The sequence below is a fragment of the Streptomyces sp. NPDC037410 genome, from assembly GCF_055602235.1.
This window is the reverse complement of record NZ_JBVJWR010000011.1, coordinates 210,624-267,276: the sequence shown is the minus strand read 5'-3', so window position 1 is coordinate 267,276 and position 56,653 is coordinate 210,624. Positions and strand designations below refer to the sequence as shown.

The 56,653-nt window shown below is 72.2% G+C and carries 52 protein-coding genes, 1 tRNA gene and 2 pseudogenes (1 of these 55 running past the window's edge); 28 read left to right on the top strand and 27 right to left on the bottom strand.

Going from position 1 to position 56,653, the window contains the following annotated elements; all coding sequences use genetic code 11:
• From ACZ7HT_RS20665 to ACZ7HT_RS20585, 17 genes are all read right to left on the bottom strand, one after another.
• Positions 1–221: the start of a hypothetical protein gene (locus ACZ7HT_RS20665; protein ID WP_471167668.1), read on the bottom strand. 1,078 nt of this gene lie to the left of the window's left edge; the window shows 221 of its 1,299 coding nt (coding positions 1–221); its start codon is at positions 219–221; its stop codon lies beyond the left edge, outside the window.
• Positions 218–1,501 (bottom strand): DUF4910 domain-containing protein, encoded by a 1,284-nt coding sequence (locus ACZ7HT_RS20660; protein WP_471167666.1) that lies wholly within the window; start codon positions 1,499–1,501, stop codon positions 218–220. Before ACZ7HT_RS20660 ends, ACZ7HT_RS20665 begins: the two co-directional genes overlap by 4 nt.
• Entirely contained in the window at positions 1,489–2,514 is a 1,026-nt protein-coding gene (locus tag ACZ7HT_RS20655; RefSeq protein WP_471167664.1) for an NAD-dependent epimerase/dehydratase family protein, read from the bottom strand. The genes ACZ7HT_RS20660 and ACZ7HT_RS20655 overlap by 13 nt, the downstream gene beginning before the upstream one ends.
• 3 nt (positions 2,515–2,517) lie before the next feature.
• On the bottom strand, positions 2,518–3,165 hold the full coding sequence (locus ACZ7HT_RS20650) for a PIG-L deacetylase family protein (RefSeq protein WP_471167662.1): 648 nt from the start codon (positions 3,163–3,165) through the stop codon (positions 2,518–2,520).
• Positions 3,162–3,956, bottom strand: coding sequence for a glycosyltransferase family protein (locus ACZ7HT_RS20645; protein WP_471167660.1), 795 nt, complete (start codon positions 3,954–3,956; stop codon positions 3,162–3,164). Before ACZ7HT_RS20645 ends, ACZ7HT_RS20650 begins: the two co-directional genes overlap by 4 nt.
• Positions 3,953–5,188, bottom strand: a complete 1,236-nt coding sequence (locus ACZ7HT_RS20640; RefSeq protein ID WP_471167658.1) for a class I SAM-dependent methyltransferase — start codon at positions 5,186–5,188, stop codon at positions 3,953–3,955. The genes ACZ7HT_RS20645 and ACZ7HT_RS20640 overlap by 4 nt, the downstream gene beginning before the upstream one ends.
• Complete coding sequence (locus ACZ7HT_RS20635; protein ID WP_471167655.1) at positions 5,185–6,396, bottom strand: glycosyltransferase; 1,212 nt, start codon at positions 6,394–6,396, stop codon at positions 5,185–5,187. The genes ACZ7HT_RS20640 and ACZ7HT_RS20635 overlap by 4 nt, the downstream gene beginning before the upstream one ends.
• A gap of 7 nt (positions 6,397–6,403) precedes the next feature.
• Positions 6,404–7,654 (bottom strand): O-antigen ligase domain-containing protein, encoded by a 1,251-nt coding sequence (locus ACZ7HT_RS20630; protein ID WP_471167653.1) that lies wholly within the window; start codon positions 7,652–7,654, stop codon positions 6,404–6,406.
• A 1-nt stretch (position 7,655) separates the two neighbouring features.
• Positions 7,656–9,197, bottom strand: coding sequence for a right-handed parallel beta-helix repeat-containing protein (locus tag ACZ7HT_RS20625; protein ID WP_471167651.1), 1,542 nt, complete (start codon positions 9,195–9,197; stop codon positions 7,656–7,658).
• Between the two features lie 11 nt (positions 9,198–9,208).
• Entirely contained in the window at positions 9,209–11,182 is a 1,974-nt protein-coding gene (locus tag ACZ7HT_RS20620; protein WP_471167649.1) for an alginate lyase family protein, read from the bottom strand.
• Positions 11,179–13,356, bottom strand: coding sequence for a bi-domain-containing oxidoreductase (locus ACZ7HT_RS20615; RefSeq protein ID WP_471167646.1), 2,178 nt, complete (start codon positions 13,354–13,356; stop codon positions 11,179–11,181). Before ACZ7HT_RS20615 ends, ACZ7HT_RS20620 begins: the two co-directional genes overlap by 4 nt.
• Before the next feature lie 17 nt (positions 13,357–13,373).
• Positions 13,374–15,308 (bottom strand): asparagine synthase (glutamine-hydrolyzing), encoded by a 1,935-nt coding sequence (asnB, locus tag ACZ7HT_RS20610; RefSeq protein WP_471167643.1) that lies wholly within the window; start codon positions 15,306–15,308, stop codon positions 13,374–13,376.
• A 3-nt stretch (positions 15,309–15,311) separates the two neighbouring features.
• Positions 15,312–16,832, bottom strand: a complete 1,521-nt coding sequence (locus ACZ7HT_RS20605) for a Wzz/FepE/Etk N-terminal domain-containing protein (RefSeq protein ID WP_471167641.1) — start codon at positions 16,830–16,832, stop codon at positions 15,312–15,314.
• Positions 16,829–18,193: a Wzz/FepE/Etk N-terminal domain-containing protein gene (locus ACZ7HT_RS20600; protein ID WP_471167638.1), complete on the bottom strand. Its 1,365-nt coding sequence runs from the start codon at positions 18,191–18,193 to the stop codon at positions 16,829–16,831. The genes ACZ7HT_RS20605 and ACZ7HT_RS20600 overlap by 4 nt, the downstream gene beginning before the upstream one ends.
• Entirely contained in the window at positions 18,190–19,515 is a 1,326-nt protein-coding gene (locus ACZ7HT_RS20595; protein ID WP_471167635.1) for a glycosyltransferase family 4 protein, read from the bottom strand. Before ACZ7HT_RS20595 ends, ACZ7HT_RS20600 begins: the two co-directional genes overlap by 4 nt.
• Complete coding sequence (locus tag ACZ7HT_RS20590) at positions 19,505–20,821, bottom strand: nucleotide sugar dehydrogenase (RefSeq protein WP_471167633.1); 1,317 nt, start codon at positions 20,819–20,821, stop codon at positions 19,505–19,507. Before ACZ7HT_RS20590 ends, ACZ7HT_RS20595 begins: the two co-directional genes overlap by 11 nt.
• Positions 20,822–20,894: 73 nt before the next feature.
• Complete coding sequence (locus ACZ7HT_RS20585) at positions 20,895–22,376, bottom strand: sugar transferase (RefSeq protein ID WP_471167630.1); 1,482 nt, start codon at positions 22,374–22,376, stop codon at positions 20,895–20,897.
• Positions 22,377–22,943: 567 nt separating this feature from the next.
• Between ACZ7HT_RS20585 and ACZ7HT_RS20580 the strand changes: the two genes are divergently transcribed.
• The 3 genes from ACZ7HT_RS20580 to ACZ7HT_RS20570 all read left to right on the top strand — a co-directional run bounded on the left by ACZ7HT_RS20580 (position 22,944) and on the right by ACZ7HT_RS20570 (position 24,954).
• Positions 22,944–23,384, top strand: a complete 441-nt coding sequence (locus ACZ7HT_RS20580) for a hypothetical protein (RefSeq protein WP_471167731.1) — start codon at positions 22,944–22,946, stop codon at positions 23,382–23,384.
• Between the two features lie 295 nt (positions 23,385–23,679).
• A complete protein-coding gene (locus tag ACZ7HT_RS20575; protein WP_471167727.1) occupies positions 23,680–24,207 on the top strand; it encodes an RNA polymerase sigma factor in 528 nt (175 codons plus the stop codon).
• A gap of 3 nt (positions 24,208–24,210) precedes the next feature.
• Positions 24,211–24,954 (top strand): hypothetical protein, encoded by a 744-nt coding sequence (locus tag ACZ7HT_RS20570; RefSeq protein ID WP_471167628.1) that lies wholly within the window; start codon positions 24,211–24,213, stop codon positions 24,952–24,954.
• Positions 24,955–24,978: 24 nt separating this feature from the next.
• Here ACZ7HT_RS20570 and ACZ7HT_RS20565 read toward each other — a convergent pair whose 3' ends face one another.
• Complete coding sequence (locus tag ACZ7HT_RS20565) at positions 24,979–25,434, bottom strand: tellurite resistance TerB family protein (RefSeq protein ID WP_471167625.1); 456 nt, start codon at positions 25,432–25,434, stop codon at positions 24,979–24,981.
• A 165-nt stretch (positions 25,435–25,599) separates the two neighbouring features.
• Between ACZ7HT_RS20565 and ACZ7HT_RS20560 the strand changes: the two genes are divergently transcribed.
• The 3 genes from ACZ7HT_RS20560 (at position 25,600) to ACZ7HT_RS20550 (ending at position 28,316) form a co-directional block, all read left to right on the top strand.
• Positions 25,600–26,514: a dihydrodipicolinate synthase family protein gene (locus tag ACZ7HT_RS20560; protein WP_471167622.1), complete on the top strand. Its 915-nt coding sequence runs from the start codon at positions 25,600–25,602 to the stop codon at positions 26,512–26,514.
• A 31-nt stretch (positions 26,515–26,545) separates the two neighbouring features.
• Positions 26,546–27,550 (top strand): proline racemase family protein, encoded by a 1,005-nt coding sequence (locus ACZ7HT_RS20555; protein ID WP_471167620.1) that lies wholly within the window; start codon positions 26,546–26,548, stop codon positions 27,548–27,550.
• A 76-nt stretch (positions 27,551–27,626) separates the two neighbouring features.
• Positions 27,627–28,316 (top strand): GntR family transcriptional regulator, encoded by a 690-nt coding sequence (locus ACZ7HT_RS20550; RefSeq protein WP_471167617.1) that lies wholly within the window; start codon positions 27,627–27,629, stop codon positions 28,314–28,316.
• Here the strand turns inward: ACZ7HT_RS20550 and ACZ7HT_RS20545 are convergent.
• The 8 genes from ACZ7HT_RS20545 to ACZ7HT_RS20510 all read right to left on the bottom strand — a co-directional run bounded on the left by ACZ7HT_RS20545 (position 28,307) and on the right by ACZ7HT_RS20510 (position 36,462).
• Positions 28,307–29,839, bottom strand: coding sequence for a long-chain-fatty-acid--CoA ligase (locus tag ACZ7HT_RS20545; protein ID WP_471167614.1), 1,533 nt, complete (start codon positions 29,837–29,839; stop codon positions 28,307–28,309). The genes ACZ7HT_RS20550 and ACZ7HT_RS20545 overlap by 10 nt on opposite strands.
• A gap of 17 nt (positions 29,840–29,856) precedes the next feature.
• A complete protein-coding gene (locus tag ACZ7HT_RS20540; protein ID WP_471167612.1) occupies positions 29,857–30,789 on the bottom strand; it encodes an alpha/beta hydrolase family protein in 933 nt (310 codons plus the stop codon).
• An 86-nt stretch (positions 30,790–30,875) separates the two neighbouring features.
• On the bottom strand, positions 30,876–31,835 hold the full coding sequence (locus tag ACZ7HT_RS20535) for a beta-ketoacyl-ACP synthase 3 (RefSeq protein WP_471167609.1): 960 nt from the start codon (positions 31,833–31,835) through the stop codon (positions 30,876–30,878).
• 166 nt (positions 31,836–32,001) lie between these two features.
• Positions 32,002–32,895, bottom strand: a complete 894-nt coding sequence (gene fabI, locus ACZ7HT_RS20530) for an enoyl-ACP reductase FabI (RefSeq protein ID WP_471167605.1) — start codon at positions 32,893–32,895, stop codon at positions 32,002–32,004.
• The gene (locus ACZ7HT_RS20525; protein ID WP_471167602.1) at positions 32,895–34,139 is read right to left on the bottom strand and encodes a beta-ketoacyl-[acyl-carrier-protein] synthase family protein; all 1,245 of its coding nucleotides are present in this window, start codon (positions 34,137–34,139) and stop codon (positions 32,895–32,897) included. The genes fabI and ACZ7HT_RS20525 overlap by 1 nt, the downstream gene beginning before the upstream one ends.
• Positions 34,132–34,413, bottom strand: a complete 282-nt coding sequence (locus ACZ7HT_RS20520; protein WP_471167599.1) for an acyl carrier protein — start codon at positions 34,411–34,413, stop codon at positions 34,132–34,134. The genes ACZ7HT_RS20525 and ACZ7HT_RS20520 overlap by 8 nt, the downstream gene beginning before the upstream one ends.
• A 48-nt stretch (positions 34,414–34,461) precedes the next feature.
• Entirely contained in the window at positions 34,462–35,577 is a 1,116-nt protein-coding gene (locus tag ACZ7HT_RS20515) for a radical SAM protein (RefSeq protein ID WP_471167597.1), read from the bottom strand.
• A gap of 165 nt (positions 35,578–35,742) precedes the next feature.
• A complete protein-coding gene (locus ACZ7HT_RS20510; RefSeq protein WP_471167594.1) occupies positions 35,743–36,462 on the bottom strand; it encodes a Phenylacetic acid catabolic protein in 720 nt (239 codons plus the stop codon).
• Between the two features lie 466 nt (positions 36,463–36,928).
• Here ACZ7HT_RS20510 and ACZ7HT_RS20505 point away from each other — a divergent pair, with 466 nt between their 5' ends.
• From ACZ7HT_RS20505 to ACZ7HT_RS20480, 6 genes are all read left to right on the top strand, one after another.
• Positions 36,929–38,155 (top strand): aminotransferase-like domain-containing protein, encoded by a 1,227-nt coding sequence (locus tag ACZ7HT_RS20505; protein ID WP_471167591.1) that lies wholly within the window; start codon positions 36,929–36,931, stop codon positions 38,153–38,155.
• Positions 38,155–38,757 carry a PaaI family thioesterase gene (locus ACZ7HT_RS20500; RefSeq protein WP_471167588.1) on the top strand — a complete coding sequence of 201 codons (603 nt, stop codon included), beginning with the start codon at positions 38,155–38,157 and terminating at the stop codon, positions 38,755–38,757. Before ACZ7HT_RS20505 ends, ACZ7HT_RS20500 begins: the two co-directional genes overlap by 1 nt.
• Before the next feature lie 85 nt (positions 38,758–38,842).
• Complete coding sequence (locus tag ACZ7HT_RS20495; RefSeq protein WP_471167586.1) at positions 38,843–39,274, top strand: cell division protein SepF; 432 nt, start codon at positions 38,843–38,845, stop codon at positions 39,272–39,274.
• Between the two features lie 472 nt (positions 39,275–39,746).
• Entirely contained in the window at positions 39,747–40,841 is a 1,095-nt protein-coding gene (locus ACZ7HT_RS20490; protein ID WP_471167724.1) for an AAA family ATPase, read from the top strand.
• Positions 40,838–41,233 (top strand): nucleotide pyrophosphohydrolase, encoded by a 396-nt coding sequence (locus ACZ7HT_RS20485; RefSeq protein ID WP_471167583.1) that lies wholly within the window; start codon positions 40,838–40,840, stop codon positions 41,231–41,233. The genes ACZ7HT_RS20490 and ACZ7HT_RS20485 overlap by 4 nt, the downstream gene beginning before the upstream one ends.
• Positions 41,234–41,359: 126 nt before the next feature.
• Positions 41,360–41,851: a DUF6099 family protein gene (locus ACZ7HT_RS20480; RefSeq protein WP_471167580.1), complete on the top strand. Its 492-nt coding sequence runs from the start codon at positions 41,360–41,362 to the stop codon at positions 41,849–41,851.
• Positions 41,852–41,883: 32 nt separating this feature from the next.
• Here the strand turns inward: ACZ7HT_RS20480 and ACZ7HT_RS20475 are convergent, their stop codons facing one another.
• Complete coding sequence (locus tag ACZ7HT_RS20475) at positions 41,884–42,093, bottom strand: hypothetical protein (protein ID WP_471167578.1); 210 nt, start codon at positions 42,091–42,093, stop codon at positions 41,884–41,886.
• A 245-nt stretch (positions 42,094–42,338) separates the two neighbouring features.
• Between ACZ7HT_RS20475 and ACZ7HT_RS20470 the strand changes: the two are divergent.
• From ACZ7HT_RS20470 to ACZ7HT_RS20395, 16 genes and pseudogenes are all read left to right on the top strand, one after another.
• Positions 42,339–42,446 (top strand): annotated as a pseudogene (locus ACZ7HT_RS20470) (LLM class F420-dependent oxidoreductase); the annotation flags it as partial.
• Positions 42,447–42,484: 38 nt separating this feature from the next.
• Positions 42,485–44,245: a recombinase family protein gene (locus ACZ7HT_RS20465; protein WP_471167576.1), complete on the top strand. Its 1,761-nt coding sequence runs from the start codon at positions 42,485–42,487 to the stop codon at positions 44,243–44,245.
• An 83-nt stretch (positions 44,246–44,328) separates the two neighbouring features.
• Positions 44,329–44,402: transfer RNA gene (locus ACZ7HT_RS20460), tRNA-Arg, on the top strand.
• 151 nt (positions 44,403–44,553) lie between these two features.
• The gene (locus ACZ7HT_RS20455; RefSeq protein ID WP_471167573.1) at positions 44,554–44,703 is read left to right on the top strand and encodes a hypothetical protein; all 150 of its coding nucleotides are present in this window, start codon (positions 44,554–44,556) and stop codon (positions 44,701–44,703) included.
• A gap of 51 nt (positions 44,704–44,754) precedes the next feature.
• Positions 44,755–45,312, top strand: a pseudogene (locus tag ACZ7HT_RS20450) (peptidoglycan DD-metalloendopeptidase family protein); the annotation flags it as partial.
• Between the two features lie 74 nt (positions 45,313–45,386).
• Positions 45,387–45,722: a hypothetical protein gene (locus tag ACZ7HT_RS20445; RefSeq protein ID WP_471167737.1), complete on the top strand. Its 336-nt coding sequence runs from the start codon at positions 45,387–45,389 to the stop codon at positions 45,720–45,722.
• 538 nt (positions 45,723–46,260) lie between these two features.
• Entirely contained in the window at positions 46,261–46,773 is a 513-nt protein-coding gene (locus ACZ7HT_RS20440; protein WP_471167721.1) for a DUF6879 family protein, read from the top strand.
• A gap of 3 nt (positions 46,774–46,776) precedes the next feature.
• A complete protein-coding gene (locus ACZ7HT_RS20435; protein WP_471167570.1) occupies positions 46,777–47,622 on the top strand; it encodes a helix-turn-helix domain-containing protein in 846 nt (281 codons plus the stop codon).
• 75 nt (positions 47,623–47,697) lie between these two features.
• Positions 47,698–48,159: a DUF7848 domain-containing protein gene (locus ACZ7HT_RS20430; protein WP_471167567.1), complete on the top strand. Its 462-nt coding sequence runs from the start codon at positions 47,698–47,700 to the stop codon at positions 48,157–48,159.
• Between the two features lie 179 nt (positions 48,160–48,338).
• Positions 48,339–48,548: a DUF397 domain-containing protein gene (locus ACZ7HT_RS20425; RefSeq protein WP_471167565.1), complete on the top strand. Its 210-nt coding sequence runs from the start codon at positions 48,339–48,341 to the stop codon at positions 48,546–48,548.
• A gap of 305 nt (positions 48,549–48,853) precedes the next feature.
• On the top strand, positions 48,854–49,684 hold the full coding sequence (locus ACZ7HT_RS20420) for an LLM class F420-dependent oxidoreductase (protein ID WP_471167562.1): 831 nt from the start codon (positions 48,854–48,856) through the stop codon (positions 49,682–49,684).
• A 13-nt stretch (positions 49,685–49,697) separates the two neighbouring features.
• On the top strand, positions 49,698–50,651 hold the full coding sequence (gene mmuM / locus ACZ7HT_RS20415; protein ID WP_471167560.1) for a homocysteine S-methyltransferase: 954 nt from the start codon (positions 49,698–49,700) through the stop codon (positions 50,649–50,651).
• Positions 50,652–50,724: 73 nt separating this feature from the next.
• On the top strand, positions 50,725–52,251 hold the full coding sequence (locus tag ACZ7HT_RS20410) for a 3' terminal RNA ribose 2'-O-methyltransferase Hen1 (protein WP_471167559.1): 1,527 nt from the start codon (positions 50,725–50,727) through the stop codon (positions 52,249–52,251).
• A complete protein-coding gene (locus ACZ7HT_RS20405) occupies positions 52,248–54,776 on the top strand; it encodes a polynucleotide kinase-phosphatase (protein ID WP_471167556.1) in 2,529 nt (842 codons plus the stop codon). The genes ACZ7HT_RS20410 and ACZ7HT_RS20405 overlap by 4 nt, the downstream gene beginning before the upstream one ends.
• 329 nt (positions 54,777–55,105) lie before the next feature.
• Positions 55,106–55,831 (top strand): Crp/Fnr family transcriptional regulator, encoded by a 726-nt coding sequence (locus ACZ7HT_RS20400; RefSeq protein WP_471167553.1) that lies wholly within the window; start codon positions 55,106–55,108, stop codon positions 55,829–55,831.
• A gap of 79 nt (positions 55,832–55,910) precedes the next feature.
• On the top strand, positions 55,911–56,653 hold a 743-nt coding region (locus ACZ7HT_RS20395; protein WP_471167551.1), incomplete at its 3' end, for a nucleotidyl cyclase domain-containing protein.

The window sequence follows — 56,653 nt, the reverse complement described above, 5'->3', positions numbered from 1 at the left end:
CGGGAGGCGCCGAGCACCACGCCGTACGTCACCCAGGCCAGGCTGAACACGCCGAACGCGGTCGCTCCGAGCGAGCGCGCCACATAGATACCCACCGCGAAGTTGCTCATGCTGGAGGCCGCCTGGTCGGCGAGGCCCCAGGACAGGCGGCCGACGACGGCCCGCCGGGCGGACCCGGCGGGTGCCGTCGTCTTCTCCTCCTCGGTGGTCACCGGCGTCATGCCCCGATCAGCCCGGCGCCCCGCAGGGCGTCGGCCGCGGCGGCGACGGTGTCGAACGGCAGCCCGGACCGCTCGGCGACGTCGAGCAGACCGTGCTCGCCGTCGGAGAGGCTCAGCACCCACAGCATCGCCATCTGGGCCTGCCTGGTGTCGCTGCGCCCGCCGAGCGCGTCGTACAGACCGCGCCGGCCGAGCTGCGGCTCGCCGTACGGACTGAGGTTGACGTACCGCCGGTTGCGGTCGAGGAGCGCGAACGCCTCGCGGCAGACGGCGAGCGTGTCCGCCATCGCCTCCGGGGAGACGAAGTCCAGGTCGTCCGCCGACGTGTGGTACTCCGGATAGCCCGCGTACGGGGTCCGGGTGAGCGAGCCCACGCCGAGGTCGAACCCGGGGGAGCAGAACTGCCGCTCGTCGTAGCCGTACGGAGTGAACTCGTTGATCCGGTGCGGGCGTTCGGAGGCCTCCAGGACGTGCCGCATCACCCGGTCGATCTCCGCGTCCCCGCGCCTGCTCCGCTTGTACGTCAGCGAACCCGGGTCGCCCGCGCACGCCAGGACGAGGCCGTGCCTGACCCGGTCCACCCGCTCCCTGTTGCGGGCCAGCCAGGTGATCGCCCCGATGGTGCCGGGCGCGAACAGGAAGCGGTACGTGTAGTACGGCGTCCGCTCCGCCAGCTCCCTCGCCAGGAACGTCGCCACCGCGATGCCGGCCAGGTTGTCGTTGGCCAGCGACGGGTGGCAGACGTGACAGGAGACGATCACCTCGTCCTCGACCTGCCCGGGGACCACGTGCTCGGCGTAGGTGAGGTGGCCGTCGGCGAGCGTGGAGTCCACGCACACCTCGTAGTCGCCCTCCGGCAGCGCGTCCAGGGTCTCCTGGGCCAGGCAGAAGCCCCACTCCGGCTTGTAGTAGCTGGTGCGGTACGGCACCCAGGACGGGTGCTCGGGCAGGGTGTGCAGGTGGGCGCGCAGCTCGGACAGCGGCATGGTCGCTTTCACCGGGACGCTGTAGCCGAGGACGTGCAGGCTGGACGCGGCGAAGTCGACGACCCGCCTGCCGGTGGCGTCGGCGACGTACGCGTCCCGGATGTTCCACTCCTGCGGCACCGTCCAGTCGAGGACCTGCGTCCCGGTCGGCACCTCGTGCACCTGGAGCGGGATGTACTCGCCGACGATGTCCAGGGTGGCGCGCACGCCGTCGCCGGTGATGCTCCGGCAGAGCGGGTACATCCGCTCCACCAGTTCGAACATCTCCTTGGCGTTCGCGGTCATCGGCGCCACCGCAGGGTGTCGTCGACCGTGCCGTTCTCGGACGCCGCGCGCAGCACGGCGAGGCGGGTGAAACGCTGCTCGAAGGACTCCCTGGTCAGCCCGTGCTTCCGGTAGGCGTCGGCGAGTTCGAGCGCGCCCCGCATCACCGTCCACTCGCAGTCGAAGCCGGGGATCGCCTCGCGGAACCGGGAGAAGTCCACCCGGTAGGACCGGGGGTCGGCGCCGTTCTCCCCGGTGATCCGGACCTTGGCGCCCTCCACCGCCTCCGCGACCTGCCCGGCGATCTCGGCGACCGTGACGTTGTTGACCTCGCTGCCGATGTTGAACGCCCGGTCGTGCACCGCCTCCCGGGGCGCGTCGAGCGCGGCCGTGAAGGCCCGGGCGATGTCGACGGCGTGCACAAGCGGGCGCCAGGGGGTGCCGTCGGAGAGCACGAGGACCTCGCCGGACAGCAGCGCGTGGCCCACCAGGTTGTTGAGGACGATGTCGGCGCGCAGCCGCGGCGAGTAGCCGAAGGCGGTGGCGTTGCGCATGTACACCGGGCTGAAGTCGCCGTCGGCCAGCTCGTGCAGGTCGTCCTCCACCCGCACCTTGGACTCCGCGTACGGCGTCACCGGGCGCAGCGGCGCGTCCTCGGCCACCAGGTCGTCGCCGCCCGCGGCGCCGTACACCGAGCACGTCGACGCGTACAGGAAGCGCCGCACGCCGGCCTCGCGGGCCAGCCGGGCGAGGCGTACGGACGCGTGGTGGTTGATGTCGTAGGTGAGCTCCGGCGCCAGCGAGCCCAGCGGGTCGTTGGACAGCGCGGCCAGGTGGATCACGGCGTCCACCCCGGCCACGTGCTCGGCGGTGACATCGCGCAGGTCCACGCGGGGCCCCCGCGGGTCCGCGGGCTGCGGGCCGAGGACGCAGTCGGCGAACAGACCGGCGTCGAGGCCGACGACTTCGTGTCCGGCGGCCGTGAGGACCGGGGCCATCACGGTGCCCAGGTAGCCCTGGTGTCCGGTCAGCAGTACGCGCAAGGTTCATTCCCCCAGGTCGAGAGTGAGTTTGGTGACGGCGAACGCCTCGGCGTAGCGCGTCTGGCTTTCGATGCCCCGGATCCGGGCCAGGCCGAGGAAGGCCTCCCGGTCGTACCAGGGCCGGTGGCGCTGCGAGGGGTAGTGCTCCTGCAGCAGCCGCACCTTCTGTTCGGCGGTCTCCGGTGACAGCGGCTGGTACGCCACCGGCCGGCCGAGGTCGGCGTCCCACTTGACGATCTCGTAGCCGAGCACGAGGTGGTCGCGGAACGCGGTCGGGACGAGCTGCGCCAGGCCGCGGTGGTCCTGGTGCGCGTCCTCGGTCCGCGGGGCCAGGACGAGGTCCGGCTCGGTCCGCCCGCGCAGCTCCTCGACCGCGGCCTTGGCCTCCTCCCAGTGCGCGGGCAGCCGGCCGTCCGGCAGCTTGAGCACGGTGAGCCGCAGGTCGGCGCCCGGGCAGAAGGCGGCGAGCGCGGCCCGCTCCTCCTGCTCGCGCTCGGTGCCGCCGCCGGAGAGCACCAGCGCGTCGACGCGGACGCCCGGCCGCGCGAGGCACAGCGTCAGGAGCGTGCCGCCGGCGCCGATGGCGATGTCGTCGCAGTGCGCGCCGACCGCGACGATCCGGTCCAGACGCCCGGTCTTGAGCTGGATCACGCGCCCACCCCGGCCCCGTTCCGCTCCCACACGGCCCACGGCCGGTCGCCCCGCGCGTAGGCCTCGTCGAGCGCGGCCCGCTCCTTCACCGTGTCGGTCGGCTTCCAGAAGCCGCGGTGCTGGTGCGCCACCAGGCGGCCCTCCTTGGCCAGGCCCGCGCATCCGTCGGCGACCAGGTCGCCGTTCTCCGGTATGTGGTCGAAGACCTCCTGGCGGAGCACGAAGTAGCCGCCGTTCTCCCACAGCGGCAGGTCGCTCACCGCGGTGATGCCCCCGACCAGGTTGTCCTCGCCGAGCTCCACGCAGTGGAACGAGGACTGCGGCGGCACCACCATCATCGACGCGCCGGCGTCCCGCTGGGAGAACCGCTCGATCATCTCGTCCAGCGGGGCGTCGGTGAGCACGTCGGCGTAGTTGGCGAGGAACATCTCGTCGCCGTCCAGGTGGTGCCGGACCCGGCGCAGCCGCTCACCGATCGGCGACTCGATGCCGGTCTGCGCGAACGTGATCGTCCAGTCGGATATGTCGGTGGACAGCAGCTCGGTCCGCCCGCCGCGCAGGACGAAGTCGTTGGACGTCGTCTCCTCGTAGTGGAGGAAGAAGTCCTTGATGTGGTGCGCCCCGTAGCCGAGGCACAGGATGAACTCCCGGTGCCCGAAGTGCGCGTAGTAGCGCATGACGTGCCAGATCAGCGGCCGCGGACCGACCATCGCCATCGGCTTGGGCACGTCGTCGGAGGTCCCGTTGCGCATGCGCATCCCGTAACCGCCGCAGAACAGCACGACCTTCATCGCTCGACCTCGACAATGCTCAGTTCCGGGATGGGGAAGACAAGGCGGCCGCCCCACTCGTGCACGAAGGACAGCTGCTCGACCAGCTCGGCCCGCAGGTTCCACGGGAGGACGAGGACGTAGTCCGGCCGGTCCTCGGCGATCCGCTCGGGCGGCAGGATCGGGATGCGGGTGCCCGGCGTGAACCTGCCGTGCTTGTACGGGTTGCGGTCGACCGTGTACGCGAGGAGGTCGGGCCGGATGCCGCAGTGGTTGAGCAGCGTGTTGCCCTTGCCGGGGGCGCCGTAGCCGACGACCGTCTCACCGCGGTCGGCCGCCTCGATGAGGAACCGCAGCAGGTCCCGCCGCACCTTCGCCACCCGGTCGGAGAACTCGGTGTACCCGGACAGCTCCTGCAGCCCGGCCGCCTTCTCCCGGTCGAGGACCTCGGCCACACGACCGCTCGGCTCCCCGGCGACCGCCGCAGGCCGGGCCCACATCCGGATGGAACCCCCGTGCGTCGGCAGCAACTCGACGTCCACCAGGGTGAGTCCGCCGCTCGCGAGCGCCCGGATCGCGGACGCGACCGTGTAGTACTGGAAGTGCTCGTGGTAGATCGTGTCGTACTGGTTCTCCTCGATCAGGGTCAGCAGGTGCTGCACCTCGATGGAGACCCAGCCGTCGTCCGCGACCAGGGCACGCAGCCCCTGGGTGAAACCGACCACGTCGGGGATGTGCGCGTACACGTTGTTGGCCACGACCAGGTCCGCCGGGCCGTGCTCCGCGCGGACGGCCGCGCCGGTGTCCGGGCTCAGGAACTCCGTGACCGTGGGCACGCCCGCCTCCCGCGCGGCGGCGCCGACGTTCACCGAGGGCTCGACGCCGAGGCAGCGGATCCCCCGGTCCACCACGTGCTTCAGCAGGTACCCGTCGTTGCTCGCGACCTCGACCACGAACGCGTCGCCGCCGAGGCCGAGCCGCTCCACGACGTCCGTGACGAACGTGCGCGCGTGCTCCACCCAGGACGTCGAGTACGAGGAGAAGTACGCGTACTCGCTGAACGTCTCCTCCGGCGTGATCAGCGGCGGGATCTGCGCCAGCCAGCAGTCGGTGCAGACCCGCAGGTGCAGCGGGTACGCGGGCTCCGGCCGGTCCAGCTGGTCCGCGGCGAGAAAGCTCTCGCACGGTGGCGTCGCCCCCAGATCGACGACGCTCGCCAGCGTCGCCGAGCCGCAGAGTCGGCATCGTGTCATTTACTGCCCCCCATTGATTCCGTCCGACCCGCGATCGCGGTGCGGTACTCCTCCAGCAGACGCTCCAGCCCGACGGCCGGGCTGAAGTGCTGCTCGTAACGGCGCCGGGCCGCACGGCCCATCTCCCGGCTCCGGTCCGGCCCGGCCGTGACCCGGCGCAGGCAGGCGGCGAGCGAGGCCGCCTCGCCCGGCCGGTGCAGCAGCCCCGTAACCCCCTCGTCGACGAGCTCGACGAAGCCGCCGTGAGCGGCGGCGACCGCCGGGACCCCGGCCGCCATCGCCTCGGCGACCACCAGGCCGAACGTCTCCCTCGCCACCGAGGGAGCCACCACGGCGACCGACCGCGCGACGGCCTCCCGGCACTGCGCCGGGTCGTACAGGCCGGCGTACCGCACGTCGTCCCGGCCCGCCGCCCACGCCGTCACCTCCGGCTCCAGCGGGCCCGCCCCGGCGAGCACGAGCGGCACGCCCACACCGCCGTCCGCCGCGAGCGCGTCCCACGCGGCCATGAGCAGCCGCACGCCCTTGGGTTCGGCGAGCCGGCCCAGGTAGAGCACGTGCTCGCCCGGGCCCGTGCGGACGGTGCCCGGATCGGGCACGAAGTTGTGCTTCACCGTGAGCCGCTCGGCCGGCATGCCGGACCGCACCAGGAGGTCGCGCTGCGCCGCGGAGATGCAGAAGAACCGCTCCACGCCCGACCACCAGCGCCGCCGGTTGACCGTCAGGCTGACCGCGAGCGGCACCGTCGCGAGCCGCGAGTTCCGGTAGCAGCCGTGCCGGACGGCGGGCAGCGCCGTCGCCGACCCGACGCACTCGGTGCACGGCCGGCCGTCCCGGTGCAGGGTGCCCGGCGGGCAGACCTGGGTGTAGTTGTGCAGCGTGGCGACGACGGGCACGCCCGCGTCGGCACAGGCGGCGACGACCGCGGGGGAGAGCAGCGGGAAGACGTTGTGCACGTGCACCACGTCCGGCCGGTCGGCGCGGAGCCTGGCCGCCAGCTCCGTACGGACCGCGGGGTTCCACGGCACCAGGAGCGGCACCGCGACCTTGCCGAGGAGGGAACGGCCGGCGATGTCGTCACTGCGCCGCTCGAACACCTCGACCCGGTGGCCGGCCGCCCGCAGCAGCCCCACCTCCTCGTCGACGACCCTGTTCTCGCCGCTCGGCTGCGCCGACGAGTAGCGGTTGTGCACGACCAGTACATGCATGCTCAGATCACCTCCGGGCCCATCGCGGGACACGTATGCGGGGAATGTCGGACCTCTGCCGGGGAATCCCGGGCGTCGGGAGCGGCTCGGCCGGGGCGGGCGCCGCGAGCAGCGAGGCGGCAAGCGCCAGATGCAGCAGATACGCCGAGGCGTCGCCGAGACCGACCTCGGTGTACGAGGAGATCGCGCAGTAGCTGATCAGGAAGATCGCGCAGGCCCGCGACAGCGACGGCGGCCGCAGCAGCGCGATGCCGCCGAGCGCGAGGAGGAACGCCGCCACGAGGGCGACGCCGAGCAGCCCCTGCTCGTTGTAGACGGCCAGCCAGCTGTTGTCGATCGGCAGCCCGTCCCACGACTTGTCGCCCAGGCCCAGGCCGAAGACCGTGTCCCCGGTCGTCCGGGGCGCCGAGAGGAGGGAGTCCCAGACCTTGGCCCGGCCGGTGAGGTTGGAGAAGTTCTCCTGGCTCTGCCCGCGCAGGAACCACGTCCGCAGCGCCGAACCGAACACCACCGCGCCCACCGCGGCGCACAGCACCGCCCACGCGAAGAACCTGCGCGCGGCGCCGCTGGTCAGGAAGAGGGAGCCGATCGCCAGCACCAGGCCGATGATCATGCCGAGCGTCGCCGTCCTGGTGTGGGTCATCGCGAGCAGCACGAACGACGGCACGATGACCACCGCCGCCCCCGCCACCGTGGTCCGGCGGCCCAGCAGGAGCAGCACGGAGAGCCCGATGACCACCGCGGAGTACTGCCCGATCTGCGGCGGCGTGAGCGGCCACAACGCGCCCACGAGACGCCCGCCGTAGTACTCGGGCATGGCCGTGCCCGGCGAGATCACCAGGCCGGCGGCCACAAGGACGAGCACCGCGAAGTACCACCGGATGTGGTACCGGATGAACCTCAGACTGCCGTCCCACCAGCGGCTGAGCAGCCACAGCGTGCCCACGAACAGCGCCAGGCGCGCGCAGCGGAACAGCGCGCCGGCCCCGGCGTCCACGCTGGCGATCAGGCTCGGCACGAGCAGCAGGGTCAGCAGGAACACGAAGGCGCTCGGCCGGATCCGCAGCCGGAGGTTCACGGTGAGCGCCAGCGTGAACGCGCCGACCAGCGCTCCCATGGTGACCATCTGGATGAGGGAGCGGGGGATCGTGACGACGGTCTTCGCCCCGGCGGAGCCGAGCACGTTGAGGGCGAGGAGCACCCAGGCCGCCCCGACCGCCTTCGGCACCTCGTCCGCGTGCCTCTCGGCGGTAAGCATCTCAACCACCGTCCCGCGCGCGGAAGGTGCTGCCCGCGTCCTGCCCGTACGGCGCGCCCTGCCACTGCCCGGAGCCGAGCGTCCGGCCGGCGTCGTGGGCGACGAACGTCCACGGCCCGACGTAGACGTTGTCGTGCCAGCGGTTGTCCTGGCGGAGGGTGATCGCCTGCGCCACCCGGTCGCCCTTGTACGGCGACCAGTCCGGAGAGGTGCCGTCGTTGGAGAGCACCGCCATGCGGTCGCACAGGACCGTGCAGCCGAGGACGGACTTGTCGAGGACGAAGCGGTTGCCGTGGATGTCCACCCGCTGCGTCTTCCACCGGCAGTCCGCGTAGAGCGGGGCGGTCGCGATCCCGGGCCGCGCGCAGCGCTTGGTGTCCTTCACAAGCAGGGTGCAGTAGCCCGTCGAGGTGTTGGCCGGGCTGTTGCAGAACCGGTCGGCGTTCTCCCACAGGGTGATCCCCGACCAGTTGTCCTCGAGGACGTTCCCGTAGATCTCGATCCTGTCGGTACGGGCGCGGATCCGCGGCTCGCCGCCCGCCTCGGACACGTACACCGTCGCGTACGGGAAGTCGTCGCCGTCCTTGGCGGCCGCGCGGCCCTCGACCCAGTTGTTCCGCCGGATCGTGTTGTTCCGGATGACCGCGTTGTAGCTGGTCTCGTACATCAGCGCGGCGCCGTCGTTGGCTTCGAGGACATTGCCCTCGAAGAGGAAGTCGTTGTTGTCGTTGTCCGCCCACAGCCCGGTCCCGCGGTTGTCGTGCACCCAGTTGCCGCGGATATCGGCGCCGTCGACCGCCCAGAACTTGATGCCCCCGGTGCAGCCGCAGCCCGGCTGCTTCCGCTCCCAGTCGTCGGTGTTGTTGCCCGTGATCTCGTTGCCCTCGACGACCAGGCCCTTGATGGAGTCACCGGTCTTGTACGCGTTCATCCCGTACTGCCCGTTGCCGCGCAGGCAGCTGGCGCGGAGCTGCTGGCGGGCACCGGCCATCAGCCCGGCACCGGAGTTGTGCTGGATCGTCGCGTGCTCGATCACCCAGCCGTCGGCCATGTCGTGGTTGACCACGCCCTCGTCCTGCGGCGCGGTGAAACCCTGCACGGTCAGGTACCGGATGGTGACGTCGCGGGCGGTGCCGCCGAACGCGTAATGGTTGGTCCTCGCGCCGTCGAGCACCGCGCCCGGCGCCCCGAGGTACGTGTTCCCCTCTTTGGCGAGGACCTGGTCGTACTCGCCCGGCTCCAGCCTGTGCCGGCCCGGCCGCAGCCAGAACGTCGTGTGCGGCGGGCTGTCCTCGGTCTTCGCGGCCAGGTCACCGACGACCCCGGGGTCGACCGTCACCGCGCCCGCCGGAGCCTGCGCGGGACCGGCCGCCGGCTTGGCGCACACCCGGGCCACGGCCGCGGACGCGGACGGAGCGGCGGTGGCCTTCGGCCGCGCGTCCGGCTTCGACCCCGCGTCCGGCGTGCCGCTCTCGCAGCCGGTCGCCACGAGCAGCGCGAGCAGGGCCGCCGGCACCGCCCGGTGCCGCCACGTGATCCCCAAGGTTTCCCTTCCTATCCGTGGAACCCGAGTACGGTGACGAACTCCGCGCCGTCGGCGACGCCCGTGCCGACCAGCGTGGTGGCGGGCTCCTTGCGCCCGAAGCCCGCGGAGTACCAGCCGAGCATGGGGTATCCCCTGCTCGAAGAGCTTGGGGAACGGTCGCTCTCGCCGCGGTGCGCCCGCCAGGACAGCCGCGCGGGCAGGTCGAGCACCGCGGAGCGGTCCTCGCCGTCCACGGTCCAGCTGAGCACCGCCCGGCTCCCGACCAGCTCCGCCGACACCGCCGGGCCGAGGTGGAACGCCAGCTCCACGGCCGCGCGCGGGCCGCCCCGCACCTCGTCGACCACCCGCAGCTCCCGGCTCGCGGCCGTCAGCTCCACCCGGCGACGGTGCGTCGAGGGCCGGTAGCCGTCGTGCTCGGCGCACCAGCGGGACACCTCCGGGTTCGAGGTGTCCGCGACCAGGACGCGGCTCTCGGCGTGCCGGGTCCACAGGAACGGGCCGCCGGAGACGGACTGGTCACGGCCGTCGAGCCGCAGGGTGTTGTGGCCGAGGGTCGACCGGAAGTACTGCCGCCACTCGGGCTGCCCGTGATAGCAGTACGTCCCCGGGTCGGCGAGCACGTCGACCCCGTCGTGCCGGACCTCCACGGACAGGGCGTCCGCGTGCCCGTGCGCGGCGATGGAAAGGAACCCGTGCGGGCCGCCGTCGCAGCGGACCCAGATGTCTCCCGGACCCCGGAAGACCGTCATGCCCGCGTCGGGGAAGTGGACCGGCCGGCTCGCCGGGCGGGTCCAGCTCCTGACGCCGGGCCTGATCAGCGCGGCGAGCAGCGCGGTGCGCACATCGGTGCCGGGGACCTCCGGCCACCAGGCGAGCCGGCCGAACACGGCGTCGCCGGTGGCGAGGAGCGAGCCCCAGCGGTCGGTGCCCGCGCCGTCCACGACCAGACCGTGCCCGTCGTCCGCGTCCCCCTGGCGCGGCGGCCGCAGCCGGTTGTCCACGACGGCCGCGAGCGCGTCGGTCATCCGCAGCAGCACGAGCCGGACCGTCGCGGGCACCGGCACGCCGGCGGCGTCCGCCTCGGCCAGCGCGGCCAGGCCGAGTTCGAGGACGAGGCCGTGGTACTCGGAGGCCAGCTCGCGGTTGAGGCCGGACAGGAAGGTGTTGCTCCGCAGGTGCCGGTCGAGGGAGCGCAGCGCGTCGTCCCGCCAGCGCGCCGAGGACGGGAACCAGCCGAACGCGCAGGCCGCGGCGAACTGCCCGGCGGCCTCCGCGATGACGTGGTTGTTCGCCGACGACCCCCGGCTCGGGAAGGCGGCCAGCCAGCGCTGGTGGTACCAGATCTGCCGGAGCGCCACCGGGTTCTCCTCGAACAGCGCGGCCGCGCCCGGCCAGCCGTCGAGCAGCCGGCGGACCCACACCCAGGACAGCAGCCGGATCCCCAGCTCGATGCCGCTGGTCCAGTGCACCCCGCGCAGCGGCGGGTTGGCCGCCCACCACGACCGCAGGTGGCCGGCCACCCGCTCCGCGTACCGCTCGTCCCGGGTCACCGCGTAGGCGGCGGCGAGCACGGTGAGGTACTGGTGCCGGGACGGCTCCCAGATCTGCTTGATGTCCCCGACCGTCTCCTCGTCCCGGTACGGCACGTCGAAGGCGTACCCCGAAGGCGCCCGGCGCCCGGTCTTCGGGTCGAACGACCAGTCGGGGTCGGCCAGGTCGTCGCGCTCCACCCCGAAGTACTCGGCGTGCCCGGCCATCAGCCGGTCCGCCTCGGCGACGAGACGCTTCGCGGCGTCCGGAGCCACCGCGTCGAGCGTCCCGGCGGGGAGTACGGCGGTGAACCGGGCGCCGGTCACGACCGGGCAGTCCGGCAGCGCCGTCCGCCACCGCCGTCTGCGGACCGCGTCGACCGCCCGGCCGCCGACCTCCTGCGGCCCCATCGCGGACAGCCGGCGCAGGTACCAGCCCGGACTCATCGTCATCGCCGCTTCTCCAGCGTCACCGGCGCGCCGCCCGCAAGCCCGGCCGGAACGGCGAGGGTGGCCGCCGTGGTGGCGACGAGCGACTCCAGCGGCACCGGCATCGGCCCCCCGGTCCGCACGGCCCGGACGAACGCGGCCAGTTCGGCGTTCTGACCCTTGTCGCGGGCCTTGGGCAGCCGCGAACTGACCCACTTCTCGGGGCCGTACACCGAGGCCCGGACGAAGTCGTCGAGCCGCAGGACCTTGCCGTCGGCGACGAGGTCGAGGGTCTCCTTCGGGTAGCCGGAGGCGCCGGTGGTGACGTAGCTGAGGGCGGCGGTGGAGCCGTCCGGGTAGCGCAGGACGACCTGGAGGTCCTCGTTGCCGGGTGTGGCGACCGCGTACACCGAGACCGGGTCGGCGTCGAGCAGCCAGCTCGCCGTGTCGATGAAGTGCCCGCCCTCACCGGCGAACCGCGAGCCCTCGCTGCCCTGCCGGAGGTACCAGCTGCCGTGCTCCAACCGCCCGGCGTTGACCAGGTAGCGGAGGTTCGCCGGGCCGGTCCGGGCACCGAACCGCTTCTTCGCCTCCTGGAGCAGCGGCGCGAACCGGCGGTTGAAGCCCACCTGCAGCCGGTCGTTGCCGGACTCCTCCACCGCCGCGAGCACACCGGCCAGCTCGTCCTCGGTGAGCGCCAGCGGCTTCTCCACGAACACCGCCTTGCCGGCGAGCAGCGCCTTCCGGGTCAGGTCGGCGTGCGAGCTGTGCCGGGTGACCACGAACACCGCGTCGATCTTCGGGTCGCCGAGCACGGCGTCGAGATCGGTGGTCGCCCGGGCGAAGCCGAACTTCCGCTGCGCGTTGGCCGCGGACAGGGCCGTCGTGGTGACGACCGTGGACAGCTCGACGCCCTCGCGCCCGGTCAGGTGCGGCAGCAGCATCGACGTGGCGTAGTTGCCCGCGCCGACGAACGCGAGCCGTACCGGCGAACCGGCGGGCCGTGCCTTCGCCGGCTTCACGTTCACCGCGGGCACGGCCACCGCCGGAGCCTCCGCCCCGGCCTCCTCCGCCTGCTCGGGATACCGGAACAGCACGGCCACGGCCTTCAGTTCGCCGTCCTTCAGCGACCGGTACGTCCCGACGGCGTCGTCGAAGTCGGCGACGTGCGAGACCAGGGGCTCCACGTCGACGCGGCCCCGGGCCATGAGGTCGAGGAAGCACGCCAGGTTACGGCGCTCGGTCCAGCGCACGTAGCCGATCGGGTAGTCCCGCCCCTCCAGCTCGTACTCCGGGTCGTATCGCCCCGGGCCGTAACTGCGGGAGAAGCGGACGTCGAGCTCCTTCTCGTAGTACGCGTTCCACGGCAGGTCCAGACGGCACTTGCCGATGTCGACGACCCGGCCGCGGTCCCGGCAAAGGCGCGCGGCCAGCTCGACGGGCTGGTTGCTGCCGCCGCCGGCCGCCAGATACACCTGGTCCACGCCGTGACCGCCGGTGAGCTCGGCGACGGCGGCCTCCACGGAGGCCGAACCGGGATCGCCGCAGGCCTCGGCGCCCAGGCGCTCGGCGAGCTCGCAGCGCGCCGGGTCGGGGTCGGCGCCGACGACGCGGACGCCCGCGGCGGCGAGGAGCTGCACCACCAGCTGCCCGATCAGACCGAGGCCGATGACGAGCGCCACCTCGCCCAGCTGCGGCTCGCCCTGGCGGATGCCCTGGAGCGCGATGGACCCGACGGTGCCGAAGGCCGCGTGCCGCGGCGCGAGGCCGTCCGGCACCGGGGTGTACAGGTTCTTCGGCACCCAGTTCAGCTCGGCGTGCAGCGCGTGCTCGTTGCCGGCGCAGGCCACGAGGTCGCCGACCTTCACGTCGTCGACCCCGGCGCCGACCTGCTCGACCACCCCGCACAGCGAGTAGCCAAGGGGGGTGTACGAGTCCAGCTTGCCCATCACCTTGCGGTAGGTCGCGGGCACCCCGTTGGTGGCCACGCTCTGCACGACCTTGGCCACCTGGTCCGGGCGCGAGCGGGCCTTGCCGAGCATCGACATGCCGGCCTCGGAGACCTTCATCAGCTCGGTCCCGGTGGATATCAGCGAGTAGGCGGTCCGGACGAGGACACCGCCCGGCTTGCACCCCGGCACCGGAACGTCGAGCACGGCCAGTTCGCCGCTCTTGTAGTTCTGTACGACCTGTTTCACCGAAGTCCTCTTGTTCTCTACGCGGTCAGGGAAGCGGTCTGGCCGGACCCGGAGGTCGCGCCGCGGTACCAGTACTCGAGGGTCAGCACATGCCACAGATGCTTGGAGTGGTCCCGGTGCCCGGCCGCGTCCTCGGCGGCGAGCCGCGCCAGGGCGTCGCGGCGCAGGAACCCGGAGCGGACGAGCTCGCCGTCGTGGATCACCTCTTGCACCAGCGGCGCCAGGTCCCGGCTCATCCAGGCGCGCAGCGGGGCGCTGAACAGGCCCTTGGGCCGGTACACGATCTCCCGGGGCAGCACCGAGGCCGCCGCCTCCTTGAGGACCGCCTTGCCCTGCCGTCCCACGATCTTGCGGTCGCCGGGCACGGTGAACGCCGCCTTGACCACCTCGACGTCCACGTACGGCACCCGCACCTCGGTCGACGCGGCCATGCTCGACCGGTCCGTGTACGCGAGGTTCAGGCCCGGCAGGAACATCCGGGAGTCGCCCAGGCACATGCGGTTGACGAAGTCGTCGAGCTCGTTGTCCTCGTACACGTCGGCGTGCTCGGTCAGCACGTCGTCGACCGTCCCGGCCAGGTCCGGGTCGATCAGGCCGAGCAGCTCGTCCCGGTCGTACATCGTGTAGCTCCGCCGGAACGCGGTCTCCTCCGGCAGATCGGCGAAGGACAGGAACCGCTTCGCGAACCGCACCGACCGGTACCCCCGGCGGGCCGAGGCGACCGGCAGCCGGTCCACGGCCGCGGACACGCCGCGCCGCAACGGCCCGGGGACGCGCTGGTAGCGCAGCGCGATCAGGTTGGCCAGATGCTTGCGGTACCCGGCGAACAGCTCGTCGGCACCCATCCCCGACAGCATCACCTTCACCCCGGCCTCCCGGGCGGCCGAGCAGATCAGGAAGGTGTTGATAGCGGCGGGATCGCCGATCGGCTCGTCCAGGTGGTACGTCATCCGCGGCAGCAGGTCGAGCACGTCCGGAGCGATCTCGATCTCGCGCAGGTCGACGCCGAACCGCTCGGCCACCTGCCGGGCGTAGCGCAGATCGTCCGGCATCGCCTCGAACTTGGCGTCCTCCGCGCGGAACCCGATCGTGTAGGCCGAGATCCCCGGCTGCTCACGGGCCGCGAGCGCGGTCAGATAGCTGGAGTCGAGCCCGCCCGACAGGAACGTCGCCACGGGGACGTCGGACAGCAGATGACGCCGGGTCGACTCCTCGACGATCGCGGCGAGATCCGGCAGCTCGCCGGCCAGGGCCCGCTCCCGGCCCTCGGCGGCGACGTCCTTCAGGTGCCAGAACCGGCCGCGCTCCACCCGCCCGTCGGGCCGGCACCGCAGCCAGCTCCCCGGCGGCAGCTTCTCCGCCTCGCGGAACGCGCACCGCGAGTCCGGCACCCAGTAGTAGAGCAGCGAGGCCACCAGGGCCGCGTGGTCCACCTCGAGGGACCCGCCGGTCACGGCGGCGAGCGCCTTGAGCTCGGAGGCGAACACCAGGCCCTCGCCGCGCCGCAGCAGGAACAGCGGCTTGATGCCCAGCTGGTCGCGGGCCAGCACCAGCTCACCGGTGCGCTCGTCGAAGATCCCGAACGCGAACATGCCGCGCAGCCGGGGCAGACAGCCCGTGCCCCAGCGCCGCCAGGCCTCCAGGAGCACCTCGGTGTCCGACGTACCGCGGAAGCGCACACCGGCCGCCGCCAGCTCGGCCCGCAGCTCGGGCGCGTTGTACAGCTCACCGTTGTACGTCAGGACGAGGCCGTCCGAGGCCATCGGCTGGGCGCCGGTCTCGGACAGGTCGACGATGGACAACCGCCGGTGCCCCAGGTGCACTTCGCCGTCACCGACGGGGTGGCCGTACCGGCCTGCCCCGTCAGGACCGCGATGGGCGAGGACATCGGTGAGCCGGTCGGTCACTTCCTTCCCGTCAGGCCACCGGTACGTGCCTGCGATGCCACACATGTGCTACCGAGCCTCCTGGTCGCTGTCCGGGACCGTCGCCCACGCGGGCAGCCGCTCCCTGTGCCGCCTGCCCGTGCCGTTCGGCAGGGCCGGCCCCTCGTTCCGGCCGCGCGGCGCGGCCTGCGGCCCCCCGTCCCACAGCGTGCCGTCGGTCCGGTCACGCGGATCGGGGTCGATCAGCACCACACCGAGCACGAGGATGCGCTGCTCGGCGAGTTGCCGCGCCACGGTGTGCAGCCAGGCGGCACTCTCGTGACCGGCCCGCACGACGAGCACGGTCCGCGTGCCGAGGTACGGCAGGTCGGTCCACGCCGCGCCGGGCGCCACCGAGCCGACGCCGAGCCGGCGCTCCTGGTGTGCCACGGCCGCGGCACGCTCCAGGCCGACCACGGTCGGGTCTCCGGGCCGCGGTCGGCGGTCGGCGAGCTCCGGTCCCGGCAGGCCGTCGACGACGACCACCGGACCCTCCGCGCCCAGGGCCCCGGCGAGGTCCAGGGCGATCACGCTCGCGCCGCGCGCGCAGCCCAGTTCGAGGAGGGACATCGGCTCCGCCGAGCCGCGCGCGGTGCGGGCCAGGGACGCGGTCAGCCGCGTCCGGGCCGCCCGGGTCCGGCGGCGCCGCCACCGTCGGCCCGGCCGCCCGGGCAGCTCCGCGATCACCGAGACGCCGAGGTTCGCGGCGATCTCCCGGCGCAGCACGGGACGGTCCGCCACCACCGTGCCGACGGCCGCGACCGCGAGCCCCAGGACGAGCCCGAGGACGAGCCCGATCCCGGCGTCCTTGGCGACGGTCTTGAGCAGGGAGCGCTTGACCGGGCGCGGGTCGTCCACGATCTGCGTGCCGGAGATCAGCCGGGGCGTGCCGATGTGGGCCTGCTCGGCGCGCTGGCTGAAGTCGGAGATCCGCGAGGTGAGTTCGGCCCGGCGGGCGAACAGCGACTCCGTGTTCGCGGAGCCCTTCGGCGCGTCCTCCGGCGTCCCGCCCCCGATCTCCTTGTTGACCTGGGCGAGTTCGTCCCGCAGCCGGTCCCGCTGGTCGAGCAGGGCCTTCGCGTCGGCGTTCGCCGCCTGCTGTATCCGCCGCACGTGGTCCGCGACGAACGCGTCGGCCAGCGCCTTGGCGCGGGCCACCGCCTCCGCCTCGCTGTCACCCCTCGCGTTGATCTGCAGCAGGTTGTTCGTCAGGCCGAGACCGTCGTACTCCTTCATGAACTCCTCGGGCTTCTCCGAGGACTTGAGTGCCTTGAGGGCGCCATCGGCGATCCGCGTGGTCTGCAGCAGCGCCACGTCGGTGCGGATCAGAGTCCCGGGGTCGTTCGGCTGGTCCTCCTGCCGGGCGACGAGCACCTTCGTCATCGCGGTCGGCGGCACCGGCAGCAGGACCGCCACCGCCGCGCCGAGGACGAGACCGAGCAGCGCGAGCGAACCCCAGAGCCGGCGGCGCCTGCGGACCGCCACCACCAGGGAGTGCAGATCGAGCAGCGGCCCGGCGGCAGGCGACTCCGCGGTCGTACGTGTCGTCACGCCGCACCTCCCGTCGCGTCGGCGCCCACGGCGACCGCCGGTGTCGCGGCCTCCCGGGTCCGGCCGGCGGACCGCTTCGTACGGCTGCGGATGGTGCCGGCGAGGACGACGCCGACGACCTCGTGCCCGGCGTCCGCGCACGCCTCGGCGATCCCGGCGAGCTCGGCGGCCGTCCACTGGCCCGCGCTGAGCACGACGAGGGCGCCGGACGCGTCGTCGCGGTCCGGCACCATCGGCTCGGACATCGACACGCCCACCATCCGCAGCGCGGGCTCGCTTCCGGCCTCGGTGACGAGCTGCCCGGCGGCCCGGCGGGCGATCGGGTCGCCGTCCGGGACGACGACGAGCAGCCGCCCGGTGTCCGGCAGCCGGTCCCGGAGCCGGGCGCAGACCCGCCGGTAGCGGATCTGCCGGCCCGCCTCGTCGCCCGAGCGCGGGGGAGGGACGTCCCACCGGACGTCGATGCCGAGGAGCCGGCGGAACCAGGTCCGCGGGCCGCGGCCCTCCGGCCGGTGCGCGTGCTTCTCACCGGGCACGTCGACGGTGCCGAGAGGGGCCACGCCGAGGGCCCCGGCGATCTCCCCCTCGGTGCGCAGACGGCGGCTCATCCGCGCGGCGGTGAGGTGCCCGATGACCGTGACCAGGAAGAACAGCAGCGCCCCGGCGGCGATGAGCTGCGGCCTCGTCGGCGGGGCCTCGCCGGTGGGCCGGGCCGCCGGGCCCATGACCACCATGTGGGCCTTGCTCGACGTGGGGTCGGCCTGGCCCAGCTTCTCGATGGCCGACTGCAGCGAGGTGCGCAGCCCTTCGAGCTCGGTACGGGTCTGCACGCTCTCCACGCTCCGCCCCGTACCGGACGCGTCGGCCAGTTCGGTGATGCGGCGGCTGGTCTGCACGACCGTCTGCCGCAGGGTCTCGAGCCGTGCCGCCGCCTCCGGGTCGGCGTTGTCGCCCACGATCCGCGCGGCGAAGGCGACGAACTGCTCGGCCACCTGGTCGGAGAGCTGCTGAGCGCGCTCGGGCGTGTCGGCGGTGCCCGAGATCTCGATGATGTTCCCGTCGGCGGCCTTGGCGGTCACACGGTCCTTCAGCTCGGTCGTGCCGGTCCCGGTCCAGTGGAGCGCGGACGCCACGCGGTCGATCACCACCGAGCTGGTGGCGACCTCCGCCTGGGTCCGCAGCTCGCGCTCCTCCCAGGCGCCCGGCAGCAGGACGGACGCCGAGGTCGTGTAGCGCGGCGGGATCAGCAGGGAGGTGCCGTACCCGACGAGCGCGCCCACGAGGACGACGACGGTGAGCAGCCGCCGTCGCCGACGCAGGATCCGCCCGATCGTGACCAGACGTATGGTGTCATCGCTCAACGGGGCGGCCTCGTCCCTTCCCGGTCGGTGTCGTCCGCCTCCGAGCCGCCGGCGTCCGTGCCGTCTGCGTGTGCGCCGTCCGCCCCCGTGCCGTCCGCCGACGCCGGAGCGTGCGGACGGCAGGCGGCGGCGTAGGCGGCGAGCAGTGCGCGCTGGGAGTTCGGCCAGGACAGCGGCCCGCCGATCCGCTCCTGGCCGATCTTGCCCATGAGCTCCCGCTTCTCCGGATCGTCGAGGAGCAGCGCGACCAGCCGGGCGAACTCGGCCTCGTCGTTGGCGGGCGCGTAGACGGCGGCGTCACCGGCGGAGACCCGCGCCTCCCGGAGGTCGAAGGACACGATCGGCCGGCCCATGACCATGTACTCCAGGACCTTGTTCATGGTCGACACGTCGTTGAGCGGATTGTGCGGGTCGGGGGAGAGGCACACGTCGGCGGTGGACAGGTAGCGCACCAGATCGGCGTCCGGGATCCGCCCGGTGAACTCCACCTGCTCCGAGAGCCCCAGCTCCCGGGACAGCTCCACCATCGCGTCGAAGGTGTCGCCGCCGCCGACGAACACCGCGTGCCAGTCGCTCCGTCCGACCTCGTCGCGCAGCTTCGCGAGGGCGCGCAGGGCGTAGTCGACGCCGTCCTGCGGGCCCATCACGCCGAGGTAGCACAGCAGATGGGGCTTGCCGCGCTTCAACTCCGGCTCGGGCGGCACGGGGTGGAACCGGTCGATGTCCGGGGCGCTGCGCACCACGAACACGTCCGAGGGCCGCCGGCCGCCACGGCGTACCGCCACGTCCTTGTAGCTCTCGTTCGTGGCAAGCACGACGTCCGCGGCCCGGTACGTCATCCGTTCGAGCGCGCACACGCCGCGGTAGAGCAGGTCCTCGCCGCGGTCGAACCGGGACAGGTACAGCTCGGGCACCAGGTCGTGCTGGTCGAAGACGAACCGCGTCCCGCGCCGTTTCAGCCAGAGCGCGGGCAGGAACAGCAGGTCGGGCGGGTTGCAGGCGTGGACCACGTGGACCGGGCCGACCTTCCGGGCCAGCCGGAAGGTGTGCCACAGCGCCGATCCGTACTCCTTGAGGTATCCGGCCGGACCTCCGGTGGCCGCGCGCAGCGGGTAGCGGTGGATCCGCACCCCGTCGATCTCCACCTCCCGCTCCGTGTCCCGCTTGCTTCCCTGCGGGCAGATGACGTCCACCGTCCAGCCCGCGTCGCGCAGCGTCGTGCACTCCTGCCACACCCGCCGGTCGAACGGCACCGACAGGTTCTCCACCAGGATCAGCGCGCGACGCTCCGGCCGCCCGCCCCTGGACGTGTTACCAAGCAAGACCCATGTACCCCGGTTCGGCCCGCCGCGCGTCGGCGTCGGGAAGGTGGACGAGATCGACGATCACCGGGCCGTCGCCGTGGGGGAGCGCCGAAAGGACGGCCGGATCCCTGGTGCCGACCAGGCAGACCTCGGCGTGTGCGAGCACCTCGTCGACGGAGTCCGTGAGCAGCTGCGCGAGGTGCGGCAGCCGGGACTCGATGTACTCGCGGTTCGCGCCGAGCAGCCGCGACAGGTGCACGTTGGCGTCGTAGATCCGCAGCTCGTACCCCTTGCCGTAGAGCCGCTCGGCCAGTTCGACGAGCGGGCTCTCGCGGAGGTCGTCGGTGCCGGGCTTGAAGGAGAGCCCGAACAGGCCGACCCGGCGCTTGCCGGTGCGCTCGACCAGCTCCACCGCCCGCTGGAGGTGGTCCGCGTTGGAGGGCAGCACGTGGGAGAGGATGGGCACCGAGACGTCGGCCCGCTGCGCCGCGTGGACCAGGCTGCGCAGGTCCTTGGGCAGGCAGGAGCCGCCGAAGGCGAAGCCGGGCCGCAGATAGGCGGGGCTGATGTTCAGCTTGCGGTCGGCCAGGAACACGTCGATCACCTGGTGCGAGTCGACCCCGAGCGCCTGGCACACGGCGCCCAGCTCGTTCGCGAAGCCGATCTTGAGGCCGTGGAAGGCGTTGTCCGCGTACTTGATGGCCTCGGCCACCGGGACGGGCACCCGGAACACCTCGCCGGGCAGGCCCTCGTACAGCGCCGCCACCACATCGCCGCTCGCCGCGTCGAGTTCGCCGATGACGGTCTTGGGCGGGTCGAAGAAGTCCCGCACGCTCGTGCCCTCGCGCAGGAACTCCGGGTTGACCGCGACCCCGACGTCCACGCCGGCCGTGCCGCCGACGTTCTTCTCCAGGATCGGCACGAGCAGGTTCAGGCAGGTGCCCGGGAGCATGGTGCTGCGGAAGACGACGGTGTGCCGCCCGCCCCGCTCGGCGAGCGCGGCGCCGATCTCCTCGGTGACCCGCTCCAAGTACGTCGTGCACAGGCTGCCGTTGGGCTCCGAGGGCGTGCCCACGCAGATCAGCGACACCTCGCTGTCCGCGATCGCCTCGCGGACGTCGCCGGTGGCGCGCAGCGCCCCGGTCTTCACGACCTCGGCGACGAGCTCGCCGATCCCCTCCTCGACCACCGGGGCCCTGCCGTCGTTGACCAGGTCGACCTTCACCGGGTTCACGTCCACCCCGATGACCTCATGACCCATGCTGGCCAGGCACGCGGCCGACACACAGCCCACGTAGCCGAGCCCGAACACGCTGATTCTCATGACCCGTTCCTCCCCCCAGGCAGGCCCTTCCGGCCTGCGGTCCGCGTGCGGGCCGGACGACTTCCCCCGTGCATCAGTACGCCCCCTGCCCGTAGAGCACCGCGCGCAGCGTCTTCCACAAGATCACCGTGTCCAGGGCGAGCGACCAGTCCTCCACGTACCGCAGGTCGAGGCGGACCGCCTCCTCCCACGGGAGGTCGCTGCGGCCGCTGATCTGCCACAGACCGGTGAGTCCGGGCTTGACGAGCAACCGCCGCCGGATGTCCGGGCCGTACTCGGCGGACTCCTCGGGTAACGGCGGCCGCGGGCCGACGAGCGACATCGAACCGGTGAGCACGTTGAGGAGCTGCGGGAGCTCGTCGATCGAGTACCGGCGCAGCACCGTGCCCACCCGGGTGACCCGCGGGTCCCGGCGGAGCTTGAACAGCGGTCCCGCGCCCTCGTTGCGGTCGGCGAGCGCGGCCCGCGCCGCGCCGTCGGCCCCGGTGACCATCGTGCGGTACTTGAGGATGGTGAACTCGCGGCCGTCCTTGCCGACCCGGCGCTGGCGGTAGAACGCCCCGCCCCGGCTGTCCAGCATGACGAGCAGCGCGACGAGCACCATCAGCGGCGCGAACAGGACCAGCAGCACCGCCGCGCCCAGCCGGTCGACGACGCCCTTGATCGCCCGGCGGCCGCCGGTGAAGGCCGGCATGCTGACCCGGAGCAGCGGGATGCCGAGCACCGCGTCGACGTGCAGCCGGGGGCCGGCCACCTCCATCAGGACGGGTGCCACGACCATCTCGGCGTCGCTGCCTTCGAGGTTCCAGGCGAGCCGCCGCAGCCGCTCGGGCGACCAGTGGGCGTCCGGGGTGACCGCGACGACCCGGTAGCCGTCGTGGCGGACGTGCTTGGCGACGTCCGACAGCTGCCCGACGACCGGCACCCCGTCGAGCAGGTCACCGTCGAGCCCGCGTCCGTCCGTCGTGCAGACCGCCTCCACCCGCCAGCCGATGTGCGGGAACTTGCGGGTCCGGGTGATCAGATCGCGTACGGTCGCGGGGCTTCCGGCGGCGAGGACCGGGCGCAGACAGCGCCCTTCCTTCCGCTCCCGGTGCAGCCAGAGGCGCAGCAGATACCGCGCGGTCATGGTGACCAGCGCGATCGCGGGGATCGCGACGAAGATCCAGAGCTTGATGTTGCGCGAGGTGAGCGCTATCCCGCCGAGCGCCAGGACGACGACCACCGTGAACAGGGAGCGCCCGAGCCGGCGGAACTCCTCGGCGCCCTGGCCGAGTACGGCCGGCGTCCACGAGCGGTTGACCGCGAGCGCGCCCAGGACGAGCAGCTGGGTGCCGAACGCGAGTATGCCCCATTTCTCATGCCAGTTGGCCGCGTCCCGGGCCCCGAAGAAGTCGCCTATCGCCGTCACCACGAAGGCGGTGGACACGGCGTCGCTGATGATCACGGTACGGCGGTAGCGCTGCTCCCAGTCGAGCGCGGGCCGGCCTATCGCCCCGTCCGTCAGACGCTCGTGCGCCGACGGAAAAGGGCTGACTACTCCCCCTTGCCGCACAGAACCCCCCAGGTCCCAGTGGTTCGACGTGTCCGCCCAACACTCCCCCGGAAGCCCGCGCCCTCCCCGGCGCCGGCATCCCGGCTCTTCTCAGAGCTGTGCACACGGGGGCCGGTCCGCACCCCGGGTGCTCCCCGCACCCGGGGCCCTTCCGGGCCCCCGGAACTGATCGTCCCCATGGCTGTCGGCGGGGACGTGACTACTGGCTTTCCGCAGCGCCGGACCTGTGGTGAACGAGTGGTCGCCTCGTGTCCGATCACCCGAAGCACGGTCAATCTAGAGCATCGAGGACCGGAATGAAGAGGGAATGTGTGAAATTTGTGCCCGACGTTCGAGGCTGGCCGGATCCGCCGATCGGTGACCGGTTATGGGGCCTTGATGCCGCTGCGTCCTCTGGTAACTCGCCACCACCCAGGAGGCGTTCGGAGCGGATGTGATCAGCGTCACGCGCGCGCCCCGTGATGTTTCCCGGTGCGGATCCGCTGGGTCACCCGGCGGCTTCCGCCACTCCTACGGGGAAGGTGGTCATCAGTGGACTGCGAGAGCCTGGCGTTGCGCGCGGACGGCATGGGGCGGCGTGCGGAGGAGTTCGTCGAGCGGGCGACCGCGAGGGCGCGGCTGCCGCTGGACTACTCCGTCGGGAGCCTGCGCGTCGTCGACCGGGTCGTCGACGGGCTGCGGCGGGGCGGCGCCGGGCGCGCGGACGTGGCCGGGACGCTGCTCGGCGTCGGGGCCTATGTGGGGGAGGTGCTGGTGCGGGAGGCCGGGGCCGTGTGGGTGGACCTGCCGGACGCGCACATGCTGCGGTCCGTCTTCGGGTACCCCGTCGCGGTGCGGATGCCGGACGGCCGGGTGTGGAACCCGCTCGGCCGGACCGTGAACCGCTTCGAGATCGGGCCGAAGGAGTCCCTGTACCTGTACTTCCTCACCCTGCACGGCCGGCGGTCCGCCGGGTCGCGCCGCGTCCTGACCCGTGACCCCGACAGGGCGTCGGGAAAGGCCTGTTGACCGTCTGACAGGATGGACGTCCTCCGGTTGTTCCGTGGGAGTCCGGGTTCGTGGGTGTACGGGTGGTGAAGAGGGTCGGGTGGGCGAGGGAACGGGGCACGCGCCCGCCAGAGCACACGACCCCGAGCCCGAAGACCCGGCCGACCCTCAGAGCGACGCCCTGCCCGGCCTTGAGTGCGACGAGCCGTCCGGCCCTCAGGGCGACGCCCTGCCCGGCCCTGGACACGACGACCCGTCCGGCCCCGAGCGGGACGCCCGTCTCGCCGAGGCCGTCGAGCGGGACGCCCGTCTCGCCGTGGCCGTCGAGTGGGCCCGGGGCGGGGACGAGGCGGCGTTCGCGGAGGTGTACCGGATCGTGCATCCCGGGCTGTTCGGCTATCTGCGCGGGATCGTCGGCGAGGACGCGGAGGACGTCGCCTCCGACGCGTGGCTGGAGATCGCCCGGGACCTCGGCCGCTTCCGCGGCGACGGCGCGGGCTTCCGGGGCTGGACCGCGACCATCGCCCGCCACCGGGCCCTCGACCATCTGCGGCGCGTACGGGCTCGGCCCCGCCCCACCCGGTTCGACCAGGACCTGTTGGAGCTCCCGGCCGCCGGTGACGCGGCGGGCGAGGCGCTGGACGCGCTGTCGACGGAGGCGGCACTCGCCCTCATCGCGGGTCTCCCGCGCGACCAGGCCGAGGCCGTGCTGCTCCGCGTCGTCGTCGGGCTCGACGGCCCCGCGGCCGCCCGAGTCCTCGGCAAGCGTCCCGGTGCGGTACGGTCCGCCGCACATAGGGGATTGAGGCGGCTCGCGAGACAACTCAAGGGGAGAGGGAGGTGACGGATGCCTGACGAACTGCGCGACGGAGAACCGGCCGAGCTGCTGAGAGCCGCCCTGCGCGAGGGAAGCGTCGCCGGGGGAGAGGAGGGCGCTCTCGCCGCCTTCCGGGAGGCCCGTGACGCGGGGCTGCACACCTCACGGCCCACCCGCGACCGCGACGACTGGACCCCGGTCGCGGAGCGGCCGCGTTCCCGCCGTTCGCTGAAGACGGCCGTGGCCGCGCTGGTCGCGAGCGTGACCCTCGGCGGCGTGGCCGTCGCCACCGGCGACCTCCCCGAGCCCTTCCCCGGCACCACCGCCCAGCCCCCCGAACCGAGGCCCACCACGCGCTCGGCTCCCGGCCCCGACTCCGCTCCCGCTCCCGCTCGCGCGAAGCAGGGTGCGACAGCGGAGGCGAACCGTTCCGCGCCGGCGGGCACGACCGCTCTGCCGCGCCCGGAGAAGGATCGCCCGGAGCTCCCCGGCAGCAGCCGTGAGGCCCTCTGCGATGCCTTCGAGAAGACGGAGGGGAAGGCCAAGGGGACGGGGAAGGGCATGGCGAGGACCGGAGCGCTCCCGTCCGTCGCGCGGCAGCGGCTCGTCGCGGCCGCAGGCGGCGAGGAGTACGTGTCCGCGTACTGCGGCCACGACCCCCGCCCCGCCCGTGACCCGTCCGCCGTGCCCCGCCCGCACGACGGCACGGGCCGCGGTGACTCCTGGGACAGCCCCGGCAGGGGCGACGAGCGCTCGCGCGCCGACAGGCCCTGACGGCATCGCCTCAGATCCGGGGAGTCAGAGGTCGAACTCGTGCGGCGGCAGGTCGAGCGTGAAGCACGCCTCCCGCACCACGGCCTGCTCCGTCTTGTCGAAGTCGCCGTCAGCGCCGCCGATGACGATGCCGATCTGGACGACGGCCCGGGCCTCGGCCGGCTTCTTCTTCGCCTTGGCGATCTCCTGGAGCACGCTGACCTTGCCGAAGTCGAAGTCGGCGGTGAGCTTGTCCAGGTTGGCGTCGAACCGGCGCTGGAGGTCGCTCGCGTCGAAGTTCTGCAGCACCTCGTTGGTCGCGATGAGCTGGGCGACCCGACGGCGCTCGGCGGGGTCGATCGTTCCGTCGGCGGCGGCGACCAGCGCGCACATGGCCATGCTCGCGTCGCGGAACGCGCCGCTCTTCAGGTCGTTCTTCTTCGCCACCAGCTGGGTCTGCATCCCCGATGCGGATTCCTTGATGCGGTCCCACAGAGCCATGGTCGAGTACTCCAGACGTCGATTGTTTCTACGGACTTGTAGAACGTAGCGGTGGAGCCCGAGGTTCCCGGGACGTGAGAAGTCGTCAGAACCGGGCCCGTGCCGCACTCTTGTGGACCTCGCCCCTTTCAATAAAATGTCACACACCACACAAGGGAGTCCTTCATGGCCCAAGCGCACATGCCCGCCCCCCGCCCCCACCCCTGGCACGGGATCATGGTCGCCACCGCCCTCCCCTTCCGCGCGGACGGCACCGTCGACCACGACGCCTACGCGCGGCACGTGGCCCGGCTGATCGCCGACGGCTGCGACGGCGTCGTCCCCAACGGCTCCCTCGGCGAGTACCAGACCCTCACCGACGCCGAGCGCGCCCAGGTCGTCCGTACCGCCGTCGAAGCCGCCGGAGACGGGGCCAGAGTCATGCCCGGCGTCTCCGCGTACGGCAGCGCCGAGGCCCGCCGCTGGGCCGAGCAGGCCGCCGAGGCCGGCTGCGGCTCGGTCCTCCTCCTGCCGCCCAACGCCTACCGCGCCGACGAGCGCTCCGTACGCGCCCACTACGCCCAGGTCGCCCAGGCCGGACTGCCCGTCGTCGCCTACAACAACCCGTACGACACCAAGGTCGACCTCACCCCCGCCCTCCTCGCCCGCCTCCACGCCGACGGCGCCATCGTCGCCGTCAAGGAGTTCAGCGGCGACGTTCGCCGCGCCTACGAACTCGCCGAACTCGCCCCCGGCCTCGACCTGTTGGTGGGCGCCGACGACGTCCTCCTCGAACTCGCCCTCGCCGGCGCCGTCGGCTGGATCGCCGGCTTCCCCAACGCCCTCCCGCGCGCCTGCGCCACCCTCTACCGCGCCGCCGTCGCAGGCGACCTCGCGGTCGCGCTGCCGCTCTACCGCGCGCTGCACCCGCTCTTCCGCTGGGACTCCAGAACCGAGTTCGTCCAGGCCATCAAGCTCTCCATGGACCTCGCCGGCCACACCGGCGGCCCCACCCGGCCGCCCCGCCTCCCGCTGACGCCCGAACAAGAGGCCGTCGTACGCGCCGCCACGGAGAAGGTCCTCGCCGACGGCCACGCGTAAATCCCGTCATCCACCCACCAGAAGGGGCCCCATGCGCACCCGCCACGTCTACCACGCTGTGGACTCCCACACCGAAGGCATGCCCACCCGCGTCATCACCGGCGGCTTCGGGATCATCCCCGGCGCCACCATGGCCGAGCGGCGGCTCCACTTCGTCGAGCACCTCGACCACGTCCGCACCCTCCTCATGTACGAACCGCGCGGCCACGCGGCGATGAGCGGCGCGATCCTCCAGCCGCCCACCCGCCCCGACGCCGACTACGGAGTCCTCTACATCGAGGTGTCCGGCCTGCTCCCGATGTGCGGACACGGCACCATCGGCGTCGCCACCGTCCTCGTCGAGACGGGCATGGTGCCGGTCGTCGAACCGGTCACCACCGTCCGCCTCGACACCCCCGCGGGGCTCGTCAGCGTCGACGTCCGCGTCGAGGACGGCCGGGCCCGCTCCGTCACCCTCACCAACGTGCCCGCCTTCTCCGTCGGCCTCGACCTCAAGACCGACGTCCCCGGTTTCGGCACGGTCACCTACGACCTCGCGTACGGAGGCAACTTCTACGCCTTCGTCGACCTCGACTCCCTGGGCCTGCCCTTCGACCGCGCCCACAAGGACGAGCTGCTCGCCGCCGGGCTCGCCGTCATGGACGCGATCAACGCCGGCCCCGACCGGCCCGTCCACCCCGAGAACCCCTCCTTCGCCGGCGTCAAGCACGTCTACCTGACCGCCCCCGGCTCCGACGCGACCCGCTCGCGCCACGCCATGGCCATCCACCCCGGCTGGTTCGACCGCTCCCCGTGCGGCACCGGCACCAGCGCCCGCATGGCCCAGCTGCACGCGCGCGGACTGCTCGCCCCGGGCACCGACTTCGTCAACGAGTCCTTCATCGGCACCGAGTTCACCGGCCGGATCGTCGGCGAGACGACCGTCGGAGGGCTGCCTGCCGTCGTCCCGGCCTTCACCGGCCGCGCCTGGATCACCGGCACCGCCCAGTACTTCCTCGACCCCGACGACCCGTTCCCCGCCGGCTTCCTGCTCTGAACCCCCTCAGGGACCGTCCGGCCAGAGAAACGTGACATTGTACGATGCTCCTCCGTGACATCTCGGAGGACGCACGATGGGTGACCTGAAGCAGTACGGCCTCGTCAGAGCCCAGGAACGGCTCCGCGACCAGGTCGGCCACGCCCTTCGCGCCGCCCTGATCGCCGGGGAACTCCGCCCCGGCCAGGTCTACTCGGCCCCCGGCCTCGCCGGAGACCTCGGCGTCTCCGCCACCCCGGTCCGCGAGGCCATGCTCGACCTGGCCCGGGAGGGCCTGGTCGAGCCCGTCCGCAACAAGGGCTTCCGCATCACCGAGGTCAGCGAGCGGGACCTCGACCAGTACACCGAGCTGCGGACCCTCATCGAGGTCCCCACCATCGGCCGGGTCACCCGCAGGGCCACCCGGGAGCAGCTGGAGGAGCTGCGCCCGGTCGCCGATGAGATCGTCTCGCGCGCCCGCGAGCACGACCTCATCGGCTACCTGGAGGCGGACCGCCGCTTCCACCTCGCACTGCTCGCCCTCTCCGGGAACGAGCGGCTCGTCGAGACCGTCGGAGACCTGCGCAAGCGCTCCCGGCTCTACGGCCTGACCGGCCTCGACGAGGCCGGCAAGCTCGTCTCCTCCGCCGAGGAACACCTCGAACTCCTCGACCTGATGATCGCCGGGGACGCGCCCGGCGCCGAGGCCTGTATGCGGCGCCACCTCGGCCACGTGCGCTCCCTGTGGGCGGACGCGGACGCGGAGGCGGACGCCGGTCAGGCCTGACCGGAGGCCATGTCCACGGAGGGCGGCCCCTCCGGCGGGACGATCTCCCGCTTGAGCACCTTCCCCGTCGGGCCCTTCGGGAGCGCGTCCGTCAGCCAGATCCGGCGCGGGTACTTGTACGGGGCGAGCCGCTCCCGCACGTACGCGCGCAGCTCGTCGGGGGAGACCCGGCCCCCGGGCCGCAGGACGACCGCGGCCGCGACCTCCTGCCCGTGCACCGGATGCGGGACGCCGAGCACGGCCGCCTCCGCCACGCACGGGTGCAGGTGGAGGACCTCCTCCACCTCCCTCGGATACACGTTGAACCCGCCCCGGATCACGACGTCCTTGACGCGGTCGACGACCCGGAAGTCGCCGGACGCGTCCCGGGTGCCGAGGTCCCCGGTGTGCAGCCAGCCGTCCCGTACCGCCTCGGCCGTGGCCTCCGGGCGGCGCCAGTACCCCTTCATCACGTTGTGGCCCCGGATGACGAGCTCGCCGACCTCACCGTCCGGGACCTCCTTGCCGTCCCGGTCCACCACCCGCATCTCCACCCCCTCGACGGGGATGCCGATCGTGCCGGGGGAGCGCGGCCGGTCGATCCGGTTCACACAGGCCAGCGGCGACGACTCCGACAGGCCGTACCCCTCAAGGACGGCGCACCCGAAGGCGGACTCGAAGCCGGTCAGCACCGCCACCGGGAGGGGCGAGCCGCCGCACAGGCAGACCCGCAGCGACGAGACGTCGTGCACGGCACGGTCCGGGTGCCGCAGCAGCAGCCCGTACATGGTGGGGACACCGAGGAAGACCGTGACCCTGTCCCGGGCGACGAGCGCGAGCGCGCCCGCCGGGTCGAAGCGGGCCATGAGGGTCAGACAGGCGCCCACGGCCACCGCGCAGTTCAGCCCCATCACCTGCCCGAAGGAGTGGAAGAGCGGCAGCCCGCCGAAGACCACGTCCGAAGGGCCGAGCTCCAGGACCCGCACGCCCTCGTCGACATTGCGCCGGATGTTGCGGTGGGTGAGCTCCGCGCCCTTCGGCGCCCCGGTCGTGCCGGAGGTGTAGAGCACCACCGCCGTGTCCCCGGGAGTACGGGAAACGGCCTCCACGCGCGCGTGGCCCGCCAACAGCGCGGTGAAGGCGGCCGGTTCGACCACCAGGTGCGGGGTGCCCGCGAGCCGGGCCCCCTCGGCGGCCGCCCCGCCGTCCCCGTGCCACGACAGAATCAGCGCGGCCTCGGCGTCCGCCAGACAGTGGCGGACCTCGCCCGCGCGCAGCAGCGGATTGAGCGGGACGACGATCCCGCCCGCCCGCAGGACGCCGTAGTAGAGCACCGCGAACAGCGTGCTGTTCGGCAGCATGAGGGCCACCCGGTCACCCGGCCCCACCCCGCGCGCGTGGAGCAGCGCGGCGGCCCGGCCGGCCAGGTCGTCGAGCGCGCCGTACGTCAGCGTCTCGGCGCCGAGCCGCAGCGCGCCCCGGTCGGGATGCGCGCCCGCGCTCCGGGCGAGCAGCGCGGGAACCGTGCCGTCGTCGACGCTCATCACAGGTACTCCTTCGCTCACGCCCGGGCCTCCGACCGGGTGCCGGTGGCCTGCCCCTCGCCGGCGTCGCCCGTCGCCGGGAACCGCGCCCACGCCGCGATCCGTTCCACCAGGCCCGTGTTGTGCCGGATCCAGCGGAAGTGGTCGAGCCGCCGTCCGCCCGCGTCCGACGACCGGTAGCTCCAGCGCTCGACCCGCGCCGACGGGAGCTTCGCGCACAGGTGGTCCACGGCCCGCGGCGGTGCGAGCGCGTCACCCTCCACGTCGACGGCGAGCACCGGCAGGCCGACGCCCCGCAGCGCCTCCTCGTAGTCCGCGGCCGCGCCCCGGGCCCCGTACCGCCCGGTACGCATCTGCCGCGCCCAGTCCCGCATCACGCCCACCGACTCCCGCCCGCCGAAGCCGAACCGCCGCCCCGGCCAGTACCCGAGCAGCTCCGCACCGGCCACGCACAGCAGACTCCGTATGAGCCACCGCACCCCCGGCCGGGGATCCGCCCCCGTACCGAGCGCGCGCCACCACGCCGAACCGCTCGCGACCAGGACGACCCCCGCGACACGCGGCCGCAGCAGACCGCAGTGCACCAGACCGAGCTGGCCGCCGAGACTGTGCCCCAGAAGCAGCCTCGGCGCCTCCGGGAAGGCCCGCTCGACGGCGTCGAGGACCGCGCCGATGTCGTGCTCGACGAGCTCCCGGTAGCCGAACCGGACCCCGCGCACCGGAACCGGGGTGCTCTCGCCGTGACCCCGCAGGTCCGTCGTCACCACCGTCGCGCCCCGCCGGTGCAGCGCCCGTACCAGCGGCGTGTAGTGGCGGGCGGCGGTGCCCATCGCGGGAAGGACGACCACGACCGGGGCGGTCGGCTCGGGCCGCGCGTGGACGCGGACCACGAACGCGGCGCCGTCCGGGGCGGTGAGCTCGGCGAGTACGGGGAAGGGGGAGGTCTTCACCGGCTCACCGCGTCCGCGAGACGTCTTCAACGGCTGTCCGCGTTCGCGAGACGTCTTCATCGGCTCTCCGTGTCCGCGTGACGACCTCATCGGCTCTCCCCGCCCTCCAGGCGCCAGCCGATCACGCCCGCCCCCCACGTGACGCCCGCCCCGAACGCCGCCACCCCCAGCAGGCCCGTCGGGCCGAGGCGGCCCTCCCGCCAGGCCTGGTGGAGGGCGATCGGAATGGAGGCGGAGGAGGTGTTGGCGACCCGGTCGACATTGAGGTACAGCCGCTCCGGCGGGACACCGAGCTCCTTGCCCACCGCCCGTACGATCCGCGCGTTGGCCTGGTGGGCGACGAACAGGTCGACGTCGTCGGCGGTCAGCTCCCGCCGCGCGAGGACGTCCCGGGCCGCCTCGCTCATCCGCTCCACCGCCTGCACGAAGATCTCCGGGCCGTCCATCCGCAGCTTCCGGTCGTACCGGTCGGCGTAGAGCAGCGGAATCAGATCCCCGTCCGAACCGAGCCGGAACGCCGGCTCGGGACCGTCGCCCCTGCCCACCTCGGTCAGGACCACCGCCCCCGCGCCGTCGCCGAGCAGCACCGCCGTCGACCGGTCCTCGTGGTCGGTGATCCGGGTCAGCGCCTCGGCGCCGCAGACCAGGACGGTGCCCGCCCGGCCCGACTCGATCAGGGCGACCGCGTGGTCAAGGGCGTACACGAACCCGGCACAGGCCGCGTGCAGATCGAACGCGGCGGCCCGGTCCGCCCCGAGCCGGGCGGCCACCTCCACGGCGAGGCCCGGGGTGGCACGGTCGGGGGTCGTGGTCGCCACGACGACGTGCCCCACCTCGCGCGCGGTGCGCCCCGACTGGGCGAGCGCCGTCCGGGCCGCCGCCAGGGCGAGGTCGGCGAGGTGCCCGTCCTCCGGCAGGAAGTGGCGCTGCCGGATGCCGGTCCGCTTGACGATCCACTCGTCGGAGGAACCGATGGCGGCGAAGTGGCTGTTGGGCACGGCCCGTTCGGGCAGCGCGGAGCCGACGCCGACGATCGCCGCGGTCATGAGCGGTCCTCCTTCACGAGCGGTCCTCCATTGCGTGCGGTCGCGCTTCCCGCGCGGTCGTTCTTCACGTGCGGTCGTCCTTCACGTGCGGTTGTTCTTCATGCGCAGTTGTTCTCCATGCGCAGTCGCGCTCCACGTGCGGTCGTTCTTCATGCGCAGCCGTTCTTCACGTGCGGTCGTCCTTGCCCGCGCGGGGCTGCGCGCCGATGCCCGGGGGTTCGCCGACGGCGCCGACCCCCATCCGGACGGCGTGCATCCCCCCGTCCGCGTGCACGATCTCCCCGGTGACCGTGGCCGCCAGATCCGACAGCAGGAACAGGACCGGGCCGACGAGCCGCGCCGGATCGGCGCGGCTCCAGCCGAGCGGCGCCTCCTGCTCCCAGCGGTCCGCGATCCGGTCGAACGTGCTGACGGCCCGCCCGGCCACGGTCTCGACCGGGCCGGCGGCCACGAGGTTGACGCGAATGCCGGAGTGCCCGAGATACAGCGCGAGATAGCGGCAGACCGCACCGAGCGTGGCCTTCCCGACGCCCATCCAGTCGTAACCCGGCCACGCCCCGGACGAGTCGAAGTCGAGCCCGACGACACTGCCCCTGGCCCCGCCCGCACCCCCGCCCTCGCGCAGCAGCGGGGCGAGCGCGGTGGTCAGCGAGTGCAGCGAGAACGCCGCCGTGCGCAGGGCGAGCGTCGCGCTCTCCACGGGCGTGGTGAGGAAGTTGCCGCTGAGCGCGGACTGCGGGGCGGCGGCGATCGCGTGCAGGACACCGTCCACCGCGCCCCAGCGGCGCTCCAGCTCCTTCGTCAGCGCGTCGAGGTCCTCGGGCCGCGTCACGTCCAGCTCCAGGACGTCGGCCGGGTACGGAAGGCCGGACGCCGCCGCCTCCGTGATCCGCCGGGTCCGCCCGAAACCCGTCAGCAGGACCTCCGCGCCCGCCTCCTGGAGCGCCCGCGCGGTGTGCCAGGCGATGGAGTCGTCGTTGAGGACCCCGGTGACCAGATAGCGGCGCCCGGCGAAGCCGAGCAGGTCGGGGACGCCGTGGGGATCGCGGGACGCGCGCATCAGGACCGCCCTTCCACGGCCAGGACCAGGGCCGCGTTGTGTCCGCCGAAGCCGAACGAGGTGGAGAGCCCGAACAACCCGCCCGCGCCCGCCCGCGCGGTGAGCTTCCTCGCCGTACGCACGAGGTCGAGCGGACCGAGCGCCGGGTCCGGACGGCGCAGCCCCGCCGTCGGGGGCGCGACGCCGTGCCGCAGCGCCTGGAGGGTGGCGATCGCCTCGACCGCGCCCGCCGCCCCGAAGAGGTGCCCGAGGGCGCCCTTCCCGGAGGACAGCGGCAGCTCCGCGAGGACCTCGGCCCCGAGGACACCCCGCAGGGCCTCGCACTCAAGCCGGTCGTTGAGCGCGGTGCCGGTCCCGTGCGCGTTCACGTACGCCAGCTCCCCGGGCGCCACCGACGCCCCCCGCAGCGCGAGCGACACCGCCCGGCCCGCCGGCCCGCCGCTCGGGTCGGGCGCGGTGACGTGATGAGCGTCGGAGGTCGCCCCGTACCCCCGTACGACTCCGAGGGCCTCGGCCCCGCGCCGGGCGGCGCCCGCCGCCGTCTCCAGGACGAGGATCCCGGCCCCCTCGCCGATCACGAAGCCGTCGCGGTCCCCGTCGAAGGGACGGGAGCAACCGCTCGGGGAGAGCGCGCCGGCGTTCGCGAAGGCGGCCGCCACCAGCTCCGACGAGGAGGCCTCGGCACCGCCGACCACGACGGCGTCGGCCGCGCCCGAGGCGAGCAGCCGCATCCCCGTACCGACGGCCTGGGCGCCGCTGCTGCACGCCGACGCGACACACAGGCTCTCGCCGTGGAACCCGTGCCGCATGGAGAGATGGGCGGCGGCCGCGTTCGCCATCATCTGCGGGATCATCAGCGGCGACACGAACCCCGCGCCGTCCCTCCCGTACACCTCCCGCTGCGCCTCGAAGGAGGCCGTGCCGCCCAGCCCGCAGCCGATGACGCAGGCGACCCGCTCGGGCGGCCAGGGCGACGGCGCGCCGTCCCGCTTCCCGGCCTGCGTCAGGGCCTCCTCGGCCGCCACAAGGGCCAGCTGGGTGAATCGATCGGTGCGGCGCACCAGGTTCCGCGGCAGGTGGTCGGCGGCCGTGAAGTCCGCGTGCCGGACGGCCGGATGGGAACCCGCCACCGCCACGTCCCCGGCGACGGCGCGCTCGTGGAGCACGCCGGCGCCGACGCCGAGCGGGGTGACCGCGCCGAAACCGGTGACGACGACCTCCCGGCCCTGGCGCGGATCACTCAACTCCGGCCTTCTCGTAGCACAGTTCGAGGATCCCGCCGACGGTGTCGATCCCGTCGAAGTCCTTGGTGCGGACGGGGACGCCGAGGTCCCGCTTGACGGACTGCGCGAGCTCGACCATGTCGAGCGAGTCGATCTCCAGATCGTCGAGCGCGGCCCCGGGCACGACGTCGGCGGCGTCGACGCCCAGCTCGACGAGGGCGTCGGTGATGAACTGCTCGATGGAGGCGCGGTCCAGCGTCGTGGACACCGCGGATGTCGCTGAGGTCTCGGACATGACTCTCCCATGAAGTACGAGGTACGAGGTAAGGGGCCGGGGCTGCGGTCAGGGGGTGATGAGCTTCGAGGCGTGGTACGGGGACCAGTGCCACTGCCGCCAGTAGCTCTCCGCGATGTCCACCCACTCCTCCAGGCGCGCGGCGCTGTCCAGGAAGCGGGAGGCGCTCACCACCAGCCAGCTGTAGACGGCCTGGCTGTCGCGGCAGCCGCCGCAGTCCCCGGACGTGCAGCAGAACTGCAGCGACTCGTAGTCGGCGCCCCAGGCCGCGAAGCCCGGGATCACCGGGTTCCCGTTGGCCACCCGCTCCTCGTGGTCGGGGTGGTCGACGCTGAGGCTCGGGCACACGTCGTACCCGAAGCGCGCCCCCCAGTGCGAGGTGCCGGTGATGAGGCTGCGGATGAAGTACGGGTGGCTGACCACGGCCTCCGGATACGCCTCCTTGACCCGCAGGGCCTCGTCGAGGACGCGGCGCTCGTTCGCGATCCGGATCGGGTTGTCGGAGCCGTGCTCGCTGTAGAAGTTGAAGGTGACGATGTTGCCGTTCTCGGCGATCCTGCGCACGGTCGGTTCGAGGTACGGCAACCCGGCCTCGGAGAGCGCGAAGATGAACAGCACCCGCGGATCGTCCTTGTAGTGCGACAGCGCCGTGTCGAACAGGCCGGTGAACTTCGAGCCGTTGACCCGGATGGCCCGCAGGTCGTCGTCGAGCGGCCCGCCGCCGAAGATGCTGACGGCCACGGCGATGTGCTCGAAGCCCTGCACGGGCATCGGACGCAGACCGTTCGTCGAGATCGTGATGTACGGCAGCTCCTCGACGAAGGCCTCCACCCGGCGCAGCACCAGGGTCGGCTCACCGCCGATGAGGGTGGCCTGGTTGACCCCCTCGTCCCGCAGCCGGCGGGCGAAGGCACGGATCCGGTCGAGGTCCGAGAGCTCGCGCACGGCGGTGTCGAAGCCGCCCTCGAAGTACCAGCAGCCCTTGCAGCGGATGTTGCAGGTGTTGGTCAGGTGCACCTCGCACGAGCGCACCTCCCGGCCGAGACGGCGCAGCCGGTGCAGACGCTCGGCGAGATCGGGACGTTCGGCCAGGAGGGCGGCGGTGCGCTCCTTCGCCTCACGGCGGCCGAGCGGGCGCGGGGTGATGGTCAGGGGGGTGGCCATGGGGTGCGGACTCCTCGGTCGGACGACTGCTCGGTGTCTCGTGCGCGCTGCTGCCCGGCCCTCTGGGGCTCCTCGGGCTGCTCGGGGCTGTTCGGAGCGACTCGTGGCTCTTCGGGTCTGCTCGGCCTGATCAGGCCTGCTGGTGTCTGCTCGGGTCTGCTCGGTCTACTCCGGGACCTTGAGGCCGAGGCCCTCGATCCGCGGGGTGACCTTCGCCCGCCAGATGTCCCGCGCCTCCCCGTTGGTGGTCTGCCGGAGACCGAAGCGGACCGCGAGCTTCGACCGCTCCGAACGCGCGCTCCCGAAGATCCGGTTGAATCCCGGCCACAATCGGTCGAGCCCCTGCTGGAGTTCCTCGCGGCCCTCCCCTGTGCGGGCGAGATTCCGGCAGACACGCGCGCCGTGCGCGATGTGCACCTTCTCGTCGAGAATGATCGTGCGCACCGCCTCGGCCCACGGCTTGTAACTGCTCTGCGCGAATTCGGAGATCATCACCATCGCGGTCTCCTCGCCGATGTACGAGAAGATTCCGCGCTCGGCCCAGGTGGTGCACGTGTGGAACTCGTGGCCGGCGAAGAGATCACGGTCGGCGAGCCGCTGCTGCTCCATGTAACCGGTGTCCACGCCGACGCCGGCCAGGATCCTTTTGCCGATCTTGTAGTGGTCGTACTCCTCGACGGCACGCTCGGCGCACACCTGCCGTTCCTCGGCGTTCGGCGCGAGCGGCAGGAACACCTGGATGTAGTCGTCGGCGCCGGACAGTTCGCCCTCGGTGTTGACGATCATTCCCCGGACGGCGATCTCCCGGTAGTCCTCGGGCATGGCGAGGAATTCCTCGGGAGTACGGACGACGACCGCCTCGTCGACGGGAACGGAAGATGCCATGGTGATCCACTCGCCTCGCTCGTTCGACTTCGACCCGAAAGACCGCTGACATCGCGGTGGTGGAGCGGTCGAACGCTATCCACGGCACAGCCGTCCATCAATGAGACCGAGGACCGGAATGGCCGATTTCCCCGAGTCGTCCACGGCGCGCGGAGAACCGGATCAAGAACCGGTCGCGGCGCGTCGGACAAGAGGGAGGAAGATCACCCCGCCCGCCCTCTCCCGAAGCGACCAGCGCGAAGGAGAGGAGGAGGGGAATCCTCCGAATTCACTGCCGGCGGCCGGATTCACACGGCCCGCAGAGTGGCCGAATCATGGCCGAATCAGGTACGGAGCAAACAGGCGGCAGGCCGCCGACTTGCCCGGAATTCACCCCGCGTGAGGGTCCGGAAGAGTGTCAACTCGGCCACGCCGGACGGGAATCGAACGACCTGGACACCGTCTTGAATCTCTATATGCTGGCGCCATGCTTTCTGCCGCCTCCGCGCCCGCGAACGCCACCTCCACCACCCCCTCCGTGCCCGCGCCGGCCACCACCTCACGGCTGGCCAACGTCGGCTCGTCGCCGGTACGGGAGATCCTGGCGCTCACGGCACGGCCCGAAGTGATCTCGTTCGCCGGAGGCCTGCCCGCCCCCGAGCTGTTCGACATCGCCGGCATCCGCACGGCGTACGACCGGGTCCTCGCGGAGAACCCGCAGACCGCCCTCCAGTACTCGACGACCGAGGGCGACCCCGACCTGCGCACCGCCATCGCCGACCGGCTCACCGCGCGCGAACTGCCCACGGACGCCGACGACCTGCTCATCACCACCGGCTCGCAGCAGGCCCTCACGCTCCTCACCACCGCCCTCGTCGAACCCGGCAGCGTCGTCCTCGTCGAGAACCCCTGCTACCTCGCCGCCCTGCAGACCTTCGGCTTCGCGGGCGCGCGCGTCGTCCCCGTGCCCACCGACGACCAGGGCCTCATCCCGGAGGCCCTGGAGGAGATCGCGGCCCGCGAGAAGGCCACCCTCCTCTACATCGTCCCCACCTTCCAGAACCCCACGGGCCGCACCCTCCCCGCCGAGCGCCGCCACGCCGTCGCCGAGGCCGCCGCGCGGCACGGCTTCTGGATCGTCGAGGACGACCCGTACGGCGAACTGCGCTACGACGGCGAGCGCGTCCCCGCCATCGCCGCCGACCCCGTCGCGGCCGACCGCACCGTCCTGCTCGGCTCCTTCTCCAAGGTCATGGCCCCCGGCCTCCGCCTCGGCTTCCTGCGCGCCCCCGCCGGTCTCCGCCGCGCCTGCGTGATCGCCAAGCAGGCCGCCGACCTGCACACCTCGACCATCGACCAGGCCGCAGCCGCCCGCTATCTGCGCGACAGCGACCTCGACGCGCACGTCGCGGTGATGCGCGCCGCCTACCAGGAGCGCAGGGACGCCATGCTCGACGGCCTGCCGGGCGCCCTGCCCGAGGGCAGCCGGTGGAACAGGCCGGAGGGCGGCATGTTCATCTGGGCGACCCTCCCCGCGGGCCACGACGCCACGGCCCTCCTGAAGACGGCCGTCGGCCACGAGGTGGCGTACGTGCCGGGTGCGCCGTTCTTCTGCGGCGAGCCGGACCCGGGCGCGATGCGGCTGTCGTTCACGACGCACTCGGCCGACGAGATCAGGGAAGGCCTCCGCCGACTGGCGAAGAGCTTCGCCTGATGAGGGACACGGGGAGCCCGATACGCGGCACGCGGACGCCGGATCCGGCCTCTGCGTCCGACGTGGCGCAGGCCCTGGATCCGGCCTCTGCGTCCGACGTGGCGCAGGCCCTGGATCCGGCCTCCGTGTCCGCCGCGGTGCGGGCCCCGGACCCGGCTTCCGCGCCCGCTGTGCTCCCGCTGTCGCCGGACGAGCTCAACGCGCTCGTCCAGCGGCAGTTCCCCGACTACGCGGCCTGCCGGGTCACCGACGCGAGCGGGACGCACCTGCTCATGGAGGCCGACGGCGCCCGGCTCCGTACCCGCCCCGGCGGCACGATCTCCGGCCCCGAGCAGGCCGGACTCGTCGACCTCGCCGCGTTCCTCCTCATCAACGCCCGGCTCGGACGACCCACTCCGATGGCGCTCACCACCTCGCTCCAGATCAGCTACCTCAACCGCCCCCGCCCCGGACTGCTCAGGACGCACGCGCGCATGGCCAAGTTCGGCCGGCGCCTCTGCGTGGTCCTCGCCGAACTCAGGGACGAGGCAGGCGATCTGGCGGCCTCCGCCACCGTCACGTACTCCGTCCCGCCCGCCCGCGCAGGTCAGGGCACCGGCTGACCAGCGGCCGCGCGCGGACCGCCCCCCGGGCCATCACCTCGTGTCGTTGTTGGGCCGAACGGGTGAGGAGCGGGAGGATGGACCCATGAGTAGGTACGAGAGGTACGACGTCACCGACGAGCAGTGGGAGGGCCTCGCCCAGGTCCTGCCCCTGCGCGGCCGTGACGAATGGCCGTCCAGGGTCGACCACCGCACGATCCCCGAGCAGTACGAATCCGCCGAGCAGCGCCGCATGGTCGTGCTCCGCGTGCAGGTCTTCGCCGACGCCCGTGAGGTCGCCGAGTACCTCATCGCCCAGATCCCGGTGCTCCTCGATCTGACGAGCGCCGACACCGAGGTCGCCAAGCGGATCCTCGACTTCAGCAGCGGCGTCGTCTTCGGCCTCGGCAGCGGGATGCACCGCGTCGACCGGAACGTCTTCCTGCTGGCCCCGGCCGGCACGGAGGTCGAGGGCGCGGAGGGCGGGGACGGGGAAGAGGTCGTCGGCGGCAGGACCGCCGGCGTCCCTCGATCGTAGGAAGGTCATCTTGCCGTAACGGTTCGTCAGGGAATGGTCTGCGTACGGTCCGGGCATGGACCTCACCGGCGGCTCCACGTTCGCCCGCGCGTCAGACACCCCCTCCTCCGACGTCGTTCCTTCCTCGACTTCTCCGTCCTCGGTTCCCCCTTCCTCGGTTCACTCTTCCCCGGTTCACACTTCCTCGGCCGACTTCTCTTCGGTCGGCACTTCCTCCGCCGCGCCCGCTTCCGCCGCCCACGTGTCCGGGCCCCGCGGTTCCGGCCCTCGTGTCGCAGGCCCGCGTGTCGCAGGCCCGCGTGTTGCGGGGCCCGGCGCCTCCGGGCTTCGCGTCTCGGGACCCCGTACGGCGGGACCCCGCGCCTCCGTCCCCGAGGCGCGGGGCCCGGTCGCGGCGGAGGTCCGGGGCGAGCCGGGCCGGGGCGGACCGGGCCGGGGCGGACCGCTCACCGCCCGGCCCGCCGTCACCGAACTGCGGCTCTCCGCGTTCGCCGCCCACCGTTCCGCCGTGCACGCACTCGGCCCCGTCACCCTCTTCGCCGGGCCCAGCGGCAGCGGCAAGTCCACCACCCTGCGGGCGTACGAGGCGCTCGCCAGGCTCGGCGCGGGCGACCCGCTCGACGAGGTGTTCCCCGACGCCACCGACTGCGTCCCCGAGCGTGCCCGGCCCGACGCCCAGGGCCGACGCGGCTTCCGGATCGGATGCACGGTCGACGGACCCGAGGGCCCCGTCCACCTGGACCTCGCCGTGCAGGCCGAGCCCCGGCTCCGTATCGTCGGCGAGCGGCTCACCGGCCGGGGCCGCACCCTGCTCGCCACCGCGCTCCGCGACCCCGGCCGCAACACCGTCCAGGCCGCGTGGCACACGGCGGGCAGCACCCCCGTCACCCGCGCCCCGCTCCCCGACGACCTGCTCGGCACGGCCCTGCTTCCCCTCCGGGTCGCGGGCAAGACCCAGGGGCAGCTGGAGGTCCTCGCCGCCGCCGAGCAGGTGGTCATCGGCCTGCGGTCCGCCTTCGCCTGCGACCCCCGGCCCGAGCGGATGCGGGCCCCCGTACCGCCGGGCGAGGGGCGGCTGTGGCGCGGCTGCGGGAACCTCGCCGAAGTCCTGCACCGCACCCACACGGACTGCCCGCGCCGCCACCACCGCCTCGCCACCGTCGCCGGGGCGGGCTGCGCGGGACCGGTCACCGGAGTCGGCGTCCAGGAACTCCCGGAGGGCACCGTCCGCGCCGTCCTCGAACGCGGCGGCCGTCCCGCGACCCCGCTCGGCCGCCTCGGCGACGGCGAACTCCGCTACCTGGCCCTCGCACTCACCCTGCTCACCGGCCCCGGGGTACTGGAGATGGACCGGATCGCCGAGGTGCCGGACGCCATGCAGAGCCTGACGCTGCTCGCCGACGACCTCGACCGGGGCCTCGACGGCCGCCAGGTGGGTGAACTGCTGCGGCTCGCGACGGGCATCGCCGCCGACGGTCACATCCGGGTGGCCGGGACGGTCGGGGAGCGGGCGGCGGGGGAGGCGCGCCGGACGCCCGGGGTGACGGTGGTAGACCTGAGCGGGTGACGGACGACAACGATGTGGCGGGGCTCCAGCGCAGACTGGCCGAGTTCGCGGCGGCCCGCGACTGGCAGCCCTTCCACACCCCCAAGAACCTGGCCGCGGCCCTCAGCGTGGAGGCTGCCGAACTCCTAGAGATCTTCCAGTGGTTGACACCGGAGCAGGCGGAACGGGTGATGGACGACCCGGAGTCGGCGCACCGGGTCGCCGACGAGGTGGCGGACGTGCTCGCCTACCTCCTCCAGTTCTGCCAGGTGCTCGGGGTCGATCCGCTCGCGGCGCTCTCGGCCAAGATCGACCGGAACGAGGTCCGGTTTCCCGTCCGGAGGCGGGGCGGAGGGAGCGAGGAGGGGTTCACGGACGCCGATACGAACGAAGATCGTCACTCTTCGGAGTGATCGACTTATCCCTGTCAGGCTTCCTGTCCACAGATTTCCGAATTCCTCTGGTGTTGAGGCTCAGTCGGCCTCACTCTGGGTAGTGGAGTGAGTGGGCAGTAAGTCGTACGAACGGGGGCGGCGTTGATGGAAGCGGAGCGACTCATCGCGCTGGGCCGGCAGGTGCTGGCGGAGAGCGGGACAGCACAGGACATCGTGGCGGAGGCCTGGCAGGCGCAGGCGCTCGCCCAGGCGATAGGGCGTCACCTCGCGCTCTGCGGACCGCAGGAGCTGCGCGGCGAGGCGCGGGGCCTGAGCGAGATCGGGGAGTACCCGGCCTGGGGCTCCGGAGGCCCGCGCGCGGGCCGGCTGACCGAAGTGGCGGACCCGTGCGGGGCGTTGACCGCGCTCGGGGAGCTGCTCGGCGAAGTGGGGATCGCGCTCGTGGGAGTGGCCTGCGCCACCGATGAGGAAGGGCTCTACTGGCAGTGCATCGAGGCGATCGACGCCGCCGACGAGTCGAGCGACCGGGTGCGCGGGATGCTGCGACGCCTGGCCGTGCGCGACGGGGAGCGCGCCCGCCCGCCCGACCCCGCCCGGGGCCGAGCGGGCCCGAGCGGCCGGAACCCGTCGTGGTAGCGGGGCCGCCGGCCCCCGTGGTGCGGCTCGCGTCAGGGCTCGGGGTCCGGAGAGGGGGTCAGGCGGTCGGACGTGGACTGGAGGTCGGCGTCCAGCTGGGAGAGGTCGGCGGAGAGCGCCGCCATCAGCTCCTCCATCTGCTGGAGCAGGCCCTTGGGAGCCTCGGCGCCCTTCTGCTCGGGCACGGACTGCGGCACGGAATGTTCGGGCACGGCCCGCTCCGGCGCGGCTTCCTGGGACATGGCGGCCTCCTCGGCCCGGGTCCCGCCGCCGAGGACGGGACCATGAGGGAGACGCACCGGCAGCGGCCGCCGGCACGCGGGCCGGGCGGTCCGGCTCCGCCCGAGCCAACGACGGGTGCCGGGCCCCGGTCACTGGCCAGGGAGGACGCGCCCCGCCACGGGGACGGATATTCACCCGCCCGAGCCGGTGCGGACGGGGAGCTGACGGCGAGGTTGACACGCACCCGACGGTGCAGGATGGAGGTATGGACCTTCGCATCTTCACCGAACCCCAGCAGGGAGCCGACTACGAGACCCTCCTCGCGGTGGCCCGGGCCACCGAGGAGCTCGGATTCGACGCCTTCTTCAGAACCAGTATCGTAACTACCAGGTGAGCCCCTAGGATCCGTTCATGGAGCTTGTGCACCTGGGGAACAAGGCTGAAGACGACATGATCAGGGCCGTCAGCTACGAGCGGCAGAGTCACAAGAGCGAGACGGACAGCCAGGCGTCCCCGAAGATGCAACGGGACAAGTCCGTCGCGTACATCAACTCTCAGGACAACTGGACCCACGTCGACACGGACTATTCGGACGTGGGCCTGTCCGGGTATGACCCTAACGTGGTGCGGCCCGGCTTCGAGCGCCTTATGGAGGACGCGAGGGCCAAGAAGTTCGATGTGGTCGTGATCTACATGCTCTCGCGACTGACCCGTCAGGGGGCCGCGGAGGCGCTCAAGATCCAACAGGAGTTGGCCAAGCACGGTGTCGCCCTTGTGTCGACGCAGGAGCCCTTCATCAACACGTCGGACGACAACCCGTTTGGCGTGGCGTTCTTCGCCCTTATTGCCGGCCTCGCGCACCAGGAGTCGACGAACAAGTCCAAATTCATCAAGGATGCCTTCGCACAACTGAAGGCCCGGGGGTCTCATTCGTCAGGGCCCGTTCCGTTCGGATTCACGGCGGACACCACTCAGGTCGACGGTCTGACGATCCGCATCCTTTCCCCGGGGGAGCGAAGCACTGAGCCGCCCGGCCCGACAATGACGCCGGCCGATACCGTGGAACGTATCCTGACGAAGGCGGAGGACGGCGCCAATCCGACGGCCGTCGCCTCCCAACTGACGGAAGCGCGTGTGCGGACACCGCTGGCCAGTCTCGACGAGGAGAAGGCCACCGCTCTACGCCAGGCGTCACAGAGACGGCGCAAGAGCGGTTCCGGCGACGGAGCGGACTACGAATGGTCTGCCACCGTCGTAACGAGGTTACTGCGGGACCCGCGCCTTGCAGGGTTCGCAATCGGCCCCGTGGATCAGAAGACGAAGCGGCGTCAGATCCTTCGCGACGAGACCGGAGACCCGGTACGGCCGCACACGGGGTTCCGCGAGCCTGCGGCGTGGTACGCGATCCAGGCGCAGTTGGACGGCCGCGCGATGACGGTGCGCCGGGACAGGGTCGGAGGCCGCACGTTCCTGGGGTCGTGGGGGAAGCTGCGGTGCGGACTCTGCGGGTCTGGGCTGACCGTCGCCAACACTGCTGGCGCATATGTGTGCAACCTGCGTCGAAGCGTTGGCGATGTCCCGAAGCATGTGGTGCGCGTTCCGCAGGTGGACGCAGACGAGATCGTCGCGGAGCGTGTGTGGGCCAGGATCTCAGCGCTTGACCCGTCGGACCCCGACGACATGGAGCTTCTGTCTGTGGCAAGCGCGCGGTTCGCCAAGCAAGGGGCGAACCCTGAAGCCGCCGCAGAGCTGGCGGAACAGGAAGCGCAGTTGGAGCACGTCCAGCAGAGCATCAAGGAGCTCGCAGAAGACCGGGAGTCCTACCAGGGGCCGACCGCGCGTGCAGCCTTCCGGGACACGATGAAGAAATACGCCGACCACGAGGAGCGCTGCGTGGCGCGTATCGCAGAGCTGACAGCGTCGACCTCCGTCTCCACACGGCTGCCCATTGACGAGTGGGTGGAGCACTCCGACGGCAATCCGTTTGCAGAGGGCGGGATCTGGTCTCGTTGGGACGTCGACGAGCGACGCGCCTTCCTGGACATCTTCGTCGACCACATCACTGCCGCATCCGCGCGCACGAAGCGAGGAACCACCCGTCAGCGGACGGACGACAGGCTCGGCATCGTGTGGGCCAAGCCCGTTGAAGAGGCCGAAGAGGTAACGGGTTGATAACGAAGATGGCCGGCGCGAGTGGTCCGGAAGGACGGACGGTCGTCTCTCCGGAGGCATCCGGCACAGCCGGCCGACGTCGCGGTCTCGTAGCTCAGGTCGGATAGAGCACCGGTCTACGGAACCGGGTGCGGAGGTTCGAGTCCTCCCGAGACCACAGAGCTGTCGTTGTCCTCTGCCCCGAGCCGACATCGGGGGTACGCGGCGACAGCACCCACCGTGGCGCCATAGAGGTGGCCGGGCAACTAGGGCCCGCAGGAATCGGCGCGGCCCGCACAGCGTCAGGATCGGCCCTGACGGCGGGCGACGTGCCGAAGGGGCGGCCCGTCACCAACCCGTGGGCGCGCTCCATTGCGAAGACGCCCGGGAAGATGCTGGACGGCCTGAAGGACAAGGCGCTCGACTTCCTCGGCTTCGGCGGCGACGGAAGCAGCGGAGGTGGAGGCGGCGGAGCCTGACTCCGTCCGGTCAACGTCCCCTTCGGTACCCCCTTCGGTCAGCGCGGCTCGATGTGGTCGTCCGGCCGACACACCGGCCTGGACTTCCCGGCAGCCGTCGGAACGGCGACTCACGCTGTGGCCGGCGGGCGCGTCTCCATGGCGCAGGGCGGGGGACCCTACGGCCTCCACGTGATGATCAATCATGGTGGCGGGCTGTCCTTGCTGTACGCCCACATGTCCGAGATGCTGACGCGAGTCGGCAGCACGGTCCAGGCAGGCGAGACGATCGGCAAGGTTGGGGCGACGGACAACGTCACCGGCCCTCACCTCCACCTGGAGGCGCGGAAGAACGGGACTCCGGTCGACCCAATGCCGTTCCTGACGGGCGGTGGGGGAGGCGGAGGCGGATCCGGCGTCGAGCGCTGGAGGAACGTCGTTCTTCAAGCGCTCCGGATGACGGGCAACTCCCCGCAGTACGCGGACCTCACGCTCCGGCGGATGAACCAGGAATCGGGCGGCAATCCCAACGCCGTCAACAACTGGGACATGAACGCCCGCAATGGCACGCCATCGGTTGGCCTCATGCAGGTCATCGAGCCGACTTTCGAGGCCTTCACCGGCCACATGCGCGGCGTCGGTCCGAAGCTCTACGGTGTCTCGACGAACCCCCTGGCGAACGTGTACGCCTCGATGCTTACGCGATGGGTCGCTATGGCAACCTCCCGAACGCGTACCAGCGACCGGGAGGCTACGCATCGGGAGGCTTCCCCGACGTCGGCGAACTGGCGTGGGTGGGTGAGCACGGGCCGGAGTTGGTTCGCTTCCTGCACCCCACGCAGGTCTACAGCAACTCCGACTCTGCGTCGCTCGTCCGTCAGGCCGCGTCGCTCCAGGCCGGCGGAGGACGGACTCCCAACATCGTCGTGGAGTCCCGCACCTTCCTGGGAGATCGGGAACTCACCGACATCGTGCGCACCGAGATTGACATCCGCGACGCCGACACGGCGCGCGCACTCGAATACGGACGCAACGTCTAACACACACACCCTCACGCGCCCCGCGGATCCGACATGGACCGCGGGGCGCCCCCATTCCTGAGAGAGGTAACACCCGTGAACACCACTACGCCGATCAAGGCTCAGCCAACGCCGTGCGCACACTGCGGCGCCGACGTGCCGCAGACCGCAGGGGCGGGCCGGCTGAAGCGCTACTGCACTCCCGAACACGGCCGACTGTGGCGACGTCACATGCGGGCGCTGGGGTTCCCCATCTAGGCGCTCTTGACGGCCGCTCCCACAGGCGTGGTGGTCGTAGAACTCTGCGCAACTTCAATGACCTTGGAGCAGCCATGTCGCTACGTTACGTAGGTAAGGACCCGAACAGCGAAGAGGAGAACTGCCCGAGCGTCCTCGTCGACGAGCAGACTGGGGACTACGTCCTCCAGGGCTGGACGGCGGACGACGTGACCCGCACGGAGTGTGAGCAGTTCGGCCCGATCGCACCGAACGAGTCCGTGATCCGAATCCCCGCGCGGATGACAGAGCTGCTGAAGGAGGCGATTCGTGTCAAACGAGCATCCCGACGTTCGCTGAGCTCTTGGCCAAGACGTCGCGTCACGCTCTGCACCTGGAGATGCGAGACGTCTACGGCGTCGAGTCGGAGGACGCGGCCTTCGCTGAGTGGAGGGCGGGGGCGTCGAGGGACTTCAGCGATCGCGCGTCCTGGTGGTCAAACTTCCATCAGCTCGTTGCTGACAGCGTGGGCAGGGGTGTTCAGGTACGCAGGGCGCGTGTCGTCTCTGAGTCCGTCTCGGACTACATCCGGTTCGAGCACGCTGGGACGGTGAAGAATCTTGCCGCGGGTGAAGACGTCCGATGGCTGTCCAGGAGCGCCGCATCGGACATCATGCTCCCCGGTAACGACGTCTGGATCTTCGACGACTTCGCGCTGAAGTTCGGGATCTTCGACGGTGACGGGCGGCACATCGGAGGCCAGATGTCCTACGATGCCGACCTCATCCAGCGGTGCACCAACGCGTTCGACATCGTGTGGGAGCGCGGTACCCCACACAGTGAGTTTGAGATCTGAGGCATGTCTGAAGCCCCGTCCGCCCGCATAGAAGAGGCGCGTCAGCGCGTTGCTAAGCGTCTGCGCGATCTTCGCCTAGACGCAGGGCTGACGGGGCAGGACATCGTCGAGCGCACGGGTTGGCAGAAGTCGAAGGTGTCCCGGCTTCAGAACGCCGTGACACCCCCGTCAACTGAGGACATCCGCACGTGGTGTCGAGTCTGCGGCGCAGACGACCAAGCGGTCGACATCATCGAGGCGGCCCGGACTGCTGACTCCATGTACTCGGAGTGGCGTCGACGGAACCGAAGCGGGCTCAGGCCCATGCAGGTTGCAGGGGCGAGCATCCATCGTGAGACGGCACAGATGAGGGCGTACAGCTCCACGCTCATCCCTGGCATGCTCCAGACACGTGCCTACGCCGTAGCGCTCCTCTCGGACATCGCGCGTGCAAAACGCATCCCTGACGACTCTGCGGCGGCTGCGGATGCGCGTGTTGAGCGGTCGACCATCATCCAGGAGTCCGGCCGTACCTTTGCCTTCGTGGTGGAAGAGGCGGCACTCCGACGCCATGTCGGAGGCCCGGACGTGATGACCGAGCAGCTTCTCCACCTACTCGACGCTGCTCGATACCCCGCCGTCTCGTTGGGCGTCATTCCTGCCGGCGCGCCTGCCCGGTGGCCGCTGGAGACATTCACGGTGTACGACGACGAGAAGGTGTTCGTTGAGCTCCTCACGGCTGCATTGACGATCACTGCACCGTCGGAGGTAGCGCAGTGCGTAGAGGCCCACCTTGAAATGACGCGTGCTGCTGTCTTCGGTCCAGACGCATACCGGCTCATCGCAGGGGCTATCCCCGCGCCGTCCTAAGTCGCGTAGAACTCCGTAGAACTGCGTGGAACCGATCACGTCACGCCCCCTACCGTCGGAGACGAAGAGGGGACGGTGTGTGATGGCGGAAGAGGATTGGCAGCCGACGAAGAGTCGGTACGTGGTCGACACGGCAACTGGCGCGCTCGGACGAGTGCAGGAGCGATATGCGGGCAGCGTGTACCTGCGTCCTCCGGGAGGAGGTCGCGAGTGGACCGTTCCGCCCGAGTCGCTCCGTGCTCCGACGTCGGAGGAAATGGCGAAGGTACGCATCTTCACCACCCCCGTCCCGGCGGTGAAGTCGTGAGCGCCGCGGGAACCGTCCTGAGGTTCGTGAAGCACCGCATCACCCGTCACCCGGATTCCGAGCCGACGTTCTCCGCCCGGTGCCTCAACCCGGATTGCGACTGGTCTGTCGCTCCCACGTCTGACGGGGAGCGGGCCGATGTCGACTGCATGGAGCACAAGGGGCGGACGGGGCACGGGATTTTCTCCCGGACGTGCGAGACCGTCGCGGTCGTCGTCCCGGCTGAATAGAGCTCCGCTCCCTCGGTGAGGCCCAACGGCTTGGGGACCGTCCCGAGCCGGGGGAGCGGGATAGGCCCGCACGGTGCGTCTCGCGAGCGCCCGTGTCGGGAGCGGGCGGGGGTGCCCGGTGAGGTCGGAGTGCCCCCGCCCGTGCAACACCCGACGTATCGACGAGAAGGGAATCCACCATGGCCAAGCGGCCGGAGTTCGAATTCGTCAAGACCGAGGCGTGCCGTGACGCACGTGTGGGGAACTGCCCGGAGGTGGCCGTGAACGTTCCGGGCATCGTCGCTCTCCGGGACAGCGATCACCCGCTCCACGTTCTGGAGCTCTCTACGGCAGACTGGGCGGTCCTGTCGGGCGCCGTGAAGGCCGGCGAGTACGACCTGACCGACTGAGAGGCCGCTATGCCGCAGTGTCCCCGGTGCGCTCACGTGGGCCTACAAGACCCTGTCTCTGGGGCATTGTGGTGCGCGGCGTGCGGCGAGTTCTACGGCCTCCAGGAGGCCCCGTGTAGCGGCCTGTGGAGCCGCCGAACGCACGCCACCCGTAGCCCGGTCCGCCGACGAACGCACTGACCCCGACGGGCCCCTGACTGCCCCGGTCGTCCTTCTCCCCCGTGGAGGGCGACCGGGGCTTTTGCGTGCCACGATGGATGTATCAGCAGGTCAGAGACCCATAGCCAGTTAGGTGGCAACGTGGTATGTTCTTCCGTTCCGACCACTACCTCAGCATGGGTTCGGGGGGCGGGCTGCCGGGACCGACGGACGCCTGGATCACCCTGGCCGGCCTGGCCCGGGAGACGAAGCGGATCCGGCTCGGCACGCTGATGACGGCCGGCACGTTCCGGCTCCCCGGGGTCCTGGCCATCCAGGTCGCCCAGGTGGACCGGATGTCCGGCGGGCGGGTCGAACTGGGGCTGGGCGCCGGCTGGTTCGAGGAGGAGCACAAGGCCTACGGAATTCCGTTCCCGAAGGAGAGGTTCGGCCGGCTGGAGGAGCAGCTGGCGATCGTCACCGGCCTGTGGGAGACGGAGGTCGGCAAGACCTTCAGCTACCACGGGGAGTACTACCAGCTCACCGACTCGCCCGCGCTTCCCAAGCCGGCCCGGTCCAGGGTCCCGGTGCTGATCGGCGGGCATGGCGCGAGCCGTACGCCGCGGCTGGCCGCGCGGTACGCGGACGAGTTCAACATCCCGTTCGCGTCCGTCGAGGACAGCGAGCGGCAGTTCGGCCGGGTCCGGGCCGCCGCCGAGGCGGCCGGCCGGGCGGCCGGCGACCTGGTGTACTCGAACGCGCTGGTCGTCTGCGTCGGCAAGAACGACGCCGAGGTGGCCCGCCGGGCCACAGCCATCGGCCGGGACGTGGACGAGCTGAAGGCGAACGGGCTCGCGGGCTCGCCCGCCGAGGTCGTCGACAAGCTCGGGCGGTACGCGGCGATCGGCTCCTCCCGGGTCTACCTCCAGGTCCTGGACCTGGAGGACCTGGACCACCTGGAGCTGATCTCCGCCCGGGTCCAGTCACAGCTGGGATGAGCGGGGCGCAGCGATGAGACCGGTCCGTACGCTTGCCGAAGCCCTCGGGGCGGGGGTGCTCGTCCTCGACGGCGGGCTGTCCAACCAGCTGGAGGCGCAGGGCTGCGACCTCTCGGACGCGCTGTGGTCCGCGCGGCTCCTCGCCGACGGACCCGAGCAGATCGAGGCGGCCCACACGGCGTACGTACGGGCCGGTGCGCGGGTGCTGATCACCTCCAGCTACCAGGCGACGTTCGAGGGCTTCGCCCGGCGTGGCACGGACCGGGCGGAGGCGGCACGACTGCTCGTCCGCAGCGTGGAGCTGGCCCGGAGGGCAGCGGAAGGGGCGACGGGGGAAGGGGAGGGGGCGGGGGCGGGGGCTCCCGGGGAGGTGTGGGTTGCCGCGTCCGTCGGGCCGTACGGGGCGATGCTCGCGGACGGCAGTGAGTACCGGGGACGGTACGGGCTGTCGGTGGGTGCCCTTGAGCGGTTCCATCGGCCACGGATCGAGGTGCTCGCCGGGGCGGCGCCGGACGTGCTGGCCCTGGAGACGGTGCCGGACGTGGTGGAGGCCGAGGCGCTGCTGAGGGCGGTCGAGGCGTGCGGGGTGCCGGTGTGGCTCTCGTACACGGTCGAGGGCGGGCGGACCCGGGCCGGGCAGGACCTGGCGGAGGCCTTCGCGGTCGCCGCGGGGAACGACCAGGTGGTGGCGGTCGGGGTGAACTGCTGCGACCCGGCCGAGGCGGGGGACGCCGTCGGGCTCGCCGTGGCCGTCACCGGGAAGCCGGCCGTCGTCTACCCCAACAGCGGGGAGCGCTGGGACGCCACGGCGCGGGACTGGCGCGGGGCCATGGCCTTCGACCCGGCCCGGGCCGTCGCCTGGACCGCGGCGGGAGCCCGGCTCGTCGGCGGCTGCTGCCGGGTCGGACCGGCGACGATCGCCGCGCTCGCAGACGCCCTGGCGGGGAAGGACGCGGACACCGGCTGAGGCGGCGCCCCCGAGACCCGGGCGCGCGGAAAATGCCTGGTGGGGCGGGGAGGGGCGAACCATACTCGAAGGTGTGTTCCTGACGATCAGTACCTACGGCAACCCGGAGCGACCCGCGACCGATCTCGGATTTCTGCTGCACAAGCATCCCGAGCGGGCGCAGGCGTTCATGACCTCGCACGGCACGGCGCACGTCCTCTATCCCGAGGCGAGTGCCGAGCGGTGCACGGCGGCACTCCTCCTGGAGGTGGACCCCGTGGCGCTGGTGCGCCGCGGCAAGGGCAAGGGCCGGGGCGGCGCCCCCGACTCGGCGCTCGCGCAGTACGTCAACGACCGGCCCTACGCGGCGTCCTCGCTGCTCGCCGTCGCGCTCGCCAAGGTCTTCAAGACGGCGCTGCACGGCGAGTGCAAGGCGATGCCCGAGCGGGCCGCCGCGCCGCTGCCGCTGCGCGTCGAGGTTCCCGCGCTTCCCGCCCGGGGCGGCGCGGAGCTGGTGCGGGCGCTGTTCGGGCCGCTGGGCTGGGACATGGTGGAGGCCGAACCGGTGGCCCTGGACGGGGAGTTCCCCGAGTGGGGCGACTCGCGGTACGTGCGTCTGGTCCTGGAGGGCGAGCTGCGGCTCGCGGACGCCCTCAACCACCTGTACGTCCTGCTGCCGGTCCTCGACGACGCCAAGCACTACTGGGTCGCGCCCGACGAGGTCGACAAGCTGCTGCGCGCCGGTGACGGCTGGCTGGCCGGTCACCCCGAGCGGAAGCTGATCACCGCCCGCTACCTCTCGCGCCGCTGGGGCCTGGCCCGTGAGGCGACGGAGCGGCTCGAACTGGTCCGGCTCGCCGAGGCCGAAGGACTGGACGTCGAGGACGTCGACAACGCCGTCGACGAGACGACCGACACGGAGGAGCGTCCGGTGCCGCTCGCCGAGCAGCGGCGTCAGGCGATCCTCGGCGTGCTGACCGGGGCCGGTGCGGCGCGTGTGCTCGATCTCGGCTGTGGGCAGGGGCAGTTGGTGCAGGCCCTGCTCAAGGACCCGCGGTTCACCGAGATCGTGGGTGTGGACGTGTCCGCGCGTGCTCTGAGCGTTGCCGCGCGCCGGCTGCGCCTCGACCGGATGGGCGAGCGGCAGGCCGCGCGGGTGAAGCTGACGCAGGGCTCCCTCGCGTACACCGACAAGCGGCTCGCCGGTTACGACGCGGCCGTGCTCAGCGAGGTGATCGAGCACCTGGACCTGCCGAGGCTGCCGGCCCTGGAGTACGCGGTGTTCGGCTCGGCCCGGCCCCGTACGGTCGTCGTGACCACGCCGAACGTCGAGTACAACGTGCGCTGGGAGTCGCTGCCGGCCGGGCACGTCCGGCACGGCGACCACCGCTTCGAGTGGACCCGCGAGGAGTTCCGGACCTGGGCGGCGCGTGTCGCCGGGCAGTTCGGGTACGGGGTCGAGTTCGCCCCCGTGGGACCGGACGACCCGGAGGTCGGCCCGCCGACGCAGATGGCCGTGTTCACCCGAACCGAAACCAGTACCGACACCAGTGCTGAACCCCGTACCGAACCCCGTACCGAATCCCGTACCGACGAGGCCTTGAAGGAGGTCACGGTATGACCCGCACCCTGCCCGTCACCGATCTCTCCCTCGTGGTGCTCGTCGGTGCCACCGGTTCCGGCAAGTCCACCTTCGCCCGGCGCCACTTCAAGCCGACCGAGATCGTCTCCTCCGACTTCTGCCGCGGGCTCGTCGCCGACGACGAGAACGACCAGTCCGCGAGCAGGGACGCCTTCGACGTCCTGCACTACATCGCGGGCAAGCGTCTGGCGGCGGGGCGGCTGACCGTCGTCGACGCCACCAACGTGCAGCAGGAGGCCCGGCGTCAGCTGGTCCAGCTGGCCAGGGAGCACGACGTGCTGCCGGTCGCGATCGTCCTCGACCTGCCCGAGGAGGTGTGCCGTACGCGGAACGCCGCCCGGTCCGACCGGGCGGACATGCCGGCGCGCGTCATCCAGCGGCACCGGCGGGAGCTGCGCCGTTCGCTGCGCGGCCTGGAGCGCGAGGGCTTCCGCAAGGTGCACGTGCTGCGTTCGGTGGAGGAGGTCGAGGAGGCCGAGGTCGTCCTGGAGCGGCGCTTCAACGATCTGCGGCACCTCACCGGCCCGTTCGACATCATCGGCGACATCCACGGCTGCCGCTCCGAGCTGGAGACCCTGCTCGCGAAGCTCGGGTACGTCGACGGGCACCACCCCGAGGGGCGGACGGCCGTCTTCGTCGGCGACCTCGTCGACCGGGGCCCCGACTCGCCGGGCGTGCTGCGCCGGGTCATGGCGATGGTCGCCGCGGGCGATGCCCTGTGCGTCCCCGGCAACCACGAGAACAAGCTCGGCCGGTGGCTCAAGGGACGGAAGGTGCAGGAGACGCACGGACTGGCCGAGACCATCGAGCAGTTGGGGCGGGAGAGCGAGGAGTTCCGCGGGGAGGTGGCGGCGTTCATCGAGGGGCTCGTCTCCCACTACGTCCTGGACGGCGGGAACCTCGTCGTCTGTCACGCAGGTCTGCCGGAGAAGTACCACGGCCGGACGTCCGGGCGGGTGCGTTCGCACGCGCTGTACGGGGACACGACGGGCGAGACGGACGAGTTCGGGCTGCCGGTGCGCTACCCGTGGGCGGAGGAGTACCGGGGCCGGGCCACCGTCGTGTACGGGCACACCCCCGTGCCCACCACGTCGTGGATCAACAACACCCTCTGCCTCGACACCGGCGCGGTCTTCGGTGGGAAGATGACCGCGCTGCGGTGGCCGGAGCGCGAGCTCGTCGACGTACCGGCCGAGAAGGTCTGGTACGAGCCGGCGCGGCCGCTCGTCACCGAGGCGCCCGGCGGGCACCAGGGGCGTCCCCTGGACCTGGCCGATGTGCACGGGCGGCGGACGGTGGAGACCCGTCACCTCGGGAACGTGGCCGTGCGCGAGGAGAACGCGGCGGCCGCCCTGGAGGTCATGAGCCGGTTCGCGGTCGACCCGCGGCTGCTCGCGTACCTGCCGCCGACGATGGCGCCGACCGCCACCTCGCGCGTCGAGGGGTACCTGGAGCACCCGGCCGAGGCCTTCGCCCAGTACCGGGCGGACGGCGTCGAGCGGGTCGTGTGCGAGGAGAAGCACATGGGCTCCCGGGCCGTGGCCCTGGTCTGCCGCGACGAGGAGGCGGCGCGCGAGCGCTTCGGCGTCACGGGGGTGACCGGTGCGCTGCACACGCGTACGGGTCGGCCCTTCTTCGACGACGCCGCCGTCACCGAGGAGGTCCTCGGGCGGCTGCGGACGGCGATCGGCGCGGCGGGGCTGTGGGACGAGCTGGACACGGACTGGCTGCTGCTCGACGGCGAGCTGATGCCGTGGTCGCTCAAGTCCGCGGGGCTGCTGCGCGCGCAGTACGCGGCGGTCGGCGCGGCGTCCGGTGCGGTCCTGCCCGGGGCGATCGACGCCCTGGAGCGGGCGGTGGGGCGCGGGGTCGAGGGCGTCGACGGGCTGCTCGCCCGGCAGCGGGAGCGGGCCGTGGACGCGACGGCCTTCACCGAGGCGTACCGCAGGTACTGCTGGCCGACCGAGGGTCTTGAGGGCGTGCGGTTCGCGCCCTTCCAGCTGCTCGCGGCGCGCGGGCGCTCGCTCGCGGCGGTGCCGCACGACGAGCAGCTGGCCTGGCTCGACCGGCTCGTCGAGCACGACCCGACCGGTCTGCTCCAGGTCACCCGCCGGCTCGTCGTCGACACCGGCGACGAGGCCTCGGTCCGCGCGGGCACCGACTGGTGGCTGGAGCTGACCGGGGCGGGCGGCGAGGGCATGGTCGTCAAGCCGCTGGCCGCGCTCGTCCGCGACGCGAAGGGCCGGCTCGGGCAGCCGGGCGTGAAGGTGCGGGGCCGGGAGTACCTGCGGATCATCTACGGTCCCGAGTACACCCGCCCGGAGAACCTGGAGCGGCTGCGGCAGCGCTTCCTCGGCCACAAGCGGTCGCTCGCGCTGCGCGAGTACGCCCTCGGCCTGGAGGCCCTCGACCGCCTCGCCGCCGGCGAACCGCTCTGGCGCATCCACGAGGCCGTCTTCGCGGTCCTCGCCCTGGAGTCGGAACCGGTCGACCCGAGACTCTGAAGACTCCGACCCGCCCCCGCCGGCGGCCGTGTCGGCGCGGGGATTCCGGACGGTGTTCGCGAAGCCTTCACGAAGGCTTCGCGAACACCGGCGGGGTGCTGCCGCGGGGGGCGCAGGGGGGCCGGACGCGGCGCTCCCCTGCGCCCCCCGTGCTCGTTGGCGCGTTTCTTCCGCACCCTCTAGCGTTCTTCACCCCATGACGTGACACAGTGTCAATAGTGTGGCGCAGCACGCCACATGAGGTGGGAACGCACACGCGAATACGCCGGTCGGCGACCGGCGGACGGTCTTCCCCGGAGGGCCCGCGGACGGTACGGGGGTGAGCGGCGATGAGTCTCTTCGGTCAGGACCGCACCTTTCTCCACGCCCTCCCCGCGGCCGACCGGCGGTCGCTGCTCGCCGAGGGAGCCCGGCGCGTCTACGAACCCGGGGAGGTGATGATCCGCGAACGCGACACCACCGCCTACGTCCTCGCGCTCCTCTCCGGCTGGTCCGTCGTCTCCGTCGGCACCGAGCGCGGATCGCGGCTCATCCTCGCCCTGCGCGGCGCCGGCGAGGTCGTCGGCGACCTCGCCGCCGTCGACCAGGGCCCGCGCAGCGCCACCGTCACCGCCCTCGGCACCGTCGAGGCCGTCGCCATCTCCGGCGACCGCTTCCGCCGCTTCCTCGCCGCCCGGCCGCACGCGACCGCGCTGATCATGCGCCAGCTCGCCACCCGGCTGCGCAGCGCCGACGTCGAACGCCGCGCGCTCGCCTCCGAGACCGTCCTCCAGCGCCTCGCCGCGCGCCTCCTCGAACTGGCCGAGCGCGCCGGACGACGGGCCGACGGCGGGACCGTACTCGAACTTCCGCTGCCCCAGCACGATCTGGCGGCGGCCATCGGAGCCACCCGCGAAGCGGTGGCCAAGGCACTGCGCCTGCTCCGCGAGCAGGACGTCGTCCGCACCGCGCACCGCACCGTCGTCGTCCTCGACATGCCGGTCCTGGTGCTCCTCGCGCAGGGGCGCGCACGCCCCGGCGGAAACCCGGCGGACGAATCTCCGCCGGGTGTGTAAACGGCTACATCGCCGGTCGCGGCACGCGGCCAGTCTGGACACGCGCACCATCACGGCACCACACACAGGGAGTCCGAGAGTGAGCAGTGCGGAAGTGAACGGGGTAGCGGGCGGGATCCACCGGTTCGTCGTCTTCGGCGACATCTGCGGTTCCGGGACCCTGGACATCGCCGGGAAGGAACTGCACCGGGCCGCCATGTACGCCGCCTTCGACGAGGCGTACGGCTCCGTCGGCGTCGAGCCCGGCACCTTCCACCAGGAGGACCGGGGGGACGGCATCCTCGCCGCCCTGCGCCCCGACGTGCCGCCGACGCTCATGGTAGGACGCTGGATCGACACCCTGTACGAGAGCCTGCGCGCCCACAACACGGGCCGGAGCCGCCGCCTCCGGCTGCGGATCGGGATGAACGCCGGGCTCGTCGCCCAGGACGGGCACGGGCTCGTCGGCCGTGCGGTGGACCTCGCCGCCCGGCTCTGCGACAGCGCCCCCGCCAAGCGGATCATGGCGGAGAGCCCCGAGGTCGACCTCCTCGTCGTCGTCTCCGACTGGCTGTACGGGAACGTGGTCGCCGAGGGCGGGCGGTACGTCGAGCCGGCCCACTACCGGCCGGCCCGCATCCGCTCCAAGGAGACCGACGAGACCGCGTGGTTCCACGTACCGCGCAGGACCGCTCCGCCGCTGACCGGCGGCGGCGAGGAGGGGTCACGGACCGGGGGTGGGGGGGGGGGGGGGGGGGGGGGAAAATCCCAAAAACGGGGGGGAGGAAGGAAGGGGCACACCAGGGGGGGAACGCTCGACAGCCCCAGCAACAACCCCCCCAG

Bases quoted from the DNA above. Each gene is read 5' to 3' on its own strand.
- ACZ7HT_RS20630 (WP_471167653.1), bottom strand. From the start codon at position 7,654: ATGCTTACCGCCGAGAGGCACGCGGACGAGGTGCCGAAGGCGGTCGGG.
- ACZ7HT_RS20475 (WP_471167578.1), bottom strand. From the start codon at position 42,093: ATGTCCCAGGAAGCCGCGCCGGAGCGGGCCGTGCCCGAACATTCCGTG.
- ACZ7HT_RS20580 (WP_471167731.1), top strand. From the start codon at position 22,944: ATGGGGCGGCGTGCGGAGGAGTTCGTCGAGCGGGCGACCGCGAGGGCG.
- ACZ7HT_RS20515 (WP_471167597.1), bottom strand. From the start codon at position 35,577: ATGGCCACCCCCCTGACCATCACCCCGCGCCCGCTCGGCCGCCGTGAG.
- ACZ7HT_RS20590 (WP_471167633.1), bottom strand. From the start codon at position 20,821: ATGAGAATCAGCGTGTTCGGGCTCGGCTACGTGGGCTGTGTGTCGGCC.
- ACZ7HT_RS20425 (WP_471167565.1), top strand. From the start codon at position 48,339: ATGGCCAAGCGGCCGGAGTTCGAATTCGTCAAGACCGAGGCGTGCCGT.
- fabI (WP_471167605.1), bottom strand. From the start codon at position 32,895: ATGCGCGCGTCCCGCGATCCCCACGGCGTCCCCGACCTGCTCGGCTTC.
- ACZ7HT_RS20640 (WP_471167658.1), bottom strand. From the start codon at position 5,188: ATGACACGATGCCGACTCTGCGGCTCGGCGACGCTGGCGAGCGTCGTC.
- ACZ7HT_RS20550 (WP_471167617.1), top strand. From the start codon at position 27,627: ATGGGTGACCTGAAGCAGTACGGCCTCGTCAGAGCCCAGGAACGGCTC.
- asnB (WP_471167643.1), bottom strand. From the start codon at position 15,308: ATGTGTGGCATCGCAGGCACGTACCGGTGGCCTGACGGGAAGGAAGTG.
- ACZ7HT_RS20505 (WP_471167591.1), top strand. From the start codon at position 36,929: ATGCTTTCTGCCGCCTCCGCGCCCGCGAACGCCACCTCCACCACCCCC.
- ACZ7HT_RS20465 (WP_471167576.1), top strand. From the start codon at position 42,485: ATGGAGCTTGTGCACCTGGGGAACAAGGCTGAAGACGACATGATCAGG.
- ACZ7HT_RS20500 (WP_471167588.1), top strand. From the start codon at position 38,155: ATGAGGGACACGGGGAGCCCGATACGCGGCACGCGGACGCCGGATCCG.
- ACZ7HT_RS20480 (WP_471167580.1), top strand. From the start codon at position 41,360: ATGGAAGCGGAGCGACTCATCGCGCTGGGCCGGCAGGTGCTGGCGGAG.
- ACZ7HT_RS20620 (WP_471167649.1), bottom strand. From the start codon at position 11,182: ATGACGATGAGTCCGGGCTGGTACCTGCGCCGGCTGTCCGCGATGGGG.
- ACZ7HT_RS20495 (WP_471167586.1), top strand. From the start codon at position 38,843: ATGAGTAGGTACGAGAGGTACGACGTCACCGACGAGCAGTGGGAGGGC.
- ACZ7HT_RS20645 (WP_471167660.1), bottom strand. From the start codon at position 3,956: ATGAAGGTCGTGCTGTTCTGCGGCGGTTACGGGATGCGCATGCGCAAC.
- ACZ7HT_RS20560 (WP_471167622.1), top strand. From the start codon at position 25,600: ATGGCCCAAGCGCACATGCCCGCCCCCCGCCCCCACCCCTGGCACGGG.
- ACZ7HT_RS20435 (WP_471167570.1), top strand. From the start codon at position 46,777: ATGTCTGAAGCCCCGTCCGCCCGCATAGAAGAGGCGCGTCAGCGCGTT.
- ACZ7HT_RS20545 (WP_471167614.1), bottom strand. From the start codon at position 29,839: ATGAGCGTCGACGACGGCACGGTTCCCGCGCTGCTCGCCCGGAGCGCG.
- ACZ7HT_RS20400 (WP_471167553.1), top strand. From the start codon at position 55,106: ATGAGTCTCTTCGGTCAGGACCGCACCTTTCTCCACGCCCTCCCCGCG.
- ACZ7HT_RS20570 (WP_471167628.1), top strand. From the start codon at position 24,211: ATGCCTGACGAACTGCGCGACGGAGAACCGGCCGAGCTGCTGAGAGCC.
- ACZ7HT_RS20565 (WP_471167625.1), bottom strand. From the start codon at position 25,434: ATGGCTCTGTGGGACCGCATCAAGGAATCCGCATCGGGGATGCAGACC.
- ACZ7HT_RS20405 (WP_471167556.1), top strand. From the start codon at position 52,248: ATGACCCGCACCCTGCCCGTCACCGATCTCTCCCTCGTGGTGCTCGTC.
- ACZ7HT_RS20635 (WP_471167655.1), bottom strand. From the start codon at position 6,396: ATGCATGTACTGGTCGTGCACAACCGCTACTCGTCGGCGCAGCCGAGC.
- ACZ7HT_RS20555 (WP_471167620.1), top strand. From the start codon at position 26,546: ATGCGCACCCGCCACGTCTACCACGCTGTGGACTCCCACACCGAAGGC.
- ACZ7HT_RS20445 (WP_471167737.1), top strand. From the start codon at position 45,387: ATGGGTCGCTATGGCAACCTCCCGAACGCGTACCAGCGACCGGGAGGC.
- ACZ7HT_RS20520 (WP_471167599.1), bottom strand. From the start codon at position 34,413: ATGTCCGAGACCTCAGCGACATCCGCGGTGTCCACGACGCTGGACCGC.
- ACZ7HT_RS20535 (WP_471167609.1), bottom strand. From the start codon at position 31,835: ATGACCGCGGCGATCGTCGGCGTCGGCTCCGCGCTGCCCGAACGGGCC.
- ACZ7HT_RS20420 (WP_471167562.1), top strand. From the start codon at position 48,854: ATGTTCTTCCGTTCCGACCACTACCTCAGCATGGGTTCGGGGGGCGGG.
- ACZ7HT_RS20510 (WP_471167594.1), bottom strand. From the start codon at position 36,462: ATGGCATCTTCCGTTCCCGTCGACGAGGCGGTCGTCGTCCGTACTCCC.
- mmuM (WP_471167560.1), top strand. From the start codon at position 49,698: ATGAGACCGGTCCGTACGCTTGCCGAAGCCCTCGGGGCGGGGGTGCTC.